This window comes from Variovorax boronicumulans, from assembly GCF_019352895.1.
Taxonomy (GTDB): domain Bacteria; phylum Pseudomonadota; class Gammaproteobacteria; order Burkholderiales; family Burkholderiaceae_C; genus Variovorax; species Variovorax boronicumulans_A.
The window spans coordinates 886,261-942,080 of record NZ_JAAAFX010000009.1; the positions used below are offsets into that span (position 1 = coordinate 886,261).

The following is a 55,820-nucleotide window of genomic DNA, read 5'->3' on the forward strand; positions in this document are numbered from 1 at the left end:
GGCGTCGTAGCGGCGGCCGTAGAGTGCCTCGATCTTGGCGGCCATCGCCTCGCGCAACGCTGGTATGCCCGGCATCGGCGGGTACTGGTTGTGGCCCGCGGCCATCGCGCGGTTCACCGCATCGAGCAGCTTGGGATCGCAATGGAAATCGGGGAAGCCCTGGCCCAGGTTGACCGCGTTCTTCTCTGCGGCCAGCGCCGACATCACGGTGAAGATGGTGGTGCCGACGGCGGGCAGCTTGCTGGCGATCGCGGGCGTGCGGGCGGAGGAGAAATCGATGCTCATGATGCTCGTGGGTTCGATGATGCGATGGTCGTGGGACAGCGCGGCACCGGCTTCGCCGGGCCGCCGGTGTCGCCCCCGGAAAGGGGGAAGGCGCGCGCCGCACGAAGTGCGCGAAGCCCTCGGGGAGCTTAAAGCTCGTAGTCCTGCTGCTGGCCGCTCAGCGCCTTGGCGATCAGGTTGCGGTCGAGCCGGTCGCTCAGCAACTCGGCGAACTTGAAGACGAAGTTGCGCAGGTAGGCGCTGCGCTTGAACGCAATGCGCGCGACGTTCTGGCCGAAGATATGGCCCATGGGCTTGACCACCAGGTCGGCATTGGTGTCGTCGCGCACCGCCATCTCGGCCACGATGCCCACGCCCAGCCCCAGGCGGACATAGGTCTTGATCACGTCGGAATCGATGGCTTCGAGTGCGATGCGCGGCGTGAGCTTCTTCTGCGCGAAAGCGTGGTCGATGCGGGTGCGGCCGGTGAACGACGGGTGGTAGGTGATGATCGGCTCGCTCGCCAGGTCTTCGAGCGACACGCGCTCCTTGTCGGCCAGCGGATGGTCCTTGGGCAGCACCAGCACGTGCTGCCATTCGTAGCAGGGCAGGGTGACCAGTTCGGCGTAATCGGCCAGCGATTCGGTGGCGATGCCGATCTCGGCGATCTCGTCGATCACCATGCGCGCCACCTGGTCGGGCGAGCCCTGGTGCAGGCTCACGTTGACCTTCGGATAGGCCTCGCGCAACCTGGCCACCGGCACCGGCAGCACGTAGCGCGCCTGCGTGTGCGTGGTGGCGATCGACAGCGTGCCGCTGTCCTGCGCGCTGAACTGCTCGCCGATGCGCTTGAGGTTGCCGACCTCGCGCATGATGAGTTCGATGCTCGCGATCACGTGCTGGCCCGGCTCGGTCACGCGCTTGAGGCGTTTGCCGTGGCGCGCGAAGATTTCCACACCCAGCTCTTCCTCGAGCTCGATGATGGCCTTCGAGACACCGGGCTGCGAGGTGTGCAGGGCCTTGGCGGCCTCGGTCAGGTTCAGGTTGCGGCGCACGGCCTCCTGCACGAACTTGAATTGGTGGAGATTCATAACAAATTCCGTCTTATTGTTCTATTCATTATGCCGTATCGGTCTATCGATTTGCGCAAAAAATCAGTTGCGCAAGGCCACCCGTGCCAGCAGATCGATCACCTCGGCCGTCTCCCCCACGGCCGGCACCAAGGAAAAAGCCACCTCCGGATGCGCGGACCGCAGCGCGTCGAGCAGCTGCGGAAGGTCTTCGCGCACATGCTTGCCCATGCCCAGGAACAGCGGCACCACGCGCAAGCTGCGCGCGCCGTCCGCGATCAGCCGCGCGGCGGCCGTGGGCAGGTCGGGTTCGACCAGTTCGAGGTAGGCGCAGGCGACGGCCACCCCAGGCTGCAGTTCGCCCATGCGGCGCGCCACGGCCTCGACCGGTTCGCGCCAGCGCGCATCGCGCGAGCCGTGCGCGAACAGCACCACGGCGGATGTCTCCCGGTCTGCCACGCTAGCGCCTGAGCACCAGCCACCCGAAGGCGGCCAGCGACAGCAAGGTGTAGATCAGCCCCGGTGCGGCCGCCGTGAGCCAGGGCATCCAGTTGCTCAGGTTGCCGATGTAGCCGAAGACGTTGTTGAGCAGGAAGAAGCTGATGCCGATCAGCACGCCGCCGAAGACATAGCTGGTGATGCCGCTCTGGCGGAAATGCAGGTAGGCGAAGGGCAGGGCCAGCACCACCATCACCAGGCAGGACAGCGGGTAGAACACCTTGCGCCAGAACTGGATCTCGTAGCGCTGGGCGGTCTGGCCGTTGGCCTCGAGGTGGTTGATGTACTCGAACAGGTCGAGCGTGCGCATGCGCTCCGGCTTGAGCAGGGCCACCGACACCATTTCGCTGGTCAGCGAGGTCGGCCAGCGGTATTCGGGCACCTGGTCGGTCACCACGCGGGCCGTGTTGCCCGAGCGCGTGTCGTACTGCTGGTGCTCGGCATTGGCCAGGATCCAGGCGCCGTCGACGATGCGGGCGCTCGGCGCCAGCGTCTGCGTCGTCACGAAGCCCTTGTCGTCGAACTCGAAGATGCGCGGCGACGTCAGCGAGCCGTCGCGGTTCATGGCCGACACGTTGACCGCATAGGACATGGCGCCCTGCCGCTCCTTGAGCCAAGCCCCCGTGGCCCCGCCGGCCGCCAGGATGTCGCCCCTGAAGCTGGCCTTGAGGGTCTGGGCGGTCCGGTCCGCCAGTGGCGCCATGTAGTCGCCGACCGCGAAGGTGAGCGCCACGAAGCCGGCGCCGAGCGCGAGCAGCGAGCGCAGCGCGCGCCAGGGCCCCAGGCCGCTGGTGCGCAGGATGGTGTACTCGGAGCTCTGGGCCAGCCGCGACATCACGAAGATGGTGCCGATCAGCACCGTGATCGGCAGCAGTTCGTAGAGGTGGCTGGGGATCAGCAGCGTCACGTAGGCCAGCGCCTGCGGCGTGCCGTAGCCCAGGCTGTCGGGCCGCCCGATGTCGCCGAGTTCGTCGACGAAGTCGAAGAAGAAGAAGAGGGCGAGGAAGCCGAGGGTCACGAAGCCCACGGACTTCAGCACCTCGCTGTAGATCAGTCGACGGATGGTCTTCACGCGCGCGGTACCGAAGGTGAGGCCGCGGCGGTACGGCGCCGCAGTCCCCAGTTGTTGTTGCGTTTGGCGAGCCAGAGGCAGGTCCCCGCCAGGATGCCGCCATGGACCAGCAGCATGAAGGTGCCGATGCCGATGCGGCCGGAACCGATCCAGCTCTGCCCGAGGTTCAGCAGGTTGAAATAGACCACGAAGGCGAACAGCGCGAGCAGCAGGTTGCCGCTGCGTCCGGCCCGTGGATTCACGTTCGACAGCGTGAGCGCCAGCAGCACGAAATTGAAGCCGGCGAACAGCAGGCCGATACGCCACGCGAGTTCGCCCAGGGCGACCGGCGTGCGCTCCATCAACAGGGTCCGGGTGCTGCGCGCGCGCACCGGCGCCGCGTCGGCCGACGAGGACACGTTGTCCCCGACCTTCGCACCGTAGGTCTCGAATTCGCTGATCTTCAGGCGCTTCTCGTCGAGCGAACGCTCCAGGCGCTGGCCGTTGGACAGCAGCAGGTAGCGCGCGTCACCCACGTCGTCGATGCGGCCGCTGCGCGCCGAGGTGATGATCTGCAGGTTGCGTTCGATCGAGGAGATGAACACGTTGTTGGCGGTGGTGCCGTCGGGCGTGTCCTTGTCGATGAAGAACACGCGGTTGCGGCCGGCTGACTCGCGGAATTCGCCGGGCGCGATGCGCTCCAGGTCGCCGCGGCGCTCGTACTGGGCGCGCATGCCCTGGGTCTGCGAATTGGCCCAGGGCCACCCCACCAGCGCCAGCACCGCGATCAGCAGCAGTACCGGCCAGGAAAAGCGGAACAGCGGGCTGACGAAATCGAACAGTCCGCGCCCGCTGGAAAACCAGATCACCATCTCGCTGTCGCGGTACATGCGCGACAGCGTGCCCACGATGGAGACGAACAGGCTCAGGCTCAGGATGGTCGGCATGTAGCCGAGCACCGTGTAGGCCATCACGAGCAGCACGTCGGACGGGTTCACGCTGCCCTTGGAGGCCAGGCCGAGCGTGCGGATCAGCATCATGGTCATCACGATGGTGACCAGGACGACAAGCGTGGCGCCGAAGCTGCGAGACAGCTCTTTGCGCAGTGAGGAATGGAATAACATCGTCAAGGGAAAGAAAAGGATTATGGACTTTCAACTCAAGACCCTCAGCACCGCCCAGGCGGCCAACGAAAAGACCGATGCCCTGGTCGTGCTTTTCGCCGAGTCAGAGCCCTCCGGGGCGCTGTCGAAATCCAGTCGGTCCGATGCGCTGACCGCCCTCATGGAGGACGCGCGCAAGGCCGGTGATCTTCCGTCCAAGGCCGGCAAGCTGCTTGCACTGTATCGGCCGGCGGGCATCGCCGCTCCCCGTGTGCTGCTGGCATCCATCGGCGATGGCTCGGCCGCTGCCGTGCGCACCGCGGTGAATGCGGCCGTGCAGGCCACCAAGGCCCATGCGCCCAAGCGACTGACCATCGTCTTCGCACAGGATGCCGCGGCGCCCGCGGTGCGCGCCGCCGTGCTCGCGACGGCCGAGGCCAGCTACGTCTACACCACCACCAAGCCCAAGGCCGACGCGCGCAGCATCCGGCAACTGGTGCTGGGCGTGGCCGATTCGAAGGCCCTGGCCTCGGCATTCGACGAGGCCAGCGCCACCGTGGCGGGCATCGAGTTGGCCAAGGAATGGGGCAACCGCCCCGCCAACCACAGCACGCCGACCTTGCTGGCGGGCGCCGCCCAGGAATTGGGCCGGCTGCCGCGCCTGCAATGCGAGGTGCTCGGCCCCAAGGAAGTGGCCAAGCTGGGCATGGGCTCCTTCGCGGCCGTGGCACAGGGCTCGTCCGAGCCGCTGCGCTTCATCGTGCTGCGCTACCAGGGCGCAGCCAAGAGCGCGGCGCCGGTGGTGCTGGTGGGCAAGGGCATCACCTTCGACACCGGCGGCGTGTCGCTCAAGCCGGCCGCCGAGATGGACGAGATGAAGTTCGACATGTGCGGCGCGGCCAGCGTGCTGGGCGTGTTCCGCGCGCTCGCCGAGATCAAGCCCGCGATCAACGTGGTCGGCCTGATCCCGAGCTGCGAGAACATGAACGACGGCAAGGCGCTCAAGCCCGGCGACGTCGTGACCAGCATGAGCGGCCAGACCATCGAGGTGCTCAACACCGATGCCGAAGGCCGGCTGATCCTGTGCGATGCCTTGACCTATGCCAAGCGCTTCTCGCCCGCGGCCGTGATCGACATCGCCACGCTGACCGGCGCCTGCGTGGTCGCACTGGGCGGCGTGCGCAGCGGCCTGTTCTCCTCCGACGACACGCTGGCCACGGCGCTGTCCGCGGCGGGCGAGCAATCACAGGACCTCTGCTGGCGCCTGCCGCTGGACGACGAATACGGCGAGGGCCTGAAGAGCAACTTCGCCGACATGGCCAACATCGCCGGTCGCGCGGGCGGCGCCATCACGGCAGCCAAGTTCCTGCAGCGTTTCACGAGCGAATTCCCCTGGGCCCACCTCGACATCGCCGGCACGGCATGGAAGAGCGGCGCTGCCAAGGGCTCGACCGGCCGCCCGGTCGGCCTGCTGGTGAACTATCTGCTCGCGCGCGCGGCCGAAGCCGGTGCGACCGCCGAGGCCGCACCGCGCAAGACCGCCCGCAAGGCTCGCGCCGCGACGTGACCGAGATCGACTTCCACTTCAACACGCCCGACAAGGTCCACTACGCCTGTCGCTTGCTGCGCAAGGCCGTCGGGGCCCGCGGCGCGCGTGTGGTGGTGGTGGCGCCGGCGCCTGTGATCGACGCGATCGATCTGGCCTTGTGGCAGCTCTCGGCGGTGGACTTCGTGGCCCATTGCCGCGCCAGCGCCGAGCCGGCCGTGCTGTCGCGCTCCCCGGTGGTGCTCATGGACGGCGATGCTGGTGCATTGCCGCACCAGCAGGTGCTGTTGAACCTGGCCTCGGAGATCCCGGCGGGCTTCGAGCGCTTCGAGCGGCTGATCGACATCGTGACCGACGACGAGGACGATCGGCTCTCCGCGCGCCTGCGCTGGCGCCACTATGCGGACCGCGGCTATGCGATCACCCGCCATCAATTCCAGGGGAGCGCCGCGCGATGAATGCGCCGCGCATTCCGCCGCGTTTCGTGCCCACGCTCACCACGGTGCTCGACGTGCCGGCACCGCCGGTGCCCCCGCCGCAGGCCGTCGTCGACGCGGCGCCGGCGCACGCGATCGACCCGCGCGAAGCGGTCGCGCTCGACCCGGTCGCGCGCCTTTCCGAGCTCGAGAGCTTCGCGCTGGAAGAGCAGTTGATGCACCGCGTGCTGCAGCGCATCGACGGGGCGCTCGAGGAACGGCTCAGCGACGTGGTGTCGGCTGCCGTGCAGGCGCAGCTCGACGCCATGGTGCCTCGGTTGCGCAGCGAAATCGAAGCCGTTCTGCGCACGCTGGTGGTCGAATCGCTGGCGCAGGAACTGGGTGAAACACCCGGGTCGAACCCACCCAAAGACGCGTCATCCTTGGGCTAAACTCCGCCCGGTTCGACGGCGCGAGGGCGCTGGAGACAAGGCCCGGCGCGGAATTTGCTCAGCAGGGAGGAATCCGGTCACGAGGCCGTTTTTTACTTCTATTCATCCTGTTCTGGAGGTTCCCATGCAATTGAAATGGACTGCGGTCGCACTGGCTGCTCTCACGTTGGTGGCTTGCGGTAAGAAGGAGGAGGCTGCGGCACCCGCTGCAGCGCCCGCACCAACGGCCGCCGCGCCCGCAGCAGCACCTCCCGCCGCCACGCTGGTCGTGAAGATCGGCCATGTGGCCCCGACCAGTGGCGCCATCGCCCACCTCGGCAAGGACAATGAACTGGGTGCCAAGATGGCCATCGAGGATCTGAACGCCCAGGGCGTGAAGATCGGCGACAAGGTCGCCAAGTTCGAGCTGCTGGCCGAAGACGATGCGGCCGATCCCAAGCAGGGCACCGCGGTCGCCCAGAAGCTGGTCGACAGCAAGGTCAACGGCGTGGTCGGTCACCTGAACTCGGGCACCACGATCCCGGCTTCCAAGCTGTACAGCGATGCCGGCATTCCGCAGATCTCGCCGTCCTCGACCAATCCCAAGTACACGCGCCAGGGCTTCAAGACCACCTTCCGTGTGGTGGCCGACGACACGCAGCTGGGCGGCACGCTCGGCAGGTACGCGGTCGACACCCTCAAGCTCAAGAACGTCGCCGTGATCGACGACCGCACGGCCTACGGCCAGGGCGTCGCGGAAGAGTTCGAGAAGGCTGCCAAGGCGGCGGGCGCGACCATCGTCGGCCATGAGTTCACCACCGACAAGTCGACCGACTTCAACGCCATCCTGACCAAGCTCAAGGGTGCCAAGCCCGACGTGCTGTTCTTCGGCGGCATGGACGCCGTCGGCGGCCCGATGCTCAAGCAGATCAAGCAGCTCGGCATGAACGTCAAGGTCATGGGCGGCGACGGCATGTGCACGGCCGAGCTGGCCAAGCTGGCCGGTGACGCGATCGGCGAAGACGTGGTGGTGTGCGCCGAAGCCGGCGGCGTCGATGGCGACCTGAAGGCGCCGCTCGATGCATGGAAGGCCAAGTTCAAGGAAAAGAACGGCGTCGAAGTCCAGATATACGCGCCGTACGTCTATGACGCCGTGCAGGTGCTGGCCGCTGCGATGGTGAAGGCCGGTTCGGCCGATCCGGAGAAGTACCTGCCTGAAGTCGGCAAGGTGGAATACAAGGGCCTGACCGGTCCGATCGCCTTCGACGAAAAGGGCGACATCAAGAACGGCGCCCTGACGCTCTTCACCTACAAGGGTGGCGTGCGCACGCAGATCGCCGTGGTCCGCTGAGCGGTTCGCCGAAAATAGAAAAGGGCCTTCGGGCCCTTTTTTCATGGGTGCGCGCACGCGCCTGTGTGCCTGCATTGCCGACGGCGCGGGCGATGACCGGGATATGCGGGCCACGCACCTTGCGTTCTGACATCATCGCCGTCACTGCCCCGTGTCAACGATGAACTCCTCAGCCTCCCAACGCATGCAAAGACTGCGCGATTTCCTTCTCGGCTTCTGGCCCGCCCCCGCGCAGGTCTCGGCACCCGAACGCTGGCGTGCGCTCGCCGGGGCCGGTGTCGGCATCCTGTTCACGGCGCTGCTCAGCCGATGGTGGAACGGCGCCGGCACGGCGGTGCCCTGGCTGGCGGCACCGCTCGGCGCCAGCGCGGTGCTGGTGTTCGCCTTGCCCGCCAGCCCGCTGGCCCAGCCTTGGGCCGTGGTCGGCGGCAACACGCTCTCGGCCCTGGTGGGCGCGGCCTGCGCCATGCTGATCCCCGACCCGGCCTGGGCCGGCGCGATGGCGGTCGCGCTGGCCATCGGGCTCATGTTCCTGCTGCGCTGCCTGCATCCGCCGGGCGGCGCGACCGCGCTGCTCACCGCGATGGCGGCCAGCAGCTTTCATTTCGCCGTCTTTCCGATGCTGGTCGATTCGCTGTTGCTGGCCTTCGCCGGCGTGCTCTACAACAGCCTGACCGGCAAGCGCTACCCGCATGCGCAGCGCCAGGCGGCAGCATCGTCGACGTCCTCGGCGTCGCGCTTCACCACCGCCGACCTCGACGCCGCGCTCGCCCACTACAACCAGGTGCTCGACGTCAGCCGCGACGACCTCGAGGCCTTGCTGCAGCACGCCGAAGCTGCGGCCTACCAGCGCAACTTCGGCCAGCTCCAGTGCCGCGACATCATGTCGCGCGCGCCCTGGACCGTGCAGTTCGGCACGCCGCTCGGCGAGGCCTGGGCCTTGATGCGCGAGCGACGCGTCAAGGCGCTGCCCGTGATCGACCGGGCGCAGCGCATCGTGGGCATCGTGACCGTGGCCGACTTCATGCGCCATGCCGACTTCGATCGGCACGACGGCATCGCCGATCGCCTGCGTGCGCTGATCCGGCCCAGCACGCGCACGCACGGCGACAAGCCGGAGGCCGTGGGGCAGATCATGACGCGCGAGGTGCGGGTCGCCAGCGAGCACCGGCAGGTGGCCGAATTGGTGCCACTGTTCTCGGACGCCGGACACCATCACATTCCGATCATCGATGCCGACCAGCGCCTGGTCGGCGTGATCACGCAGTCGGACCTGGTGCGGGCACTGTATCGGGCGGCGCAACCGGGCGAGTAGGCCTCCAACGAAGACGCGCATGCGTCCGCACACGGCGCCTTGCGTCACGCCGCCGGCTGGAGCGCTTCCGCCAGGGCTCGCACGCTGAGCGGCGCCGAACCCTCGGCCTTGTTGCTGATCGTGACGTAGACCTTCTGCCCCGCGCGCGCCGTGCCGGTGATGACCCGGGCCAGCGCGGTGCGCGTCTCGATGTCGGGGTCGACCATGCGATCGAAGGGCTGGTAGAGCTTTTCGGCCTCTTCGTAGCCATAGGCGCCATGCAGCGGGTTGACGTTCCAGCGGCACACCAGCGGGCCCGGCCACAGCGCGCGCAGCAAGGGCAGCTGCTCCTCGATGGGCGGCAGCTTGGGATGCAGCCCGAGGCAGTAGGTGGCACCGGCGCCGCGCAGCACGTCGACCAGCGCCGGGGTCAGCAGTTCGGGGTTGCGCACCTCGACGGCGATCACGCCATCGGGCGCGGTGGGCTGCAGCGGGGGCAGGGCGTGCAGCATCGCGGCGAGACGCTCCAGCACGCGCGGCCATTGCGCCAGCAGCGAGACGGGCAGGGGGCTCAGCTGGAACACCAGCGCGCCGACGCGGTCGCCCAACCCTTCGAGCGCGGGCAGCACGAACTCCTGCAACGCAAGCTCCGGGCTCAGGAACGCCGGATTGGGTTGCCGGCCACGGCCTTCCTCGCCGCGCACCAGCGCATCGGTCACGAGGGCCGGCGCCTTCACCACGAAGCGGAAGTCCGGCGGCACCATGGCGGCGAGTTGCGCGTACTGGCTGGCACTCAAGGGGCGGTAGAAGGCGCGGTCCACGCATACGCTGCGCAGCAGCGGATGCTGGGCATAGGCCGTGAGTCCGCGCTTGGCCAGCAGGGCCTCGGAATAGTCGCGGTCCCAGACCATGCCGGCCCAGCCGGGGTAGGACCAGGTCGAGGTGCCCAGCCGCACCTGCGGCGGCAGGCCGGCGGCCAGCGCCAGCAAGGCCGGATCGGGGGGCGCGGCCTCGATGGTCGTGGAGCGGGAGGTCCGGCGCACCGGCGCCACGTCCGTGACCGCATCGGGGCGTGCGGCCGGTGCCGCGGGGGCGGCCGGCGGCGTGTCGGCGTCGGGAAAGAGCGAGTCCTGCATGATCGAAAAGATGCGGCATTCTCGCCGGACCGCGTCCCTGCCATCGGCGACTCGGGGACAATCGTCGCTCATCCCACGAGCTCCCACGCCATGTACCTGCCTCCGTTCTTCAACGCCAAGGACCGCGCCAGCGCATTGACGCTGATGCGAGAGCACCCCTTTGCCAGCCTGGTCTCCAACGACGACACCGGCTTGCCCTTCATCACGCACCTGCCGCTGGTGGTCGACGAACGCGCCGAGGGCGAACTGGTGCTGCTGGGCCATTGCGCCAAGCCGAACCCGCATTGGCGCTACCTGCAGGCACGGCCGCAAGCGGTGGTGTGCTTCCAGGGGCCGCATGCCTATCTGTCGCCCACGGTCTACCCGGACCTCACGCGCGTGCCGACATGGAACTACCTGGTGGTGCATTGCACGGTGGAAGCGACCCTGATCGAAACGCCCGACGCCAAGGATGCCTTGCTCAAGCGACTGATCGGTGACCACGAGCCGGCCTATGCCCAGCAATGGCGCGATCTGGGTCAAGAGTTCCAACACAAGATGCTGGCCGGCATCGTCGGCTTCGAGCTGCGCGTGAGCGCGCTGCAATGCAAGCTCAAGCTCAACCAGCACCGGCCCGAATCGCATGCCGCCATGCACGCGCAGTACAGCGCGGGCTCGCCGGACGAACAGGCGCTGGCCGTCTGGATGCAGCGCCTGGGCATCGTGGCTGGCGCGGAGGCGGGCTGAGATGCGGGTCTTCGGCCTGATCGGCCTGGTGCTCGCGCTGCTGATCGTGGGCGTGCTGGTCAAGAAACAGATGGCCACGCCGCTGGCCGTGGTGCCGGGCCTGCCTGCGCCAGCCTCTGGCGAAGGCGCCGATCGCACGGCGCGCGGGCAGACCCGGCAGTTGCAGCAGGACATCCAGAAGTCGCTGGACGCCGCGGCCCAGCAGCAACGCCGTGCCATGCCCGAGGAAGCGAACTGAGCGCCCATGACCAGCGACCTTGAATGGATGCAGTTGGCGCTGGCCGAGGCACGCCTGGCCGGCGCCGCGGGCGAGGTGCCGGTGGGGGCGGTGCTGGTCAAGGACGGCGTGCGCATCGCGACGGGCCGCAACGCCCCCGTGGCCACGCACGACCCCAGTGCCCATGCGGAAATCGCGGCCTTGCGCGCAGGCGCCGAAGCGCTCTCCAACTACCGGCTCGACGGCTGCGAACTCTTCGTGACGCTCGAGCCCTGCGCGATGTGCGCCGGCGCCATGCTCCATGCGCGGCTCGCGCGCGTGGTCTACGGCGCGACCGACCCCAAGACCGGTGCCGCGGGCTCGGTGCTCGACCTGTTCGCGCAGCCCCAGCTCAACCACCGCACGCAGGTCGAAGGCGGCGTGCTGGCCGCCGATTGCGCGGCCGTGCTGCAGGATTTCTTCCTGCAGCGGCGTGAACGGGCCCGGGCCACGGCGCAGCCGCTGCGCGACGACGCACTGCGCACGCCCGAGGACCGCTTCGCCGGCCTCGACGCCGACCGCTTTGCGCCGAACTACATCGCCGATCTGCCGGGTCAGCGCGGCTGGCGCATGCACTACCTCGACCAGGGTCGGCCCGACGCCCCCGCCACCGTGCTGTGCCTGCACGGGCCCGGGCGCTGGAGCCACCAGTTCCGCCATCTGGCCGGCCTTGCCGGCCCGCGCTGGCTGGTGCCCGACCTGATCGGCTTCGGCCGCAGCGACAAGCCAAAACGCGAGACCGCGCATGCGCTGGACTGGCACCGCGACATGCTCCTGGCATGGCTGGAACGGTTGCAGGCCGGCCCGGTGCTGCTGGCACCTGCAGAGGGCGCCGGCGAACTCGCCGCGCTGCTGCGCGCGGCCGCCCCGCAGCGCTTCGTCGGCGTGCTGCCGGTGCCCGAGAGCCCGGATCGCGCGCTGCGTGCCGCCTGGCAGGCGCCGTTTCCCGACCGGGGCTACGAGGCCGCGCTGCGCGCCTGGGGCCGCGGTGCGGGCGATGCATCGGGCCCGTCGCCGGCGCAAGCCACGGTGTGGGTCGCCAACGCAATGGGATACTTCGCGCCGTGAGCAAACATATCTACATCTATTCGCCCTCCAGCGCGGTCCGTGACAAGGCCGCTTTCCGTCGTGGCGTGAAGCGCCTGCAGGCGCTCGGTCACGAGGTCGAGATCGACGAGGCCGCCCTGAGCAGCCACCAGCGTTTCGCCGGCGACGATGCCACGCGGCTCGCCGCGATCACGCGCGCCGCCGCCAGCGGCGCCGATGTGGCATTGATCGCCCGCGGCGGCTATGGCCTCACGCGCATCCTCGATGCCATTCCGTACAAGGCGGTCGCCAAGGCCATCCACCACGGCACCGAGTTCGTCGGCCTCAGCGACTTCACGGCCTTCCAGAGTGCGCTGCTCGCCAAGACCGGCGCGGTGACCTGGGCCGGCCCCGCACTCGGCGAAGACTTCGGCGCCGAGGACGGCCCCGACGACATCATGGAAGCCTGCTTCGACGACCTGGTGTGCGGGCAGGGCGAAGGCACGGGATGGCGCATTCCGGCGCGCGACATCGACGCAAGCACGGCGCTGCGGCCGCTCAAGGACGCCGTGCTCTGGGGCGGCAACCTCTCGGTGCTGGTCAGCCTGCTCGGCACGCCTTACTTCCCGGCCATCGACAAGGGCGTGCTGTTCCTGGAAGACGTGCATGAGCATCCCTACCGGCTCGAGCGCATGCTCGACCAGCTGCGCCATGCCGGCGTGCTGGCGAAGCAGCGCGCCGTGGTGCTGGGCCAGTTCACGTCTTTCAAGAAGGTGCCGCACGACCGCGGCTTCGGGCTCAACACGGTGGTCGATCGGCTGCGCACGCTGCTCAAGGTGCCGGTGCTGACCGGGCTGCCCTTCGGCCATGTGCCGACCAAGGTGCTGCTGCCGGTGGGCGCGAAGATCGAGATGGCGGCCGAAGGTCGCGAGATCTTCATGGTCTGGGGCCATCGGCACACCCATCACCACTGAGGACCGTGCGGGGCCCTTGCCCCGCGTGCCTCAGGCCGTGAAGCGGTGGTGGACCCGCGGCCCCATGGTCTGCGGCAAGCCGCGCCTGAAGAGACGATTGATCTCATGCATGCGCTGGTGCGCCGCCGCTTCCCCGTCGATCGCAGACACGGCCACCAGCAGGTCCTGGCGCAGATACCAGAGCGCCTCCAGGTCGCTCGCAAAGCGCACGCGCTGCGCGATGCGCTGGGCGGCGGGCTCCGCATTGGCGTCCAGCAGGACCAGCATGGCCGCGCGGATCCGCCGCAATTGGCGGTCCGACGATTTGCGGAACGTCCATCCGGAAAGCGAAAAAAGGCGAGAGAAAAGTCCAGCAGGCATGGGACAAAAGGCGTGGCACCGAAGCTGTCGACACTGCCACCTTAAATCTGGCTCCGACTCCTCACAAGCTAAGAAACCATTGGATATGGTTTAAAACAACATTCGTCACAACGCCTCTTTGGCGTGATCAAAAAATGAAAACCAATGCCTTATATTTTTGAGGCCTGGTGACCGAAAAGCATGACCCTCGCGCGGCGGCTCGCGAGGTCACAATTGTTAATCAATCGTTCTAAAGCCCGGTGCAAGCGAAAGTTTGTACGTCTCACTCACGTCCTTCGATGGCTTTGCCATAATCGGACGGCAATTGCTACCAAAAACTGCACAACATGGGCGCCAATTCAACAGTCATCTTCGCGGACTTGACAGGGAGCACCCGAGTCTTCGAGGCGATGGGGAATGAGCGCGCCACCGACACGGTGACACGCCTGACCCAATGGATCGCCGGGGTTTGCGAGGCCCACAGCGGCCGCGTCGTGAAGATGCTGGGCGATGGCGTGCTGGCCATTTTCTCCGCTGCCGACGCGGCCACGGCAGCCGTGCTCGAACTCCAGCGCAACCACCAGAAGCGCCTGCAGGCCTGGCCCATCCAGCTGCGCATGGACCTGCAGATCGGCGTCGCGAACGGCGAAGTGCTGGAGGTCGATGGCGACTGCTATGGCGACGCCGTCAATCTCGCGTCGCGCCTGAGCGATCTGGCGGGGCCGGGCCAGATCTGGGCCACCGCCTCGGTGATTGCCCAACTGCGCGAGGGCGAAGTCCGGCATCGCAGCCTGGGCCCGATCAACATCCGCGGCAAGAATGAAATGCCGATCGTGCACCGCATCGACTGGCAGGAAGAGCATTCGGAATTCCTCACGATGCCGGCCGCGCTGGCGCTCAGCGGTCGCGTGCAGGATTCGACCTTCGGCCAGATCGAATTGTCCTGGCTGGATGTGCGGTCGATGTTCAGCGCGGCGCAGTTGCCCATCCATCTGGGGCGTGTCGACGATGCGCAGTTCGTTGTCAACGACCCGCGCGTCTCGCGGCTTCATGCGCGCATCGAGGCGCGGCAGGGCGGCTGCGTGCTGGTCGACGTCAGCACCTACGGCACCTGGGTCCGATTCCACGGCAGCGCCGGCGTGAGCGGCGAGATCTCCCTTCGCCGCGACGAATGCGTGCTGCATGGCAGCGGAGAGATCGGCCTCGGCGCGCCGCTGAGCGACTTCACCGCCCCCACCATCTCCTTCAACACCACGGGCGGCAATCTGCTGCTGTCGCGCCGCGACGCGCGCTGACCCGCGCGGCCTAGCCTACTGCCGGCAGATGCCGAGCACCACTTCCTGCTCGGTGCAGGCGCGCGTCGCCGACACCGGCCTGGCCGGACTGCGTGCGGCCACGTTGGCGCGGCTGGCGATGCAGGCGCGCAGCCGCCTTTCCATCGGCGGGAAGTAGCGCCAGCCCTGGCCGAGGGTCGGCAGTTCGAGGCGCACCTGCTTCCATTTCGGATGGCCCTTGGCCTGCAGCAGCTCGAAGTTGGCGCACAGCGAGTCCGCGAAGTTGACGAGGTTCGCGACCGTCGACTTCATGCCGTAGTCGTAGGTGACCAGGTAGGCCTTCACGGTCAGCGTCGGGACGTCGGCGGCCAGCCAGCTTGCATAGTTGTCGGCGCGGATGGTCGAGGGAAAGTAGGTCTTCCTGGCGCGCGCCGATTCCGGTGCCGCTTCGTCGAGCCTGAGCAGCTTGATGTACTTGCGCGCCTCTGGCTTCATCTCCGAGAACAGCTTGGCGGGTTGCCCGGCGACGACGATCGCGACATCGATGGACTTGTCCACCGTGAGCTTCGCCAGCGCCTCCTCGTTGCTCAGGTACTGCCGGTTGGCGATCGGCATCGGCGCGCCGAACATCAGCTGGTAGAGGGTTCTGGCCGTGAGCGCCGTGCCGCTGCCCAGCGGGCCGACGCCGATCCGCTGGTCCTTGATCTGATGGATCGCGTTGAGGGGTGAATCGGCGCGCACCACGAAGTAGATCTCTTCGTCGTAGAGCGGCATGACCAGCCGCAGCGGCTGGATGAGGTTGCCGGCGTCGGCATTGCCGGCCCTGGCTTCGTCCAGGAAGGCCTGGTAGACGTCCGACTGCACCAGCGCCAGCTTGACACCCTGCTCGAAGCGCATGCGCTGTATGTTCTCCGCGGAGCCCTTGGACTCGAGCACCTCCAGCTCCAGACCGGCCGGCTCGGCGACCCAGGTGGCCAGGTCACGGCCGATCTCGATGTAGGTGCCGGTCTTCGAGGCGGTGACGATCTTGTACTTCGCCGGCGGCGCGGCAACGGCCGCGGTCATGACGGCCATGGCGATCAGTGCGGCTGCGATGGAGGGGAGGGCCATGGAACGCCTTTTTGTGGTTGCCGAATCGAGCGCGTCGCCAGCCTGTGCGGGCCTGCCGACACCGGTGTCTCATGGCTTGCCGCACAGCGCCAGCGCCGCCAGCGCGTCGCTGCATGGCGTCGATGGGGCGCTGCCACCTGGGGCCGTGGCGGTCGATGCCGCGAGCGGGGCGATGCGGTCTGCCGACGCAGGCAGGGGCGCGGGAACAGCCACCTCGCGGCGCTCGCCCAGCCCCAGCCCCAGCGCCGTGGCGATCGTCCGCGCATCCTCTTCAGGCCGCGCCGCCGGGCTTTGCTGCGGCGGCGCTTCCAGCGGCGACTCCGGACTGGCGACCGAGGCGACGACCGGTTCGCCCCCGCCATCGCTCTGGACGGTGCCGCGCGCCTGTGAAACCGCAGCGGCAAACGAGGTCCCAGTCTTCGGTTCTGCGGGTTGTCCAGGCGAGACGCCATTCACGCTCAGCAGCCCCGCCGTCAGCGCGGCCAACACTGTGACGGCCGCGACCCCGGTCAGCACACGACGGCGCCGAGTCGAAGGACGGGGCAGGGCGCCTGCAGTGGCCAGCGCCAAGGTCGGACCTGGCGGTTCCGCTGCTGACGGCATTCGGACAAGGACCGGCGCGCCAAGCCGCTGGAACGAGGCATCGCCCGGACACGCACCTTTGGGCCTGGCCGCAGCGATGGCCATCATCGTCTCCAGGATCGGGTCCCTCGGCACGTTCACCGACGCCTCGTCGAACCACGAGCCATCGGCGAGACCGTTGTCGGCAAAGGGATCCTCGCCGCAGCAGGGGCACACCCGCGCGTAAGGCATCAGCTGCGTGGCGCAATGCATGCAGAACGCCAATGACGTGTCCGACTTCGCCTGAGGGTTCATCGCTTTTCCTAGAAAGCGATAGATTTGTACACCTAAGTATTCATTTCCACAACACAAAAACCCAGGGCGATCTGGCGCTCCATGCGGCAGGCACTTGGCGGCGGAATGGAAATGCGAGCGGCGCCAGGGGCTCGGGCGACCTTCACCCTGCGCGACGCACCATCACGCTCCAGACAAGATCCGCGCGCTCCACGCCTGCGTCGAAAGCCTGGCGGACGGGCGGAAGTCCGGGCGCCGACCCTCAACTGTCCAGACATGCGGGCCAAGGCCGCGGACAACGGGCTTCGGACGACGCGCCTCGTCACGGACCGGCGGTCGAAGCTGCGAGTTTGGTTCTGGTCTTCGTTTTGGCAGGCGCCCTGCCTTTCGCATTTCGGGGCGCGCTGCCTCCAGCAGCCACCAGCGACATCGCATGGCTCAGCAGCAGCCGCGTGGCGGCATGAGCCTCGGCTTCGGCCGCCAGCGTTTCGGAGAGCGCAGTGCCACGCGTCTGCGCACCGGCGAGCTGGGCCTGCAGTTCGGCGTTGGCCGTGGACAACGCTGCCGCCTGGTGTTGGGCCGCGGCGCTGGCAGCTTCCTGCCCACGCAGCGCCTCCAGGGCCTGGTCTCGCGCCTGGCCGATCCTGGCCTGTGCGTCGGTTGCACGCGCCGCATCGCGCGCGGCCCGGGCGACGGCTTGCCGGGCTTCCTCCCGCGCGCGATCGACCTCGAGCAGGGTCCGGCGCTCGACCGCGTCATGACGCTGCTGCATTTCCGTGAGCGCGCTGTCCTTGCGGGCGAGGGCGGCCGCCTGCTCGGTGCGCAGCGCCTCCTGGCGTGCCTGGGAGCCGGCGAGGGCTTCACGCAGCTGCTCGATCTGGCGCTCCATCGCCGCCTGCCGTTGCTGCGCCGCATCGAGCTGGCGCTGCAAGCCGGCGATGGTGTCATTGCCGCGCAGCACCGATTCCTCGAGCGACGCCTTGGACGACGCAAACGTCTCTTCGCGGCGCTGGAACTCGGCCTCGGCCACGTTGAGGGCGTCCTCGCGGCGATCGAGCACGGCGCGCTGCGCCTCATGGGCTTGGCGCGACAGCTCGCTGGCATCGCGGCAGGCGAGCTCCCAGAGGGCGCGCGCCGCATCGGCGACTTCGGGCGGCAGGCGGTAGCCCGGGACCCCCTCGGCCGGCGCGGCCACGCCCAGGCGCGCGGGCAGGGTGCGGTACCAGGCGTCGAGCATGGGGCTGACCGTGTTCGGCGAGCCGCTGCCGATCTTCTGGCGCACACGCTCGATGGTCGGCCGGTCGCCGGCAGCGATCAGCGCATCGGCCGCAGCCCACACATCGGCTTGCTGAACACCCCTCGAACTCTTCTGCGACATGGTTTGGCTCCTGGTTCAAAATAGATCACGATTACTGAAACTTATCGTGACCTGTTTAAACTATATGTTTGATATCATACGTCACACATTTTATTTTATACAGATATGCATCAAAACGGGTTTGGAGGCCGACCATGAGCGATCTGATGGCCCTGAAAAAGCTGCCGGTGCTCGACCCGGGGCAGATCTCGTCGCTGACCGCGTCGGCCGTCCAAGAATTGCTGGAGGAGGGCGAGTCGGCCAACACCGTGGCGACCTACCGCTCCGCGCTGAAGTACTGGGCCGCGTGGTTTTCGGTGCGCTACGGCCGGAAGCTCGAGTTGCCGGTCGCCGTGCCCGTGGTGATCCAGTTCCTGGTCGACCACATCGAGCGCAGCACGCCCAGGGGCCTGGTCACGCAACTGCCGCCGGCAGCCGACCAGGCCCTGGTGGCGGGGCGCTACAAGGCGGCCCTGGGTCCGCTCGCGCTGGCCACGGTGACGCACCGGATCGCGGTGCTCAGCAAGGCCCATCAGACCGCCGGCGCGCCGAATCCCTGCGCGGCCGAAGCCGTGCGCGACCTGGTGGCCAAGAGTCGGCGCGCCTACGCCAGGCGCGGCGTGGTGCAGCACAAGCAGCGGGCGCTGACGAAGGAGCCGTTGCAGGCCATGCTGGCCACCTGCGATGACAGCCTCAAGGGCTTGCGCGACAAGGCCCTGCTGCTGTTCGCCTGGTCTTCCGGCGGACGCCGGCGTTCGGAGGTGGCCGCCGCGGACATGGCCCACCTGGAACGCATCGGGCAAGACACCTATGTCTACACGCTCAGTTTCTCGAAGACCAACCAGAGCGGCGCCGATCGCGCGGAGAACGCCAAGCCGATCGCGGGCAGGGCAGGGCAGGCGATGACGGCCTGGCTGCAGGCCAGCGGGATCGAGGAAGGAAGGATCTTCCGGCAAGTTCGCCGGGGCGGCCACCTCGGCGAAGCACTGGGCGATGGGTCGGTGCGCGACATCGTCAAGGCCCGCTGCCTCGCGGCCGGCCTGGAAGGGGACTTCTCGGCCCATTCGCTGCGCGCAGGCTTCGTGACCGAGGCCGGGCGCCAGCAGGTCCCGCTGGCCGACACCATGGCGATGACCGGGCACCGCGGCGTGGGGTCGGTGCTGGGGTACTTCCGGACGGAGGCGCTGGCGCAGGCCGCCGTCTCGAAACTGATCGACTGAAGGCCGTCCCGCCCGGATCTCAGGAGGTGCCGTCGACGACCGCCGCACGCGCGGCGCGGAGCGAGAGCATGTTGATGGCCGCGGCCGCCAGCGCCAGCAGCGCGCCTGTCGCCGCGAGCCCGGCCCAGCCGGCCCGGTGGGCGCCGTAGGCTCCCAGCGCGGCGCCGGCCGAGCCCCCGAGGAAGTAGGCGCCCATGAAGACCGTGTTCAGCCGGCTGCGCGCCTCGGGCCGCAGCGCATAGACCCGGGTCTGGTTCGCCACCAAGCCCGTGCGGTTGCCGAAATCGAGCAGTACCATGCCGGCGATCAACCAGCCCAGGCCGCGCCCGCCGGCCGCGATGAACGCGAAGCCGAGGGCCAGCGCGAGCGCCCTCGCCAGGAGCAGGGCGCGCGCATCGAGCCGGTCGGCAAGGGCACCGATGCGCGGCGACGCAGCGATGCCCAGCAGCGCCACCAGCCCGAACGCGCCGATGGCGGCGGGGCCGAAGCCGTAGGGCGGCTGCGCCAGCAGCGCGGCGAGCGTGGCCCACAGCGCGCTGAAGGCGGCGAACATCATGAAGGCGGTGGCGGCCGAGATCCGCAGCACGCGCTCCTCCCGCACCAGGCGGCCCAGCGAACGGAGCAGCGCGCCATAGCCGAGGCTCGTCGGGGTCGAGACCGCGGGCAGCTTCCGGGCGACGATCGCCCACAGCCCCAGGTCGACCAGCGCGGCGGCGAGGAACACGGTGCGCCAGCCAGTGGCCGCGCCGACGAAGCCGCTCGCCGTGCGCGCCAGCAGCAGGCCGGCGGACAGGCCGCCCAGCAGGATGCCCGCGGTGCGGCCGCGCAGCGCCGGCGGCGCCAGGCCCGAGACGGTGGGAATGATGATCTGCGCGGTGATGGCCGTCACCCCGACGGCGAAGCTGGCGATGCACAGCAGCGCGAAGCTGGGCGCCGCCGCACAGGCGAGCAGCGCAAACGCGTTCGCGGCGACGGCCAGGGACGCGAGCTTGCGCGGCTGCTGGCGGTCCGCCAGCGGCACGATCAGCAACAGGCCGATCGCGTAGCCGAGTTGCGTCAGCGTCGCGATCAGGCTGGCCTGCGTCGACGGCACGCCGAACGAGGAAGCGATCAGGGGCAGGAGCGGCTGGTGGTAGTAGATGGTCGACACCGCAAGCGCGCAGCTCAGTGCCATCAGGGCAACCACGCGACCGGAGAGGCCGGCCGCACCGTCGGAGGTGGAGGTCATGCGCGGCCCGCTCAAGCGCTGGGCAGCGCCTGGAGGAGCGCGCGGGTGTCCACGATGCTGTGGGCATAGGTGGGACCGTTCAGCTCGTGCGCGGCGTGCATCATTTCGCGCTGGAACGCGGCGGTGGCGTCCTTCACGAGCGTCACGTGGTAGCCCAGCTCCTGCGCGTAGCGCGCGGTGGTCTCGATGCAGGTGTTGGCCAGCAGGCCCACCAGGATCACATGCGAGATGCCATGCTGCTTCAGCTGGAAATCCAGGTCGGTGTTCGCGAAGCCGCTGGAGGCCCAATGCTCGTGCACCACGATGTCGCCAGCTTGGGGGCCGAACTCGGGGTGCCATTCGCCGCCCCAGCTGTCCTTGGCAAAGGTCTTGCGGGTCATCAGCAGGCGCTGCGTGGGGCTGGGATGGCACCAGCATTCGTAGTCGCCGGGTTGCCAGCGCCGGTGCGGCACGATCACCTTCTGGATGCCGGCCTTGCGTGTCGCGCTCTGGATCGCGCGCAGGTTGTCCAGCAGGTGCACTTCCTCCGCGATCGGCTGGATCGCCGGCCAGAGCTTGCCGCCTTCGGACAGGAAATCGTTGTAGGGGTCGACGAAGAGAAGCGCGGTCTTGCGAGCGTCGTAGCGTGGGGCGTCCATGGTGGAATTCCTTTCTCGGTGGATGAGGAGCCAGTCGCCTGGCTCGGCCGTGTCGGGAATCTAGGCTTCGGGCTGCTATGGAAAAAGAGAGCGCGCGCAGACGCAGTGTCTCGATCCATCGCACAGTGGCCGCGAGCCGGACGCTAGGGCCGCACTCTGGGCGCCTTCAGCGTGCGCGCGCAAAGATCGGCGACCCAGTCGATGAACACCCGCAGCTTGACGCTCACATGCCGATGGGGCGGATAGACCACGTACAACGGCCAGGCGCCGGCCGACCATTCCGGCAGCACGGCCGTCAGGGTGCCCGCCGCCAGGTGCGGCGCCGCCATGAACGGGGCGGTGCGCGCGATGCCCAGGCCCGCCAACCCGGCGGCCAGCATCGCGCCGGAGTCGTTCACCGCGACGCTCGACCGCGCATGGACCTCGTACTGCTCCGCGCCCCGCTGCAGCACATAGGTCAGGCGTTCCGAGCCATGCGAGAAGTAGCTGATCGCGTGGTGGCGGTCGCTCTCGAGGTCCGACGGATGTTGCGGCACGCCGTGGCGCGCCAGATAGGCGGGCGACGCGCACACGATGCGGTCGATCTCGGCGATGCGCCTGGCAATGAGGGAGGGATCGGAAATCTCTCCCGCACGGAGCACGCAATCCACGTTCTCGCCGATCAGGTCGATGGGCTTGTCGCTCACGCCGACGTCGACATGGATGTCCGGGTAGCGCGCGCAGAAATCGGGCAGCGCCGGGATGAGGATCAGGCTGGCGATCGCCGACGGTGCGTCGACCCGCAGCATTCCGCGCGGCGAGGCTTTGGCGCGCGACAGGCTGGACTCGAGTTCATCGAGCTCGTCGAGCAGGCGCACCGCACGCTCGTAGTAGGCCGCGCCGTCCGCGGTGACCGTGACCCGTCGCGTGGTGCGGTTGAGCAGTTGCGTCTTGAGTTCTTTTTCCAGCAGCAGCACCAGGCGGCTCATCTGGCCTTTGGGCACACCCACCGAATCCGCAGCCTTGGTGAAGTTGCCCGCTTCGACGACGCGCACGAAGGCCCGCATCGCGCTGAACTTGTCCATGGTCGGTCCTTTGTGCCTCTCTCCGCGCCGGCCGGCCGGGCAGGGGGCGGCCCCGGATTATCCGCTTGGCGGTCCGGGCTTCGCCCCCGGGTTCCCGGACGCTCTTCTTCCTAGGCGGCGCCCGCATGGCGGCGCTTCGCAGCCCCGTGCTCGATTCCCGTCAGCGCGGCACGGCAGGCCTTGCCCCGCAGCGCCGCACGCCGCTTGCGCGCCCAGATCATCACGCCGGTCACGCTGAGCATGGCCACCCCGAGGCCCAGCACGCTCATCGTCACGCGGCCGGCCGTGCCCGCGATGCGGCCGGTGTGCAGCGGCAACTGGGCCTGCAGGAACAGGTCGCCCGCCGTGCCGGTGCCCGGCACCCGGTCGCCGAGGTAGGCGCCGGTCTGCGCGTCCAGATAGAGCCAGGGGTGGCCCAGGCCCCAACTCGCGTGGTCGTCGCCAGGCTCGAAGAAGTTCACGCCGTACAGCTTGTAGGGCGCGCTGTAGAACACGGCACCGGCCGGTGCGGTCCAGCCGCGCCGGGCCGCTTCCTGGCGGGCCAGCGTCAGGGCCTCGTCACGGCGGATGCCCGGCTCGACGAAGCGGGCCACGGGCACGGGCGCACGCAGCGCGAAAATGTCGGGCGTCAAGGTCGACACGCGTTCGACCAGCGGGCGCACCACCTCGCGGCGCAGGTTCATGCTGACCGAGGTGATCGCCACGGTCAGCAGCAGCGCCCACGCCCACAGGCCCCCGGCGCGGTGCAGGTCGAAGGTGCGCTTGTGCCCGCCCTGGCGCCACCGGAAGCTGAAGGATTTGCGCCACGACTTGCGCCAGGCGCGTCGGCCCGGCAGCGAGATGCACAGCGCGAGGAAGCAGTCCAGCACCCAGACCATGGAGACCATGCCCATGAACCAGGTGCCCAGTTCCAGTGCTCCCACGCTGGGGATGTGCATGCTGTAGTGCAGCTTGTAGAGGAAGGGCATCAGGTTCTCGCGCGACAGCGAGATCGCACCCCACAGGCGCGTCCCCTGCACCTCGCCGGTGTAGGGGTTGAGCGTGACCTGGTTGAAGCCCAGCGCATGGGGTTTGCCGGTGGCCGGATCGACGCGCGGCACCACCGACACGCCCAGCGCGTGGCCGTCTTCGACCTCCAGCGGCGCGAAGGCCACGCGCAGGCGCGGGTCGGCCGCCTCCAGGCCCTCGACCAGTTCCAGCGCGCTGCGCTTGTGCGCCTCGGGCGAAGGCGCAGGCGCATCGAAGAGCTGCGGATTCAGCCATTCGTCGAGCTCGTGGTCCCATGAGATCACCGCGCCGGTGAGCCCGGCCACGAACAGGAAGGCGGCCATGAACAGGCCGGCCCAGCGGTGCAACCGCGTCATCCAGGCGCGCATGCCGGCTTACCAGCGGTAGGTGCCGCTGAGCAGCACGCTGCGCACCGGACCGTAGTAGCAGGCGCTCAGGGGTGAACCACCGCAGGGGTTGGCCACATAGAGCTTGTCGAACAGGTTGTTCACCTTGAGCTGGAAGCGCCAGTTCGCGTTCGGCTCGTAGCCCAGCGCCAGGTCGTACACGGTGTAGGCCGGCGTCTTGGCCTGGAAGGAATAGGCGTTGTCCGGTGCGGTGGGCGATGCGCCGTAGTCGATAGTGCGGCCCATGTAGCGTGCGCCGCCGCCGATGGTCACGCCGCGCAGGGTGCTGTCGGCAAAGCGGTAGTGCGCCCAGATCGACGCCATGTTGCTGGGCGAGGTGGTACCCCAGGCGTCGCGCGGCCGGGTGCCGGTTTCACCCAGGACGTTGCTGCGCGTCACCGCCGCGTCCATGTAGGTGTAGCTGGCCATCACGGTCAGTTGGCGCGTGACTTCCCACACGCCCTCCAGCTCCAGCCCGCGGGAACGCACCGCGCCGGTCTGCACCGAGTAGCGGCTGTCGCTCGGGTCCTGCGTGAGCACGTTGCGCTGGCGGATGTTGTAGACCGAGGCGGTGAACATGCTGCGGCTGTGGTCCGGCTGGTAGCGCACGCCGGCCTCCACGCTCTTGCCTTCGGTGGGATCGAAGGGCGCGCCCGATTTGCTGGCCTGTGCAGTCGGCTGGAAAGATTCGGCGTAGTTCGCGAACGGCGTCCAGCCGTTGCCGGCCTTGTAGAGCGCGCCGGCCTGGAAGGTGGTCGCGCCGTTCTTCTGACGCAGCGCCAGCGTGCCCAGCGGGTCGATGGTGTCGGTGCGGGCCCAGTCGTGACGGACGCCGCCACGCACGACCCAGCGCTCGCCCAGGTCGATGCGGTCCTGAAGGTAGACGCCGGTCTGGCGGGCCTTCACGTCGCGCGACCAGGGGTCGGTCGGTTCGCTGATCGGCTGGCCGTACTGCGGGTTGCGGATGTCCAGCAGGGGGGCGTTGCCCGAGAGCTGGCGGTCGGTGTAGCGGGTCAGGCTGCTGTCGAGGCCGGCCAGCAGGCGGTGCTCCAGGCCGCCGGCCTGCCAGTTCCAGGCCAGCTGGTTGTCGATCGCGTACACATCGGAGTCCAGGCGGCCCCTGTTGGCGTCGCGGAACAGCAGGTAGCCGTTGTCGTCGATCTGGCCGCGGGTGTTGATCAGGCCCCGGCCACGCACATAGGCCGAGTCATAGTCCATGTGCTCGACGCGCAGGCTCTGGCGGAACACGGCGCCGTTGTCGAGCTTGCGCTCGAACAGGCTGGCGACCGAATACTGCTCGCGCTTGAACTGGTTGAAGTCGGGTTCGCCGGGATAGAAGGCGGGCTGGATCCGGCCCCAGGGGCTGGGGTTGAGCGTGCCGGCGCGCGGGTACCACAGGCCCCAGGCCGCGCGGTCCTTCTGGTAGTTGGCCAGCAGGGTGAGCGAGGTGTCGGCGTCGGGCCTCCAGGTGATGGCCGGCGCGATGTAGACGTGATCGTCGGGCGCGAAGTTCATCTGCGTGTTGCTGTCGCGCACATTGCCAGTCAGGCGGTACGACAGCGTCTCGCTGCCGGCCAGCGGGCCGCCGAAGTCGAACTGCGCCTGCTTGCGGTCGTGCGAGCCGACGCCCAACGAGAGCTCGTGCAGGGGCTCGCTCGTGGGGCGCTTGGTCACGTTGTTGATCAAGCCGCCGGGCGCGTTCTGGCCGTAAAGCACCGAGGTCGGGCCCTTGAGCACTTCGATGCGTTCCAGCCCGTAGGGGTCGATGCGCATGCCGATCTTGCTGCCCGAGGCCCGCAGGCCGTCGCGGTACATGCCGAACACCGACTGGTTGAAGCCACGCACGGTGATCCAGTCGTAGCGCGGGTCCTCGCCATAGGCCGAGGTGTTGACGCCCGCCACATAGCGCAGTGCATCGGTCACGGTCTGCGCGCCCTGGTCGTCCATCTGGTCGCGGGTCACGACCGAAATCGACTGCGGCGTCTCGTTGAGCGCCGCGTCGTCCTTGGCGGCCGACATGGCGCGCCGCGCGGCGTAGCCGTACACCGGGCCCCAGGGCGTTTCGCGGTTCGAGGCCGTCACCAGCACTTCCGACAGCGTGGCCGTGCCGCCGGGCGCGGTCTTGATGACCAGCATGTTCGCGTCGCGCACGGCCACCAGGCCGGTGCCGGCCAGCAGACGGTCGATGGCCTGCTGCAGCGTGAAGGCACCCTGCAGGGCCGGGGCGGACTTGCCCGCCACCAGCGCGGGCTGCACCATCAGCTCCAGCTTCGACTGGCGTGCCAGCTCGTTGAGCGCCTGGCCCAGCGGCTGGGCAGCCATGCGCAACTGCAGCGCGGCCGGCTTGACCGTCTGGGCATGGGCGAGCAACGGCAGCCCGCTGGCGCCGCCAAAAGCCAGGGCCAGCGAGAGCGCAAGGGGCGCGGGTTGCAGAAAAGGGCGGGGCATGAACACGTACTCCAAGAGAAGAAATGGGAATCCTTCTCATGTAGACGGGCAACCCGGGGCGGGCCCTACCATCCGCGCACAAATTAATTCAAGAAAGTTCCGGCGCCGGACCGCGGTCGGGCCAGGCGCTGCATGCCGGAGGTGCGCGGCTCCGAATCAGGGCGAGAAGCCCGCGCTCAGCGCCCCACCACCAGCCACGGCCCCGCTGGCGTGGACGCGGCCGCCCCGGCCTTCGCCATCGGATCGGGCACCAGACGTACGGGGAGCACCTGCGGCAACGCGCGCACGAAGTTGTCCAGGTGCAGCGGATCGAAGGTGCCGGTCAGGCGCAAGGCGGCCACCGCCGGGTCCTGCACCCGCAAGGGCGTGGCGCCGTAGCGCTCGAATTCGGCCAGCGCCTGGTCGAGCGGCGTGTTGTCGAAACTCACGCGGTTGTTGCGCCAGGGCGCAATGCCCGCGGCCGGCACTGCGCTGATGGCGCCCAGGCCGCCGTGGGCGTCGCTGGCGATCTGCTCGCCGGCGGTCAGTTCCACCCGCTGGGTCGCCGATCCATCCGACGATGCCAAAGGATCGATCGGCTCGACCCGCACCCGGCCTTCTTCCACCGCCACCCGCACGTCGGGCTGGCCCGGCGTGCCCGCCGTGTAGCGCACGGAAAACCGCGTGCCGACGACGGTGATGCGCAACGGTCCGGCCAGCACCTCGAAGGGACGGCTGGCGTCGTGCGTGACCTGGAACACCGCTTGCCCCTCGGACAGGCGCACCTCGCGGCGCTGGCGGTACAGGCTCACATCGGTGTGGGTCAGCGTATCGAGCCGCATCAGCGAGCCATCGGGCAGTTGCACCTGGGTTTGCTGGCCGCGTGCGGTGGCGTGTGCCGCGCTGTAGAGGGGCTGGCGTTGCCAGACCTCCCAACCGCCGTAGCCACCGGCGAGCATCAGCACTACCAGTGCAGGCGCCGCCCAGCGGACCGGCCACGCAGGGGCACCTTGCGCAGGATCCCTGGCGCCCAGCAGCCATCCCGCCCACTGGCGCCGACCGCTGCGGCGGGCGGAAGAAGACCGGGGCGCAGGGAGCTCGGACGCGTGGAGGGTTCCTGGCGACGCAGCCACTGGCTCTTGCGCCGCCAGGGTCTGCAGATCCCTTGCAAGCTGCGCATTCAGCGCGGCCATGCCTGCGGCAGGCAGGCCGTCGAGCGTGTCCCAGCTGGCCTGCCACCGCGCATAGGCGGCCTGATGGGCCTCATCGCTCGCGAGCCACGACTGATGCTGCGCCTGCTCGTCGCGCGTCAGACCCCGTTGCTGGCGCACAAACCAGTCCAGCGCCTGCGCGTCCGGCAGTTCGGGCAGACAGGACGTGGGGGGCGGGGGCGACAGGTGGCTCATGGTGAAAAGGGCGCTCCTACCTCGGTAGACGAACGGGCAATGCTCAACCCTACCTCCGACACGTGAAAATAAAAGATCGCCTTCATGGCCTGGCCTCGGAGGAGTCCTCGTCCTGGCCGAGAGACGGCGTGCCGGCACGTGCGGTCAGCGTGCCTTCCTGCTGTTCCAGGCAGGCTCTGCAGGCCTGCAGACCCGTCCGGATGTGCTTTTCGACCATCTTGACCGAGACCCCCATCTGCTCGGCGACCTCGGCATGCGAGAGGCCCTCGAACTTGTGGAGCATGAAGGCCTGGCGGCAACGCACCGGCAGATCGCCGATGGTGGCCAGCAGCGCCTGCACGCTTTGCTGCGATGCGGCGGCCACCTCGGGCTCGAACGCCGCGGGCGCGACCAGCCGGCTCAGCGCATCGTCATCGCCGTCGACCTCCGGCAAGGATTCGCCATGGACGGCCCGGCGCACCTGGCTGTGGCGATGGCGATCGATCAACAGGTTGCGCGCGGTGCGGTAGAGCAGTGCGCGCGGATCGGTGATGTCCTCGCCGCTTTTCTGGGCGGCCAGCACCCGGGCGTAGCTCTCTTGCGCCAGGTCCGCAGCCGTGTGGTGGTCTTTGACCGAGCGCCCCAGAAAATGGAGCAGTTCGCGGTAGTAGCGGGTGAACACGGGGCGAGACAGGGCAGGGCGCGGGGCCGTCAGGAAGGGGCACGCTCAGGGCGCACGACCGGTATTGTGTGTCAAATGCTTATTGTTCTCATTGTGCTGGTGGATCTTCGAGGCCGACAGGCTGGCGCGGCGACCGCCGACTTGCGGTGGCCGTGCGATGCGGAGACAGTGCTTGCTTGGACCCGTTCAACCGCTTCGTCACGAGGACATCTCATGCATCTCGAAGGTTCATGCCACTGCGGCAGCATCAGGTTCTCGGTCGAGTCGGCCGAGTGCGTCCCCTTCATGCGCTGCTATTGCTCGATCTGCAGGAAGACGGCGGGCACCGGCGGCTACGCGATCAACCTGGGCGCCGACCACCGCACGCTGAAGGTGCGCGGCAAGCGGCACCTGCGGATCTACAAGGCCACAATCGTCGAGGGAGAGCATGTGCGACACAGCACCGGGCAGCGGCATTTCTGCGGCGTCTGTGGCAGCGCGCTCTGGATGTGGGACCCGGCCTGGCCCGACCTGGTGCATCCGCACGCGGGTGCCATCGACACGCCGCTGCCGCAGCCACCCGCCAACGTGCATTCCTTGCTCGGGTCGAAGGCGTCGTGGGTTCGCGTGGAGGGTCTCGAGGGCGATCAGTGCTTTGTCGAATTTCCCGATTTCTCGCTCAAGGAGTGGCACCAGGAACGCGGGCTGGAGAGCCATGTCGAGCCGGCGGAAACGGCACGCAAACCGAAGAAACCGGCACGCACAACAGCGCCGGGCAAGACGGCGAAAGGGAAGCGGGCCGTCCCCAAGGCGGTGTCGAAAGTCGCCTAGCGCGACCTTGTCGTTCAAGCCTCTCGCCATTCAGGCGCGAAGGTCCCGGGCGAGCGGCCCTCGCGAGGGTTGCATGAAAGCATCCGGGCCATGCCAGCGCGCGCGCCATGAGGCTTCGGGCGCATTTTTCTTGGGCTCGGCCTAGGGCCACTTCTTGCGCAGCATGGCCCTGAGCACAAGATAGCCCGCCGCCCAGGCGGCCGCCGGATTCGCAAAAGGCTCGCTGAAACGTTGCGGTGTGTAGGTCAGGAGTTCGTCGGCGGACTCCTCCTCGTGCAGCAGGATCCAGTGAAACTCGCCGGCCTCCAGTTCCTTCACGGCCAATGCGCTGGAGATGCCCGATGCCATTGCTGTCCTTTCCGAAAAGAACCCAGTCTGACCTCCACGCCTTCAGTGCTCAAGGCAGATGTTCACACTTGTCAATTCATTCTCACAATTCCTCACATGGGTCTCGCAGATCGAGGATTCCGACACACATCGCGCTCGACCAAGCCGGCCGCCGCAGGGCGGACGGCAGGGCGCCCGGGTCGCCTCGCGATGGGTTGGGATCGCGCATCGGGCCCAGGCGCCCTCAGACCTTGAGCGCCGCCTCGATCGCAGCGATGTCGATCTTTCCCATGGTCATCATGGCGTCGAAGGCGCGCTTGGACGCCGCGCGATCCGGATGGGCGAGCGATGCCGTGAGGATCCGCGGGGTGATCTGCCAGGACACGCCCCACCGGTCCTTGCACCAGCCGCAAGCGCTTGCCTGGCCGCCATTGCCGACGATGGCGTTCCACAGACGGTCCGTCTCGGCCTGGTCGTCGGTCGCGATCTGGAAGGAGAAGGACTCGTTGTGCTTGAACTGCGGACCGCCGTTCAGTCCGATGCAGGGGATGCCGACGACGGTGAACGCCACGACAAGGACGTCGCCCTGCTGGCCGGCAGGATAGTCGCCCGGTGCGCGATGGACGGCCCCGACGGCGCTGTCGGGGAAGGTCCGGGCATAGAACTGGGCCGCCTCTACGGCGGTGCCCTCGTACCAAAGACAGATCGTGTTCTTGCCGGTCATGGTGTCTCCTGACATGCAGTGAGCCGCACGTTCGCAGCGGGCCCACAAGCTACTGCGCGCCCACGGGCCTGTCAACGTGCTCGTCGGCAACGATCCACCCTGCGGCATCACCGCGCGGCCGCCCGTTTTGTCGCAGCGCGATCCATGGCGATCGCATGGCGCGGAGGAGGGCGATCGGCCGAATCTCGAGGGTGCGGCGGGAGACAATCGAGGGCTTCGCCCGATCGCACCGAAAACCGGCGCGTCGCGCGCGAAACCGATCCAAGACGCCCCATCGAGGAACTGCACTTGCTGCAGCGCAACCCGCAGGGCGCCCCCGCTGATGTCGACGACTGAACTGGCCTCCAAGTGCCAGAGAGAACCGAGGTTTTGATTTGAGAACGAAGAGAGCTGCCCGGCGGCGTGGCGATGCCACGCGGCTCATGCGCAGAAGCATGCTTTGCGTGGTGTGTGCGGTGGTTGCCGCAATCCAGGTTCCGGGTTGCAGCCTGAACCCTTCGATGGCGCCCCCATCGACGGGTTCGGGCCCCATTGAAACGACCGCCCGCGCCAACACCCATTCACACGCTGCCATCGAAGGTTTTGCGCAGTGCCCGCAGCACTTTCCCGGCCACGCCCCGACAGTCGCGTGGCCAGGCCGGCAACGGGCCTTGTGCTTTGACGGCTTCGCAGCCCTCTACTCGGGCGAGAGCAAGACGCCTCTCTACACCGCCCAGAAGCTCACACGCGCCAGTGTCGAAGCCGCAAAGGGCATCCAGCGCGTGGATCGTTTCTACCCGGAAGCACGGCTTCCCGCGGCCGACCGCGCGCAGCTGGTCGACTACGTCGGCAGCGGCTACGACCGAGGCCATCTTTCGCCGGCCGGCGACATGCCCAGCGTCACGGCCAAGGCGCAGTCGTTCTCGTTGGCGAACATGGTCCCGCAGGCGCCCAAACTCAATCAGGGCGCCTGGAACCAGATCGAGCAATCGACGCGCAAGTACGCGGCACGCGCGACCGGTCCGGTCTTCGTGTTCACGGGGCCCAGCTTCGACCGACAGCCGGGCACGATCGGCCCCGGCAAGGTCTGGGTGCCGAGCCACACCTGGAAGGTGGTCTACAGCAGCGGGGATGGACGCGCATGGGCGTACTGGACCCTCAACCAAGGCGGAACGCACAGCCTGCAACCCATCAGCTACCGGGAGTTCGAGCAGCGCTCGGGCCTGGCGCTGCTGCCGGAGGCCGTGCATTGAGTCGGACCCAGGGCTCGTGGAGATGCATCGCGTCGATAGGCGTGTGCATGCCTGTGCCGAGCCATTGCACGCACGATTTCACCCGGACGTGCCGGCGCCAAACATCTTGGTGCCCGCGGTCCGGCGAATCGCCTCGCCAGCGGCTCAGTGCACTGGACGCTCCCTGAGATGCGGTAAAGAAGGCGCCCCAAAGAAGAAGGCAGGGAGCGAGGGGCGCGGAACCAGCGCCTCAGATACGCATGTCATTTAACATAATATACATTGTATTATTCTTAACCAAACCCGACGACGCAGCGCCGAACACCGCATCCAGAGAGCTGCGGCAGTCATCCAGATGTCGCTCGCCGCCTTCATGCTCGCGCACTTTGAGGCCCTGTTTTCAGCATGCAAAGCTCGCGATGCGCCACCGTCCTGTTGACGGTGATCGCTGGCACCTCGACCGGATGCACCGCGGTTCCGGCGCCGCCCGTCGCCGCCTCGCCGTCGGTCTCCCGAACGACCTCCGGTTGCTGGTCGGCCTCGACGGCAAGCCGCAGAAAGTCGAACTCCAATCGTCCAGCGGCTCGGAACGCTTCGACAAGGCATCGATCGATGCGGCCAACGGTTGGAGATACGTTCCAGGCAAACGCAACGGCGTGCCGGAACCGATGTGGCTGGAAGTGCCGGTCACGTTCCGGTCCGGTCCTGCGAGGAGCGCCCCTTAGCGCGCCGCTGAGGCTTGTGAGGCCGGCGGGCGGCAAGCATCCCGCCGCGGCGGTGGAGGAACCCGGAGGGAAGCGACGCCGCCCTCTTTCACCGGGCTGACGACCGCCCTCCTCCTTCGCTTCACGAAGCCGCGCTGACCCGGCATCGACCCGCCAGGCGCTTCGCGAGGCTCGGGCGGGCCGCCCCCGGTCCGCCCTGACTCACCACTGGTAGCGCATCGACAAGCGCCCGGTCAGCGTCCGCGTGTGGCGGCCGAATTCGCCGAAGGCGTCCACGCCGAAGCTCAGGCCCGTCGGCAGCCGCAGTTCGGCCCGCAGCGACACCAGGCCCAGGTTGGACACGGGCTGGATGCCCGCGCCTCGGAAGCTGCCGCCCTGCAGCGTCTGGAACGACGCGTCGACGTACGTCCGGTTGGCCCGGTCATGCGCCCACGCGGCCGAGGTGCGCACGGTCAGCGTCTTGCCGCCCTGCAGCGCGAAGCTCTGGTCCAGCGCCGCGCCCAGCTCGGTGCGCGTCAGGCTCACCGAACGCCGGTCGTAGTTCAGCGCCAGGTGCGGTGCCGAACGGCCGTTGGCCTGCTCGCCGTAGGCCGGCGTGACCATGTTCTGCAGCTGCAACGCGGCATAGGGCGTGACGCCGAAGGACGCGGTCTTGATCCGGTAGCCGGCCTCGGCGCGCGCGGCCAGGCTGTGGGCATCGAAGTCCGCGCCGTACGTCGCCTCGATCAGTTCCAGCGCACGCGTCGTCTTCATGCGATGCACCGAGTACGACACCGCAGCCGATGCATAGGCCGGGCCGAACGCGCGCGTCGCATAGGCACCCAGCTGCAGCGCGTTGTCGCGGCCGCTGAAGGCATTGGTCAGGTCGAAGTTGGCGACCGCCGTGCCCAGCGCGAAGCCAACGGTGGTGTCGGGCGTGACCTGGCGGTCGTGGCCGACGGCCAGGCCGTAGCTGCGCGCGGACAGCTCGGCGCCGGTGCTGCCGGAATCCACTGTCGTCTTGCTGTTGTCGCCGTAGATCTCCGCCCAGGTGTTGCTGCGCTTGTCGGCCCAGTCGCCGGTGGCCGGGTCGGCCACGAGGGCCGCGCGGCTGTTGGCGACGTCGCTGCCGCGTTGCAGCAGCGTGCGGGTGAAGGCCGTGGTCAGCTGCGCGCCCACGTTGGTGACCGACGAGGCCGCGGCGCCGCTGACGTTCCAATAGGCCTGGGCCAGGCGGTCGATGGTCGGCACCTCGACCAGCCGTGCCGTCAGCGCCTGGAAGTTCGGCAGGCCCAGGCTCTGGGCGCCGCCGATCAGCGCGCCGATCCGGTGGCCGTCCGCGCCCAGCCCCTGCGGGCTGAAGTTGGCGGTGGACGACAGGCCGACCGTGCCGCCCTGCTGGCTGAGGGCGAAGGTCATGATGGCCGTGTGGCCCAGCGCCAGGCGCGAGACGTCGGCGCCGTTGGCGGCCCGCAGGAAGGAACCCAGCGACGCCGTGCCCGGTGCGATCAGCCCGCCGTTCACGAAGGCCGGCTTCAGCAGGCCCTGCAGCTGCGCCGTGCCGCTGACCTCGAAGGCGTCGACGGCCGCCTTGGCATGGTCGACGCGCAACTCCAGCGTGCCGGAGCCCGACTGGTTCAGCGAGCCGGCGATGGCGGTGACGACATTCATCTCGCTCGCGCTCTTGAGCAGCCCGTCGTTCTGCAGCAGCCCGCCGGCCAGGTCGATCGACGAACCGGCCAGGATGGTGCCGCCGGCCTGGTTGTGCAGCAGGTTGTTGCCGCCCTGCGCCAGGCTGAAATTGCCCAGCAGCGTGCCGGTGTTCTTTACCAGCGTGTCGCCGGTCAGCGTGCGCACGGCCATGCCGGCCGCGCCGTCGATGGTCGAGACCTTGCCGCTGTTGTGCAGTTCGTTGGTCGGGCCCTCGAACTCCAGCGCCGCGCCGCCCGCGCCGCCGGTCACCGAAACACCCGAAGCGACGTTCACGATCGGGTCGGTCGAGGACATGGTCTTGACGGCCACCGCGCCCGCGCCCGTGGTCAAGACGTTGGCGTGCAGGTTGACCGTCACCAGCCCGCTGGTGCCGGACGTGCCGCCCAGGAAGGTCGTCGTGGTGCCGCTGGTCACGACGCCGCCGCCGCCGTGCACCGATTGCGCGACCACGCCGTGCGCGCCCGCGCCGGTGGTGGTGATGGGGGCGTTCACGTTCACCGTCACCGCGCCCCCGTTGCCGGTGCCGGCGCTCCAGGTGGACGTGAGCGCGTCACCGGTGGACAGGATCGCGCCGCCGCCGCCGCCCACGCTCTGCGCCAGGATGCCGAAGGCGTTGATGCCCGAGGTGGTGATGCTGCCGTTGCTGTCGACCAGCACCGCGCTCGCGTTCGAGCCCGCAGCCGAGCCGCCGAGCTTGGCGGTCGAGGTCGCATAGGCCAGGCCGCCGCCGCCGCCGATGCTCTGCGCCACGATGCCGACCGAGCCGTCGCCGTGGGTGAAGAGGCTCGCCGCGTTGGTCACCGTCGTGGCCGAGGCGCTGCCCGGCGTCGTGCCGCTCAGCCGCACGTTGCTGACGCGGCTCAGGCTCACGCCGCCGCCGCTGCCGATGCTCTGCGCCACGATGGCCGGCGACAGCGCGCCTTGCGTGCTCACGCTGCCGCTGGCCTTCGTCGAGACGGTGACGGCGCCGCCGGTGCCGCCGCTGCCCCCGGTGCCGCCCAGCCGCATGTCGCCGCTGAAGCCGTTGGCGCCGAGGCTCGCGCTCGAGGCCGAAGCCAGGCCGCCGCCGCCGCCCACGCTCTGCGCCAGCAGGCCGATGGACTGCAGGCCGCCGGTGCCGACCGCCTGCGCGCTGCTGATCGTGACCGTGCCGCCATTGCCGCCGCTGCCACCGGTGCCGCCCAGCGCACCGCCGATGCTGCTGTTGTAGCTGCCGCCGCCGCTCGACGTCGCTGCCAGGCTGGCCACGCCGCCGCCGCCGCCGATCGACTGGGCCACCACGCCGCTGGCATTGGCCCCCGAAGTGAACAGTGCCGCCGCCGTGCCGCTGAGGCTGCCGGGGTTCAGGTTCACCGACACCGCGCCGCCGTAGCCGCCGACGCCGCCGGCCCCGCCCAGGCTCAGGGATGCGCTCAGCGCCTGGTTGCTGGTGCTGCTGGCGCTCGCGATGCTGCTGCCGCTCGCGCCGCCGCCGCCACCGACCGACTGCGCCAGGATGCCGGTGGACAGGTCGCCCAGCGTCTCCACCCGCACCGCGGAATTGACGATGACGGTCCCGACGACGTTGCCGCCGCCGCCGCCCTTGCCGCCCACGCTCGTCGAGAGCGAGGTGCCACCGCTGCCGCCGGTGCTGGACGCGCTGCTGGTGCTGCCGCCGATGCCGCCGCCGCCGCCGATGGCCTGCGCCACGACCCCTTGCGAATGGCTGCCGGTGGTCAGGATGGCCGCCCCGGTCAGGTTCACCCAGGCCGAGGCCGCCGCGCCGCCGGTGGCGCCCGAGCCGCCCAGCGCCAGGCCGATCGCGTTGTTGCCACCCGACTGTGCCGTGCTGCTCGACGAACTCGCACGGCCGCCGCCGCCGCCCACCGCCTGCGCCATGACACCGGCCGAATCGGCACCATGGGTCACGACGGCCGCCGTGTACAGCAAGCTCCCGTCCGAACGTTCGACGCGCGCGCCGGTGGTGGCGTTGCCGGTGATCGCCGCGTTGTTGCTGGTGCCACCGCCGTGGCCCGCGCCGCCCAGCGACACCGAGAGCGCCGGCGTGTCGCCGCTGGCATTGCCCAGCGCGGCGGTCGAGGTGGCCGAGCCCCCCGCGCCGCCGCCGCCGCCGACCGACTGCGCGAAGATGCCGATCGCGCTGTCGCCGCGGGTGATGACCGCGTTGCTGAAGTTCACGTTCACGGCGCCGCCGTTGCCGCCGGAGGCGCCGTTGCCGCCCACGCCCAAGGACACCGCGACCTTGCCCGACGACGCGCTGGTGGCGCTGGACCCCCCGCTGCCGCCGCCGCCGCCGATCGACTGGGCCCGGATGCCGTCGGCACCGAAGCCCCTGGTTTCGATGGCGCCCGCATGCGACACGCCCACCGTCCCGCCGTCGAGCCAGCCGCCACCGCCCGCGCCGCCGATCGCCATCGCGACCGAGGTATCGCCGCCGGTCGCCGTGGTGCTGCTGGCCGAGCCGGCCAGGCCGCCGCCGCCGGCCACCGACTGGGCCAGGATGCCGTAGGCCAGTGCGCCCTCGGTGCTCAGCATGCTGCCGGCCGAGGTGTTGACCGTCACCGCGCCGCCGGCACCGCCGTTGCCGCCGGTGCCGCCCAGCGCCAGGCCGACCGCATAGGCGCCGCTGTTGGCATTGGTGCTGCTCGAGCCGCCGATGCCGCCGCCGCCGCCGACCGACTGGGCCACCAGCGCCGAAGCCTGGTCGCCATGGGTCGCGATGTTGCCGGCCTGCGAGACCGCCACCTTGCCGCCGGCACCGCCGCCGCCGCCGCTGCCGCCGAGCCCGGCCGACACCGCCACGCCCTTGGTGGCGCTGGCCGAGTTGGAACCGCCGCTGCCGTTCGACACGGTGTTGCTGCCCGATGCGGAGCTGCTGCCCGCCGTCGCCGCGGTCACCACCGAGCCGCCCGCGCCACCGCCGCCGCCCACCGACTGGGCCAGCACGCCGTACGACTGTGCGCCGTAGGTTTCGATGGCGTTGGCATTGCCGGTGGCGCAATCGCTGCCCGACACCGTCGCGCAGACCAGCACCGTGCCGCCGGCACCGCCGCCCGCCCCCGCGCCGCCCAGGCCGAGCGCGGCCGAGACCGATCCGCCGCCGCTGGCGGTGGACGAGGCCGAGCCGCCGTTGCCGCCGCCGCCGCCGACCGACTGCGCGAAGATGCCGGCCGAGCCGTGGCCGTAGGTGACCAGGCTGCCGCGTGCGCCCAGCACCTGCACCATGCCCGCGGCCCCGCCGCCGGCACCCAGGCCGCCCAGCGACATCGCCACGCTGGCCTTGCCCGCGTCCGCGTTGGCGCTGCTGGCGCCGCCGTTGCCGCCGCCGCCGCCCACCGACTGCGCGAAGACCGCCGCCGACTGCACGCTGTCATCGAGCCGGCCCAGGGTGCCGGTGACGATGTTGCCGCTGTTGCTCACCGTGACGTTGCCGCTGGTGCTGCCGCCGCCGGCCGCGCCGCCCAGGCTCAGGCCCGCGGCGTAGCCGCCGTTGGAGCCCGCGCCCGAACCCTTGGTGCCGTCGGGGGCCGAGCCCGCCGCCGCCGAATTGCTGCTGTTGGTCGGGCCGGAATTGCTCGCGATGGCCCCGGTCGAGGCATGCGTGCCGCCCGAGGCATCCGAGGCCGGTGCCGCCTTGGCCGCGCTCGATGACGCGCCGCCGTTGCCGCCGCCGCCGCCCACCGATTGCGCGAACACGCCGGCCGAATGGCTGCCCAGCGTCGAGATGGTGCTGGTGTTGGTGACCGCCACCCCGCCGCCCGCGCCGCCGCCACCGCCGCTGCCGCCCAGGCCGACCGACACGGCCGCCTTGCCGCCGCTGTCGGCGCTGCTGCTGGCCGAGCCGCCGTTGCCGCCGCCGCCGCCGACGGATTGCGCGATCACCCCCATGGACTGCGAGCCGTGCGTCTGGATGGTTCCGTCGTTGCGCACGTTGACCTGCGCCGCGCCACCGCCGGTCGCGCCCGAGCCACCCAGGCTCAGCGCGGCCGAGGCGTTGGCGCCGCTGGCGTTGGCGCTGCTGGAGCCACCGTTGCCGCCGCCGCCGCCGATCGATTGCGCGAACACGCCGTGCGCCAGGTCGCCGCTGGTCGTGATCGCGCCGCTGGTGTAGACCCCGACCGCGCCGCCCACACCGCCCGCGCCGCCAGCGCCACCGATGCTCAGCGATGCGCCCGCGCCGTTGTCGCTCTTCTTTTCGGAGGAATCGGCACTGTCGCTCTGGGTGAACTTCTTCGCCACCGACACGGTGGCCTTGCCCACCGTCGGGCCGACGTAGCTGGTGTAGGCCGCCACCCCCGCTGCCTCTACGGCGCCGGGCGCGCCGTCCGACGAAGTCGACGACGCGCCGCCGTTGCCGCCCCCGCCGCCGATGGACTGCGCCACGATGGCGGTGGACTGCGCACCGTGCGTCGTCAGGGCGTTGCGGGATACCACCGCCACCGTGTCGCCGTTGCCGCCGCCGCCGCCGAAGCCGCCGATGGCCACTGCGCCGGCGTACTTGTTGCTGGTGGCGCTGGCGCTGGAAGCGCCGCCGTTGCCACCGCCGCCGCCGATGGACTGCGCCACGATGGCCGCCGCCTGGTCGCCCCAGGTGGTCACGCTGCCGGTGCCGGGCATCGCGACCGGTGCAATGCCGGGCAGGGCCTTGTCGGTGCGTCCCAGGCGGTAACCGGTGGTGATGAAGTGGCTCGCCGCGGCCAGCAGGTCCTGCCCATAGGCCGCGCGCACGTCCGCATAGTTCGCCAGGTACTGGGCCGCGTTGAACAGGTCCGGCCCGCGCGAGTCGCGAATGCCGTCGGTCACGTAGTGCTGCAGACCGCTCGCCGCGTTGTTGCCGAAGGCGTTGATCAGATCGGAATAACCGGCGATGTATTCGTAGCCGTGCAGGCCGACCCCCACCGTGCCGCCATTGCTGCCCGCGCCGCCGCCGCCGCCCACCGCCACCGACATCGAGGCCGTGCCCGACACCGCATTGGCCATGGCCGAGCCGCCATTGCCGCCGCTGCCGCCGATGCTCTGGGCCAGGATGCCGATCGCCTGGTCGCTGTGGATCGCGCCGGCGGTCGCGGGGTCCGCGCCGGTGGTGATCGCGCCATAGGACATCACCTCGACCGACGACGCGTGGCCGCCCGCCGCGCCCTTGCCGCCGACCGCCACCGAAGCCGAGGTGCTCTTGTTGCTGCCGGCCGAGAGCGAGAGGCTGAAGGCCGCGCTGTTGCCGCCGTTGCCGCCGCCGCCGCCGATGGACTGCGCCACGATGCCGGCCGAGCGCACGCCGGCGGTCTGGATGGTGCCGCGGTTGATCACGTTCACGGCCTGGCCTGCCTGGCCGGTGCCGCCCGTGGCGCCCATCGCCGACGCCGCGCCCACGGACAGCTTCGAATCCGGGTTGCCGGTGGCCACGCTGGCCGACATCGCCGAGCCGCCGTTGCCGCCGTTGCCGCCGATGGATTGCGCCACGATGCCGGCGGACTGGTCCATGTGGGTGCGGATCGCGCCGTAAGAGGTCACGCCCACCGCACCCGCGGTGCTGCCCGCGCCGCCGGGGCCGCCCATCGACAGGGTCAGTGCCACGGTCGCGCTGGCCGACAGCGCCGAGCTGAAACCGCCGCTGCCGCCGCTGCCGCCGATGGACTGCGCGAGGATGGCCGGCGAGAGCTTGCCGTTGGTGTCGAGGTTCTCGAACGAGGTCACCGAGACCGTCCCGGCGCGCCCGCCCGTGCCGCCGGAGCCGCCCAGGCTGATCGCCGGTGCGACCGCCAGCGCCGCCGCAGCGGACACCGCCCAGCCGCCGGTACCGCCGCTGCCGCCGATGGACTGCGCCAGCAGCGCGGCCGACTGGTCGCCCTCGGTCGAGATCGTCTTGTCGCTGCCGCTGGTGTTGATCGTCACCGCGCCGGCCGCGCCACCGTGGCCGCCGCCGCCGCCGATGGACGCAGCCAGGCTGGCGCCGCCCGCCACCGCGCCCGACAACGCGAAGCCGCCCGTGCCGCCGTTGCCGCCGATGCTCTGCGCGACCATGCCGGGCGACATCGCGCCGCGGACCGTCACGTTGGAGGCGTTGTTCACCGTCACGGCGCCCGCGTTGCCGCCGTTGCCGCCACCGCCGCCGACCGCCACCGCGGCCGCGCCCGAGAGCGCCGCCGCACCGGCCGCGGCAAAGCCGCCGGAGCCGCCGCCGCCGCCGATCGACTGCGCCAGGATGCCGGGCGCGTTGCCGTTGGTGGTCGCCGTGACGTCGATGGCGCCGCGGTTGTCCACCTGGACCGCACCGCCGTTCGAGCCCGCGCCACCGGCGCCGCCGATGCCCACGCTGATGCCGAAGTATTCGCTCATCGAGGCCGCATAGGCATAGCCGCCCGAGCCGCCGCCGCCGCCGATCGACTGCGCCTGCAAGGCCGCCGCGCCACCGCCCGTGGTGGTCAGCGCGCCGCTGTTGCTCACCGTCACGGTGCTGGCGTGGTTGCCCGAACCGCCCGAGCCGCCGACCGCTGCCGCGCCCGCGGCCACCAGGCCCACCGAAGCGGCCACCGTGTAGCCGCCGTTGCCGCCACCGCCGCCGATCGACTGCGCCAGGATCGCGCTGGCCGCAAAGCCATGGGTGGTGATGGCGCCGCTGCCGAAGGCGGCGTTGTCCGCGCTGCTCTCGTTGAGCACGTGCACCTCGCCGCCGGTGCCGCCGTTGGCGCCCGAGCCGCCCACCGACACCGCGGCCGCCATGTCGGTCGAGGCCGCCACCGTGACCGCCGCGCCGCCGTTGCCGCCGCCGCCGCCGATCGACTGCGCCGCCAGGCCCTGCGAACCGCTGCCGTCGGTGCGGATGACGCCGCCCGCGTTGTGCACCCGGACCTGGCCCCCGCTGGTGCCCGAGCCGCCCGCGCCGCCGACGCCCACCGAGGCCGACGAGCCCAGCGCCGCCAGGCTCAGGTCCATGGTGCTGCCGCCGCTGCCGCCGCCGCCGCCGATCGACTGCGCCAGCACGCCCTGGGAGTAGTCGCCCTGGGTCGTGATGCTGCCACCATTGGTGCTGGCGAAGACGTTGCTGCCGACGCCGCCGGCGCCGCCCTTGCCGCCGAAGCCCATCGAAAGCGAACCGACCAGGCTGCCGGACAACGCGGTGGCGTAGCCGCCCGCGCCACCGCCGCCGCCGATCGACTGCGCCAGGATGCCCGGCGAGGACAGCCCGGCCGTGACGATGCTCGACGCACGCGACACCGTCCCGAACTGCGACTGGCCCACGCAGGCGCTGAAGCCGGTCGAGAAGCTGCTGTAGCTGTTGCAGTTGACCGCCACCTCACCGCCGGAACCGCCCGAGCCGCCCGAGGCCCCGAAGGCCATCGCGCCCGACGCGCCGAGGATGGCCGTGGAGAAGGCCACCGCGCCGCCGCCCGCGCCGCCGCCGCCGCCGATGGACTGCGCCATGATGCCGGCCGAGGCGATCTCGGCGGTGGCGATGGAACCCAGGTTCAGCACGCTCACGCGCCCGCCGGTACCGCCGCCGCCGCCCTCGCCGCCGATGGCCAGCGCCGAGGTGTTGCCGAAGATCTGGTTGGTGTGGCCGTGGGCCTTGGCATAGCCGCCGATGCCGCCGCCGCCGCCGATCGATTGCGCCAGGATGCCCACCGCGCCGCCGGCGCTCTCGTTGTTGGCCACGCCTGTGGTGCAGCCGGCACCGGTGCAGATGTCGCCGTAGTTTTCCACCGCGACCCGGCTGCCGTTGCCCCCGTCGCCGCCGCTGCCGCCGATGGCCGTCGTGTGCTTGCCCGAAGACACCGCCATGCCGCCGCTGCCGCCGCCGCCGCCGATCGACTGGGCGTAGAGGCCGACGGACGAATCGCCGTAGACCTTGACCGCGCCGTAGTTGTACAGGTAGGCCTCGCCGCCATGGCCGGCCATGCCGCCGCTGGCACCCAGCGCATGCAGGCCCGCGGCCGCGCCCGCGTTGCCGCCGCCGCCGCCGACCGACTGGACGGCCAAGCCGTAGGACCCCGCCGGGTTGGCCGCGCCGGCCGCGCCCACCGTCAGCGCGCCTGAATTCCAGCCCCAGGTCCAGCCGCCATTGCCGCCGTAGCCGCCGCCGCCGCCGTAGCCGTTGGTGTTGACGCCGGCATCGCCGCCGAAACCGCCGATGCTCTGGATCGCGATGGCCGTGCCGCCGTCGGTCTTGATGTTGCCCGTGTTGGCGAGGGAGATCGCGCCGCCCGCGCCGCCCGGCAGCCCGCTGCCGCCCTTGGCCTTGCCGTTGGCGGCGTCGCCGCCCTCCCCGCCCTGGCCGCCCGCGCTCTGCGCCACGATCCCGAAGGCCGTGGCACCGCCCGTCACATTCAGCGAAACGTGGCTGTTCACGTTCAGCGTCCCGCCATTGCCGGCCGCGCCGCCGTCGCCCGCGCTGTACTCGGCCTTGGCGCGGGTGTTGTCGCCGCCCTTGCCGCCGGTGCCGCCGTGGCTGAGCACCACGATGGCGGTATTGGTCACCGCATAGCCCGCGGCCGGCGCGTTGGCACCGGGATCGACCACCAGGGTCACGTTGCCGCCATTGCCGCCGGCCATGCCGTAGAAGTTGCCCGCGCCGCAGTGCCCGCCGTCATCGCCGTTGCCGCCCGCGCCGCCGGTGCCGCCGGAACTGCCCGCGGCGACGATGGTGCCGAAGGAGGCCCCCGCTGCGGGCGCGTACGTCACCGTGCGGTTGACCGTGGGCCCGGTGGCACCGGCCGTGCCCGGAACCGGGCCGCTGTGGCAGCCGCCGTGGCTGTCGGTCGCATCGAGGCCCGCCGCGCCGGCCGCGCCCACCAGGAAGGTGCTGTGCGGATCGACGTAGTAGTGGGGTCCAGTGGTGACCGCCTGCGCGGCCACGCCCAGCGGCGCGCAACAGCACAGCAGCGTCCAGCCTGGAACCAGCAGCCGATGCAGGGGCTTGCCCTGGCCGCTCATCGCGCGGCTCCCATGACGAAGGTGGCGAGGCCACGGAGGAAGCAGGCGAGAACGGGCGCGGGCTGAAGCATGCGGTGGCTTTTTCTACGAAGCGGAGGGGAAGGGCCCCGAACCACGCCCGCGCAGGCCATCGACGCATCCCGTCCATGGCCTTCGCAGGCCATGCTCCGGGTCCACGTGCAACGATTGTTACATATCTTTAATCAATGTAACTATCTGTGCGCATAGCCTGCCACCGCTTTCCGTAGGCCCTCCGCCGGCGGCGGCTACCACTTGCCCGCGTTGGGCTGCTTGCTGCGCACCGCAGCCGCAATCAGGTCCGCCGCATCCTGCCTCTGCGCGCGTTGTGCGAACTGCGTGGCCGTCATGCCTTGCTGGTTCTTCATCAGCGGATCGGCGCCTTCGTCGAGCAACAGCTTCACGCTCTCGAGCGAGCCGTACATCGCGGCCATCATCAGCGGCGTGGTGCCGTTGGGCGACTGGGCGTCGATGAAGGCGTACTTGTCGAGCAGCAGCTTCATGATCGTCAGCTGCCCGCTCGAGGCGGCATAGTGCAGCGGCGTCCAGCCCGGCTTGTTGATGTCGGCGTCGCGCGCCATGAGCTTGGCGACCAGGTCCTTCTGGCCCTTGATCGCGGCCAGCATCAGCGGGCTCTCGTCGCTGGCGTTGCGCGATTCGACATCCGTCTTGGGCCAGGCCAGCAGCACGTCGATCACCTTCGGCGAGGGCTCGCGGATGGCGATCAGCAGCCCTGTGAGCCCGCTGGCGTCGCGCGTGTTCGGGTCGAAGCCCCGGTTCAGAAGCGACTGCACGCCGCTGGCGTTGTCGGCGCGCACAGCGCGGAAAAAGTCGTCGAACGAGTTGGCGTTCGCAGAAAAAGAGACCATTAAAACAAGAAGATAGAAGAATTTCTTCATGTGAACTCTCAAGATTGAACGCCCGCGAAGAGCGTTTCGAAATTCCAGCTGGTGGCCGCCGCGATGTCTTCCACCGGCAGTTGGCGCAGTTGCGCGATCTGCTGCGCCACGAAAGGCACGTAGGACGGATTGTTGGTCTTGCCGCGGTACGGCACCGGCGCAAGGTAGGGGCTGTCGGTCTCGATCAGCATGCGGTCGAGCGGCACGAAGGCGGCCACGTCGCGCAGGTCCTGTGCCTTCTTGAAGGTCAGGATGCCCGAGAAGGAAATGTAGAAGCCGAGGTCGAGCGCGGCACGGGCCACCCCGGCCGTTTCGGTGAAGCAATGGAACACGCCACCCGCGGCCTGCCCGGTGCCGTCTTCGCCCTCCTCCTTGAGGATGGCCAGCGTGTCGGCCGAAGCTTCGCGGGTGTGGATCACCAGCGGCATCCGCACCTGCTGCGCCGCGCGGATGTGCACCCGGAAGCGGTCGCGCTGCCACTCCATGTCGGCGATGCTGCGGCCGCCCTTGCGCTCTTCCATCTGGTAGTAGTCGAGGCCGGTTTCGCCGATGGCCACCACCTTGGGCAGCGCGGCGCGGCGCACCAGGTCCTCGATGCTGGGTTCGGCGATGTCCTCGTTGTCGGGGTGCACGCCCACGCTGGCCCAGAAGTTGTCGTATTGCGCGGCCAACGCCTGCACGTCGGCGAATTCCTCGAGCTTGGTGCAGATGCACAGCGCGCGGTCGACCTGCGCGGCCGCCATGGCGGCGCGGATCTGCGGCATCTCCGAAGCGAATTCCGGAAAGGTGAGATGGCAATGGGAGTCGGTGAACATCGGTGCTGCAGGAAAAAAGATGCCATGTCGCACCGGCACGCGACCCGCGTCGCGCAACGGCGGATCAGATGGTCTGGGTGGGGCGGTCGGAGGCCATCGAGCCGCCCAGGGCTTCCTCGATGCGGGCCTTGAGCTGGCGCGATTTCTCGTCGGCCGGAAAACGCACGCCGACGCCGGGCGCGCGGCTGCCGGCCGCGCGGGCCGGTGTGATCCAGGCGACCTTGCCGGCCACGGGATAGCGCTGCGGGTCGTCGGGCAGGGTCAACAGCACGTAGACGTCGTCGCCCAGCCGGTACTCGCGCGAGGTGGGGATGAAGATGCCGCCCTCGGCGAACAGCGGGATGTAGGCCGCATAGAGCGCGCCCTTCTCCTTGATCGCCAGCTGGATCACGCTGGGCCGTTGGGGCGCGGAGGCGGGGCTGGGGCTGTTCATGGGCGTCGAGCCGAGTTTAGGGTGCTTCGCGCCTCGCTCACAAGCGCTTCCAGCATCAGGCCCGCATTGAAGGGATGCTCGGCGGTCCGGGCGGCTGCGGCCAGCGACTTGGACCAGCGCGCCAGCGCGACGTTCGACGGCGCGGGCGGCAGCTCGCCGGCCGCGAAGAAGCGCGGCTCGGCGCCGCTGCCTACGGCCATCAGGTCGTGGCACAGCTTCTGCAGCGCGCCGATGGCCTGCGCCGGCGCCTGGTCCGTCAGCGCCGCCACCTCGCCGCGTTGCATGGCCTTGGGCAGCAGCGACCAGGCCTTCGGCGAGGCGCCGCTGCGCGCGAGGCGCAAGGCGTCGCTGGGCCGGCCGCCCGCCGCGCGCAGCAGCGCAGGCGCATCGGCGGCCGACACCTGGTGCGCGACCAGCCAGTCGATCGCCTCGGCCGGTTCCGGCCACGGCAGGGTGAAGCCCAGGCAGCGGCTGCGGATGGTCGGCAGCAGCTGCCAGGCCGCCTCGCTGGCGAGCACGAAGCGCACGTCGCCCACAGGTTCCTCCAGCGTCTTGAGCAGCGCATTGGCGGTGATCGCGTTCATGCGCTCGGCCGGATAGACGAACACCACCTTGCCGCGGCCGCGCGCGCTGGTGCGCTGGGCGAAGCCGACCGCGTCGCGCATCGCTTCGACGCGGATCTCGCGGCTGGGCTTGCGCTTCTTGTCGTCGATGTCGGCCTGCGCCTTCTCGTCCAGCGGCCAGCCGAGCTCCATCATGGCCGTCTCGGGCATCAGCACGCACAGGTCGGCATGGGTGCGGACCTCGATCGCGTGGCAGCTCGTGCAATGGCCGCAGGCGCCCTGCTCGGTGGGCGTCTCGCACAGCCAGGCCGAGGCCAGCGCCAGCGCCAGGTCGTATTGGCCCAGGCCGGACGGGCCTTGCAGCAGCCAGGCATGGCCGCGCTGGCGCAGCAGGTCGGACAGCGGGCGGGCGAGCCAGGGGGACAGCGGCGTCATGCGACAAATCCGCGTTGGCGCAGCACGGCTTCGACCTGCTGCCAGACCTGCTCGCGCGGCTGGTCGGCGTCGATGCGCGCGAAGCGCGGCGCCTTTGCACGTTCGGCATAGCCGGCCGCCACCTGCTGGAAGAAGGTCACCGGCTGGGCCTCGAACTTGTCGGGCAGGCGTGCGCCGGCCAGCCGGACCGCGGCGACCTCGGGTTTCAGGTCGAACCACAAGGTGAGTGCGGGCTGCAGCAAGGCTTCGCCGCCGTCGGCGCCCTGCCCGACCTGCACCCAGCGTTCGAGCGTGCCGAGCACGGCCAGTTCGAAACCGCGGCCGGCGCCCTGGTAGGCGAAGGTGGCGTCGGTGAAGCGGTCGCACAGCACCACCTCGCCGCGCGCCAGCGCGGGCGCGATCACGTTCACGATGTGGTCGCGGCGTGCGGCGAAGACCAGCAGCGACTCGGTCAGCGCGTCCATCGGTTGCGACAGGATCAGCCCACGCAGGGTTTCGGCCAGCGCCGTGCCGCCGGGCTCGCGCGTGCGCGTGACGGTGCGGCCGGCGGCCTGGAACAGCGCCTCGAGTGCGTCGATGTGGCTCGACTTGCCCGCGCCGTCGATGCCTTCCAGCGTCAGGAAAAGTCCGCTCATGGTCCGTTGTTCTTGGGTTTGGGTTCGATGCCGCGCTGGTAGCGGTTCACGGCCCGGTTGTGGTCGTCCAGCGTGGTGCTGAACTGGCTCGAGCCGTCGCCGCGCGAGACGAAGTACAGCGACTTGCTCTGCGCAGGCTGGATCGTGGCCAGCAGCGCCGCCTTGCCCGGCATGGAAATGGGCGTGGGCGGCAGGCCGCCGCGGGTGTAGGTGTTCCAAGGCGTGTCGGTCTGCAGGTCCTTCTTGCGCAGGTTGCCTTCGTAGGCCGTGCCCATGCCGTAGATCACCGTCGGGTCGGTCTGCAGCGGCATGCCGATGCGCAGCCGGTTCACGAACACGGCCGCGACCTCGGGCCGGTCCTTGGCCTGGCCTGTCTCCTTTTCGACAATGCTGGCCAGGATCAGCAGCTCGTCGGACGTCTTGAGCGGCAGGTCGCTGGCGCGCGCGGCCCAGGCCGCCTCCAGCTTCTTGTCCATGGCCCGCATCGCGCGCTGCAGCACGGCGAAGTCGCTCGAGCCTTTCGAGTAGGTGTAGGTGTCGGGGAAGAAGCGCCCTTCGGGGTGCACGCCGGGCTTGCCCAGCCGCGCCATCAGCGCCGCGTCGTCCTCGCCCACGGTCTCGGGCTTGAGCTGCTCGGCCTTGGCCAGCGCGGCGCGCACCTGGCGGAAATTCCAGCCCTCGACCAGCACCAGGCTGCGCGTGGCCTCCTCGCCGCGCACCAGCATGTTGAGCAGCGTGCGCGGGGTCACGCCGCGTTCGAGTTCGTAGCTGCCGGCGCGAATCTGGCGGTCCTGGCCCGAGAAGCGGAACCAGGCGTAGAGCAGCTGCGGCTGCACCCGGGTGCCGGCCGCGGCCACCGCTTCGGCCACGCCGCGCGGCGTGGTGCCGGGCTCCACCGACAGGTCGACGTTGGGGGCCGCGAGGTCGAGCGGGCGGTGGACCCACCACAGGCCCCAGGCGCCCGCGCCCAGCGCGCCGAGGGCGCACAACAGAAAGATCGTGAGGAAGAAGCGGCGCAAAGGAACAGGGAGAAATAAAGGGGCCGACAGTGCCCTGGAAGTCGAGTCCGCGCGGTAGCCCTGCGGGTCGAACGGATGGCGTGCGGCCATGATAATTCAGCGATGACCTCTGCCCTCCTGAATGGTGTAACTCCCCTCCCCCACCTGGGCGTGATCCGCGCCGAGGGCCCGGACGCCGCGAACTTCCTGCACGGCCAGCTGACGCAGGACTTCGCGCTGCTCAAGCCCGCCGAGGCGCGCCTGGCCGCCCTCTGCACGGCCAAGGGCCGGATGATCGCCAGCTTCATCGGCGTGCGGCCGCAGCCCGATCTGGTGCTGCTGGTGTGCAGCCGCGACATCCTCGCCGCCACGCTCAAGAAGCTGTCGATGTACGTGCTGCGCGCCAAGGTGAAGCTCAGCGACGCCAGCGAGTCGACCGCGCTGTACGGCGTGGCCGGCTCGGCGCTGGCCGCCAACGACATCGATGCGGCCGCCGCACCGGGCGCCCGCCTTTCACGTCCCGTTGCGGACAGCACGGACGAGATCAGCATCGTGCCGCTCTACCCGGCCGACGGTGTGCCGCGCGCGCTCTGGATCGCGCCCGCCACCGCGCCGGCCCCGACCGGCCCTGCGCTGGACGCCGCGCTCTGGCCCTGGAGCGAGGTGCGCAGCGGCATCGCGACCTTGACCGCGCCGGTGCTCGATGCCTTCGTGCCGCAGATGCTCAACTACGAATCGGTGGGCGGCGTGAACTTCAAGAAGGGCTGCTACCCGGGCCAGGAGATCGTGGCGCGCAGCCAGTTCCGCGGCACGCTCAAGCGCCGGGCCTACGTGGTGACGGCCGACGCGGCGGTCGAGGCCGGGCAGGAAGTCTTCGCCGCCAGCGACGCCGAACAGCCGGTCGGCACCGTGGTGCAGGCCGCCGCCGCGCCTGACGGCCGCTGGGCCGCGCTGGTGTCGATGCAGATCTCGGCACTGGACGCCGGCCCGCTGCATGCGGCGAGCGTCCAGGGCCCGGCGCTCACCGTCGAAGCCCTGCCCTACGCGCTGCTCGCCGACATCTGATCGGTCTGCACGCTCCATGACAAACGGCGCCCGCGGGCGCCGTTTCTTTTCTCTCAGCAGCAGCGGCCCTTGCCCCCGCCGTAGCGCGCCTGCTCCCGCTCGCGGAAGAAGGCGATCTCGCCCATCGGTGCCTGGTCGGGATGCGTGGCCGCCATGTGCCGCAGGTAGGCGCCGTAGTCGGGCTGGCCCACCATCAGCCGCAGCGATTGCGCCAGCGAGCGGCCGAGGTAGCGGCCCGCCTCCGGCAGGCTCATGCCCGAGTTCAGCATCAGGAACGCACCGGCTCAAAGGCCTCGAAAGGCGTCTCGTGCACCGTCGGCTTGTTCACGCGGCGTGCGGCCAGGCAGGCCTTCACGCTGTAGACCAGCACGCTCAGCACCACGAAGATGAACAGCGCGCACAGCGCGGCGTCGAGCCGGTCGTTGAAGACGATGCGCGACATCGCCTCGGGCGTCTTGGCCGGCGCGATCAGCACGCCTTGCGCCAGGCCGTCGGCGTATTTCGCGGCATGCGAGAGGAAGCCGACCTTCGGGTCCGAGGAGAAGATCTTGAGCCAGCCGGCCGTCAGCGTGCAGGCCAGCAGCCACACGGTCGGCACCAGCGCCACCCAGGCGTAGCGCTCGCGCTTCATGCGGAACAGCACCACCGTGCCCAGCATCAGCGCCACGGCCGCGAGCATCTGGTTCGAGATGCCGAACAGCGGCCACAGCGTGTTGATGCCGCCCAGCGGATCGACCACGCCCTGGTAGAGGAAGTAGCCCCAGGCCGCCACGGTGAGCCCGGTGGCGAACAGGTTGGCCGGCAGCGAGTCGGTGCGGCCCAGCGCGGGCACGAAGCTGCCCAGCAGGTCCTGCAGCATGAAGCGGCCGGCGCGCGTGCCCGCGTCCACCGCGGTCAGGATGAACAGCGCCTCGAACAGGATCGCGAAGTGGTACCAGAAGGCCATCAGCCCCGGGCCCCCCAGCGCCTGGTGCAGGATGTGCGCCATGCCCACGGCCAGCGTCGGCGCGCCGCCGGTGCGGCCCAGGATGGTGGTCTCGCCCACGTCCTTGGCGGTCTGGATCAGCATCTCGGGCGTCACGACGAAGCCCCAGCTCGAGATGGTCTGCGCGACGGTGGCCGGCGTGTTGCCGACCAGCGCGGCCGGGCTGTTCATCGCGAAGTAGATGCCCGGCTCGATGCACGAGGCCGCGACCAGCGCCATCACGGCGACGAAGGATTCGGCCAGCATGCCGCCGTAGCCGATGAAGCGCATGTGGCGCTCGTTGTCGATCATCTTGGGCGTGGTGCCCGAGGAAATCAGCGCATGGAAGCCCGACACCGCGCCGCAGGCGATGGTGATGAACAGGAATGGGAACAGGCTGCCCGACCAGACCGGGCCGTTGCCCTGCGCGAACTGCGTGACGGCCGGCATCTGCAAGGTCGGCGCGACGAACACGATGCCCACGGCCAGCGCCAGGATGGTGCCGATCTTGAGGAAGGTCGAGAGGTAGTCGCGCGGCGCGAGCAGCAGCCACACCGGCAGCGTCGCGGCGATGAAGCCGTAGCCGATCAGCATCCAGGTCAGGGCCTTGCCGTCGAAGGTGAAGAGCGCGGCCCAGTCGGGGTGCTGGCTCACGGCCTGCCCGCCGAAGATCGCGAGCATCAGCAGCACGAAGCCGATCACCGACACCTCGCCGATGCGGCCCGGCCGCAGGTAGCGCAGGTACACGCCCATGAACAGCGCCACCGGAATCGTCGCGCCCACGGTGAAGGTGCCCCAAGGCGACTCGGCCAGTGCCTTCACCACGATCAGCGCCAGCACCGCCAGGATGATGATCATGATCATGAAGGTGCCGAACAGCGCGATCATGCCGGGCACGATGCCCATCTCCTGCTTGATCAGGTCGCCCAGCGAACGGCCGTCGCGGCGCGTCGAGATGAACAGCACGATGAAGTCCTGCACCGCGCCCGCGAACACCACGCCCGCCAGGATCCACAGCAGCCCGGGCAGGTAGCCCATCTGCGCCGCGAGCACCGGGCCGACCAGCGGACCGGCACCGGCGATGGCCGCGAAGTGGTGGCCGAACAGCACGTTCTTGTCGGTCGGCACATAGTCCAGGCCGTCGTTGTGGCGGTGCGCGGGCGTCTTGCGGTTGCCGTCCAGGCCCAGCACCTTGTCGGCGATGAACAGGCTGTAGTAGCGGTAGGCGATCAGGTAGACGCAGAGCGCGGCGACCACGATCCACAGCGCGCTGATCGCTTCACCGCGCGAGAGTGCCACGGTGCCGAGCGCGAAAGCGCCCACGATCGCGATGACGAGCCACACCAGGTGGCGTCGGATGCTTTGCATCAGGTTGTCTCCAGAAAAAAGTTTCTGGAGTGTTCCCGGCCAGCGCCAAGCTGCCATCCGTCACACCGCGCGACTGCCATGCGCGGTATTGCCTAAGGGATAACCCGAGGGCCCAGCTTTTGCTCAGTGGTGACCGAATTGGCGTGCGTGCTCGACCGCGTACTTGATCAGCTCGGCCTGCCCCTCGATGCCCAGCCGGCGCTTGATGCTCTGCCGGTGCGCCTCGACCGTGCGCACGCTCAGGTCGAGGTCGCGCGCGATCTGCTTGCTCGATTCGCCGCGGCCCAGGGCCGTAAGGATCTCGCTTTCGCGCGGCGTGAGCGTCGGCCGCTGCGCCTGGTTGCGGAACAGCCGCTGCGACACCGCCGGGCTCAGGAAGGTGCCGCCGGCCGTCACGGCCTGGATCGCCGCCACGATCTCGCCCGCCGGCGCATCCTTGAGCACATAGCCGCGCGCACCGGCCTGCAGCGCGCGCTGCACGTATTCGGGGTTGTCGTACATGCTGAGCATCACGATGTGCAGCGCGGGCTGCTGCGCCAGCAGCACGCTTGCAAGTTCGATGCCGTTCATGTCCTTCATGCCCACGTCGGTGAGCACCAGGTCGGGCTGGAGCATCGCGACCTGCGCGATCGCCTCCTGCGCCGAACCGGCCTCGCCCACGATTGCCAGGCCCGGCAGCGGGCCCAGCCGCGCGCGCAGGCCGTCGCGCACCAGCGGATGGTCGTCGACGAGGAACAGGCGGACGGGCGGGGTTTCGGTCATGCGGCGCGTGCGATTGTGACCGGCGCCGCCGCCACGATACGGGTGCCGCCCCCGCCGGCCTGCACGTCGAGCGTGCCGCCGATCGCGTCCATGCGCTCGCGCATGTTGCGCAGGCCGATGCCGCGGCGTGGATCGGCGCTCAACGCGGCCTCGTCGAAGCCGCGCCCGTCGTCCTGCACCGTCAGCCGCACGCTGGCCCGGCCGAAGGCCAGCGCCAGCGTGACCTGGCTCGCCTGCGCATGCTTGTGCACGTTGGTCAGCGCCTCCTGGGCCACGCGGAACAGCGCGGTCTTCACGTCCTCCGGCAGCTCGATCGCCGTGCCCTCGGCATGCACCTGCACGCGCAGCGTCGCCTCGTCGCCGAACTCGTCGCCCAGCCGCTCGAGCGCGGCCGGCAGGCCCAGCGTGTCGAGCAGCGCGGGGCGCAGCCGGTGCGAGATGCGGCGCACCTCCGACAGCGAATCGTTGAGCCGCGCCAGCGCCTTGGGCATGGCCGGCGGCGTGGCCTGCTGGCCGCGCTCGAGCGTGTCGACCGCCGACTCGATCAGCAGCTTGGCCGAGACCAGCGTCTGGCTGATGCCGTCGTGCAGTTCGCGCGCCAGGTGGCCGCGCTCGTCCTCCTGCGACTGCACCACCTGCCGCGCCAGCAGGCGCAGCCGGGCTTCGGACACCCGGTGCTCGCTGAGGTTGAGCAGCAGGCCGCCCGCGCTCACCACGCCCAGGCACACGGCCGCGATGGCCGCGATCCACAGCATGGTGGTGGTGACGTTCTCGCTCACCTGGTGCTGCAGCGACTGCACCGCCGCCTCGACGTCGTCGAGGTACAGCCCGGTGCCCAGCATCCAGTTCCAGCGCGGCAGCGAGGTGATGTAGCCGAGCTTGGGCGCCATCTGCGCGCTCGAGGGCTTGCGCCACTCGTACTCGACGTAGCCGCCGCCCTTCCTCACCTGGCCGACCAGGTCCTGGATGGTCGCCCGGCCCTGCGAGTCGCGCAGCTCCCAGAGGTTCTGGCCTTCGAGCTCGTGCTGGCGCGAGTGCATCAGCGAGCGGCCGTCCATGTCGTAGACGAAGAAGTAGCCGTCGTTGCCGTAGTCCAGCGCGGCCAGCCGCCGCAGCGCCTCGTCGCGGGTCTGCTCGTCGTCGCGGCCGGTGTCGTAGAGCGGGCGCACCGTGCTGACCGCCAGCTCGACATAGCTGCGCAGTTCGGAGCGCCGCTGCGCGAGCAGGCTCAGCTCGACCAGCGCCCGCTCGCGCGCCGCCAGGTCGCGCTCCTGGTGGCGCACCGCGGTGGCCACCAGCAGCAGCGCCACGATCAGCGGCACCACCGCCAGCGTGATGATCTTGGTGCGCAGGCGCATCGCGCGCTCCCCTCTTCTTCTCTTTCTTCAGTCGAGCGTGCGGCGCATCTCGATGTGGGCGATGCCGGCCTCTTCGAAGGGCGCACCGTGCGGCGCGTAGCCCAGGCGCCCGTAGAAGCCCTCGGCGCTGCGCTGCGCATGCAGCGTGATCTCGCGGTCGCCACGCGCCTTGGCCGCAGCCTCGAGCGCGCGCAGCACCGCGGCGCCCTGGCCGCCGCCGCGCAGGTTGCGGTGCACCGCCATGCGCCCGATGCGGCCCACGCCGGGCGCCTCGCTCAGCAGGCGCGCGGTGCCGATCACCCGGCCCAGCCGGTTGCGCGCCACCGCATGCAGCGCGGTCGCGTCGTGTTCGTCCCATTCGAGCGTTTCCGGGATGCGCTGCTCCTGCACGAACACCGCGCGCCGGATCGCGCCCGCGCCGCTGCCCAGCGCCTGCCAGTCGCCGGTCTCGACCGTGAACATCGTCTCGCCCGCCTCGTAGGCGCTGAAGATCGCGCGCAGCGCATCGGGCACCGGCCGCGAGGTCTGCGTGGCCGGGTCGGCGAAGACATAGACCAGTTCGCTGGTGACCAGCAGCTCGTCGCCGCGGAACAGGCCGCCGCGGAACACGATCGACGAGGTGCCGACGCGCACGCATTTCATGCCCACGTCGAGCGCGTCGTCCATGCGCGCCGAGGCGTTGAATTCGATGGTCGCCTTCTTCACGTAGAGATCGCCTTCGAGCGATTCCATCGAGGCCTCGTAGGGCAAGGCCAGTGCGCGCCAGTAGTCCGACATGGCGGTGTCGAAGTACATCAGGTAGTGGGCGTTGAAGACGATCTTCTGCATGTCGACTTCGGCCCAGCGCACGCGCAGCCGGTGGAAGAAGCGGAAGTCGGCGCGGGAGAGTGTTTCGGTCATGGGTTCAGGGCTTCTTTCAGGGCGTTGGCGGCATCGGCATGGGCCTGCAGCGCCTCGGGCACGGCGCGGCCCATCTTGACGAATTCGTGGATCACGCCGCGGTAGATCTCCAGGTCGACCGGGACTCCGGCGGCGCGCAGCTTGTCAGCATAGGCGATGCCCTCGTCGACCAGCGGGTCGGCCTCGGCCAGGCCGATCCAGGCCGGCGCGACATCGTCCACGTCCTCGGCGTTGAGCGGCGCGAAGCGCCAGTCGTCGCGGTCGGCCGGGCTGCGCACGTACTGGCCGAAGAACCAGCTGATCAGCGCCTCGTCGAGCAGCGGCCCGCAGGCGAAGCGCTCGTGCGAGGCCGTGTCCTGGTGCGCCGTGGTGCCCGGGTAGAACAGCAACTGCAGCGCGACCGGCACGCCCGCATCGCGCGCCATCACCGCGCACACCGCCGCCAGCGTGCCGCCCGCGCTGTCGCCGCCGAGCGCGAGCCGGCCCCCGTCGAGGCCCAGGGAAGCCGCCTCGCGGGCCACGAACTGCACCGCATCCCAGGCATCGTCGGAGGCGGTCGGGAACTTGTGTTCGGGCGCGAGCCGGTAGTCGATCGAGACCACCGCGCACCCGCTGCGGCTCGCGAGCACGCGGCACAGCGTGTCGTGGGTGGCGATGCTGCCGACGGTGAAGCCGCCGCCATGGAAGTACACCAGCACCGGCAGCGCCGCGTCCGAGGGCGCATAGAGCCGGGCCGGCAGCGCGAAGCCGTCGCGCGCGGCGATCGTGAAGTCCTCGATGCGCGCGAGCGCGGGCTTGGGCACCTCGAGCACGCCGGCGCCCTTCTCGTAAGCGGCCTTGGCCTCGGCCGCGGTCAGCGTGGCCATCGAGGGATGGCCGGCGCGCGCCATGCGCTCGACCACGCTGGCCATCTTCGGGGTCAGCATGCGCCCCTCCGGCACGGCGAGGCAGAGAAGAAAGGTGTTCCCGCCGTGACAACGGCAAGGGTTTTGTTCATGGGCAAGATGGCGTCCTGTTGCTAGATTCAAGCCTCCAAATCGTACCGCTCCCCAAGCACTTGCCATGGCCCTCATCCAGTACCTGACCCAGATCCAGTTCGAATTCGGCGCGATCCGCCTGCTGAGCGCCGAATGCGCGCGCGTGGGCATGAACCGCCCGATGATCGTGACCGACGCCGGCGTGCGCGCCGCGGGCATTCTGCAGACCACGCTGGACGCGCTCGGCGACCTGGAGGTGTCGGTGTTCGACGCCACGCCTTCGAACCCCACCGAGGCAGCGGTGCGCGCCGCGGTCGAACTCTATCGATCGGGCCGCTGCGACGGGCTGATCGCCGTGGGCGGCGGATCGGCCATCGATTGCGCCAAGGGCGTGGCCATCGCCGCCACGCACGAAGGGCCGCTCAAGACCTACGCGACCATCGAGGGCGGCTCGCCCAAGATCACCGAGAACGTGGCGCCGCTGATCGCGGTGCCAACCACCAGCGGCACCGGCAGCGAGGTGGCGCGCGGCGCGATCATCATCGTGGACGACCACCGCAAGCTGGGCTTCCACAGCTGGCACATCCTGCCCAAGGCGGCGATCTGCGACCCCGAGCTCACCTTCGGCCTGCCGCCCCGGCTCACGGCCGCCACCGGCATGGACGCGATCGCGCACTGCATGGAGACCTTCATGTCGGCGGCCTTCAACCCCCCGGCCGACGGCATCGCGCTCGACGGCCTGGAGCGCGCCTGGGGCCACATCGAACGCGCCACCAGGGACGGTAGCGACCGCGAGGCGCGGCTCAACCTCATGAGCGCCTCGATGCAGGGCGCGATGGCCTTCCAGAAGGGACTGGGCTGCGTGCATTCGCTGAGCCACAGCCTGGGCGGGGTCGACCCGCGCCTGCACCACGGCACGCTCAACGCCCTGTTCCTGCCGGTTGTGATCCGCTTCAATGCCGGCGCCGAGTCGGTGCAGAAGGAGCAGCGCCTGCAGCGCATGGCGCGCGCGATGAACCTCGACTCGGCCGGCGACCTGGGCGATGCGATCCGCGACATGAGCCGGCGCCTGGGCCTGCCGGGCGGCCTGGCCGA

At 69.8% G+C, this 55,820-nt stretch carries 49 protein-coding genes (2 of these 49 only partly in view); 16 read left to right on the top strand and 33 right to left on the bottom strand.

Features of this window, described 5'->3' with window-relative positions:
• From K0H49_RS23255 to lptF, 5 genes are all read right to left on the bottom strand, one after another.
• Window positions 1-285 carry the 5' end (the start) of a pyridoxal phosphate-dependent aminotransferase gene (locus K0H49_RS23255; protein ID WP_219217548.1) on the bottom strand. It extends 888 nt beyond the left edge of the window, so 285 of the gene's 1,173 nt are visible here — the first part of the coding sequence; its start codon is at window positions 283-285; its stop codon lies beyond the left edge, outside the window.
• Window positions 286-413: 128 nt separating this feature from the next.
• Window positions 414-1,355 (bottom strand): CysB family HTH-type transcriptional regulator, encoded by a 942-nt coding sequence (locus K0H49_RS23260; RefSeq protein WP_219217551.1) that lies wholly within the window; start codon window positions 1,353-1,355, stop codon window positions 414-416.
• 63 nt (window positions 1,356-1,418) lie between these two features.
• Window positions 1,419-1,793 carry a sirohydrochlorin chelatase gene (locus K0H49_RS23265; protein WP_219217553.1) on the bottom strand — a complete coding sequence of 125 codons (375 nt, stop codon included), beginning with the start codon at window positions 1,791-1,793 and terminating at the stop codon, window positions 1,419-1,421.
• Between the two features lies 1 nt (window position 1,794).
• A complete protein-coding gene (gene lptG, locus K0H49_RS23270; RefSeq protein ID WP_219217555.1) occupies window positions 1,795-2,904 on the bottom strand; it encodes an LPS export ABC transporter permease LptG in 1,110 nt (369 codons plus the stop codon).
• Window positions 2,901-4,007: an LPS export ABC transporter permease LptF gene (gene lptF, locus K0H49_RS23275; RefSeq protein WP_219217557.1), complete on the bottom strand. Its 1,107-nt coding sequence runs from the start codon at window positions 4,005-4,007 to the stop codon at window positions 2,901-2,903. The genes lptG and lptF overlap by 4 nt, the downstream gene beginning before the upstream one ends.
• A 22-nt stretch (window positions 4,008-4,029) precedes the next feature.
• Between lptF and K0H49_RS23280 the strand changes: the two genes are divergently transcribed.
• The 5 genes from K0H49_RS23280 (at window position 4,030) to K0H49_RS23300 (ending at window position 9,045) form a co-directional block, all read left to right on the top strand.
• A complete protein-coding gene (locus tag K0H49_RS23280) occupies window positions 4,030-5,553 on the top strand; it encodes a leucyl aminopeptidase (protein ID WP_219217559.1) in 1,524 nt (507 codons plus the stop codon).
• Window positions 5,550-5,990 (top strand): DNA polymerase III subunit chi, encoded by a 441-nt coding sequence (locus tag K0H49_RS23285; protein WP_219217562.1) that lies wholly within the window; start codon window positions 5,550-5,552, stop codon window positions 5,988-5,990. The genes K0H49_RS23280 and K0H49_RS23285 overlap by 4 nt, the downstream gene beginning before the upstream one ends.
• Window positions 5,987-6,400: a hypothetical protein gene (locus K0H49_RS23290; RefSeq protein ID WP_219217564.1), complete on the top strand. Its 414-nt coding sequence runs from the start codon at window positions 5,987-5,989 to the stop codon at window positions 6,398-6,400. The genes K0H49_RS23285 and K0H49_RS23290 overlap by 4 nt, the downstream gene beginning before the upstream one ends.
• Before the next feature lie 124 nt (window positions 6,401-6,524).
• A complete protein-coding gene (locus K0H49_RS23295; RefSeq protein WP_219217566.1) occupies window positions 6,525-7,730 on the top strand; it encodes a branched-chain amino acid ABC transporter substrate-binding protein in 1,206 nt (401 codons plus the stop codon).
• Between the two features lie 184 nt (window positions 7,731-7,914).
• Entirely contained in the window at window positions 7,915-9,045 is a 1,131-nt protein-coding gene (locus tag K0H49_RS23300; RefSeq protein ID WP_219217568.1) for an HPP family protein, read from the top strand.
• A 44-nt stretch (window positions 9,046-9,089) separates the two neighbouring features.
• Here K0H49_RS23300 and K0H49_RS23305 read toward each other — a convergent pair whose 3' ends face one another.
• Complete coding sequence (locus K0H49_RS23305) at window positions 9,090-10,160, bottom strand: DUF72 domain-containing protein (RefSeq protein WP_219217570.1); 1,071 nt, start codon at window positions 10,158-10,160, stop codon at window positions 9,090-9,092.
• Between the two features lie 90 nt (window positions 10,161-10,250).
• On the opposite strand from K0H49_RS23305, the gene K0H49_RS23310 reads away from it, so the two are divergent.
• From K0H49_RS23310 to K0H49_RS23325, 4 genes are read left to right on the top strand one after another with little or no spacing between them, the layout of a single operon-like run.
• Complete coding sequence (locus K0H49_RS23310; protein ID WP_219217573.1) at window positions 10,251-10,886, top strand: FMN-binding negative transcriptional regulator; 636 nt, start codon at window positions 10,251-10,253, stop codon at window positions 10,884-10,886.
• 1 nt (window position 10,887) lies between these two features.
• The gene (locus K0H49_RS23315) at window positions 10,888-11,124 is read left to right on the top strand and encodes a hypothetical protein (RefSeq protein ID WP_219217582.1); all 237 of its coding nucleotides are present in this window, start codon (window positions 10,888-10,890) and stop codon (window positions 11,122-11,124) included.
• 6 nt (window positions 11,125-11,130) lie between these two features.
• On the top strand, window positions 11,131-12,210 hold the full coding sequence (tadA, locus tag K0H49_RS23320; protein ID WP_219217584.1) for a tRNA adenosine(34) deaminase TadA: 1,080 nt from the start codon (window positions 11,131-11,133) through the stop codon (window positions 12,208-12,210).
• Window positions 12,207-13,142 carry an LD-carboxypeptidase gene (locus tag K0H49_RS23325; protein WP_219217586.1) on the top strand — a complete coding sequence of 312 codons (936 nt, stop codon included), beginning with the start codon at window positions 12,207-12,209 and terminating at the stop codon, window positions 13,140-13,142. Before tadA ends, K0H49_RS23325 begins: the two co-directional genes overlap by 4 nt.
• A gap of 30 nt (window positions 13,143-13,172) precedes the next feature.
• Here K0H49_RS23325 and K0H49_RS23330 read toward each other — a convergent pair whose 3' ends face one another.
• Window positions 13,173-13,409, bottom strand: a complete 237-nt coding sequence (locus tag K0H49_RS23330) for a hypothetical protein (protein ID WP_257625089.1) — start codon at window positions 13,407-13,409, stop codon at window positions 13,173-13,175.
• 419 nt (window positions 13,410-13,828) lie between these two features.
• Here K0H49_RS23330 and K0H49_RS23335 point away from each other — a divergent pair, with 419 nt between their 5' ends.
• Window positions 13,829-14,776, top strand: coding sequence for an adenylate/guanylate cyclase domain-containing protein (locus tag K0H49_RS23335; protein ID WP_219217590.1), 948 nt, complete (start codon window positions 13,829-13,831; stop codon window positions 14,774-14,776).
• 15 nt (window positions 14,777-14,791) lie between these two features.
• On the opposite strand, the gene K0H49_RS23340 is transcribed toward K0H49_RS23335, so the two are convergent.
• From K0H49_RS23340 to K0H49_RS23350, 3 genes are all read right to left on the bottom strand, one after another.
• Window positions 14,792-15,865 (bottom strand): TAXI family TRAP transporter solute-binding subunit, encoded by a 1,074-nt coding sequence (locus K0H49_RS23340; RefSeq protein ID WP_219217592.1) that lies wholly within the window; start codon window positions 15,863-15,865, stop codon window positions 14,792-14,794.
• 69 nt (window positions 15,866-15,934) lie between these two features.
• Window positions 15,935-16,741: a hypothetical protein gene (locus tag K0H49_RS23345; protein ID WP_219217594.1), complete on the bottom strand. Its 807-nt coding sequence runs from the start codon at window positions 16,739-16,741 to the stop codon at window positions 15,935-15,937.
• Between the two features lie 301 nt (window positions 16,742-17,042).
• A complete protein-coding gene (locus tag K0H49_RS23350) occupies window positions 17,043-18,098 on the bottom strand; it encodes a DNA-binding protein (RefSeq protein ID WP_219217596.1) in 1,056 nt (351 codons plus the stop codon).
• A 134-nt stretch (window positions 18,099-18,232) separates the two neighbouring features.
• Here K0H49_RS23350 and K0H49_RS23355 point away from each other — a divergent pair, with 134 nt between their 5' ends.
• Window positions 18,233-19,297, top strand: coding sequence for a site-specific integrase (locus tag K0H49_RS23355; protein ID WP_257625090.1), 1,065 nt, complete (start codon window positions 18,233-18,235; stop codon window positions 19,295-19,297).
• A gap of 19 nt (window positions 19,298-19,316) precedes the next feature.
• On the opposite strand, the gene K0H49_RS23360 is transcribed toward K0H49_RS23355, so the two are convergent.
• The 7 genes from K0H49_RS23360 to K0H49_RS23390 form a co-directional block, all read right to left on the bottom strand.
• Window positions 19,317-20,525, bottom strand: a complete 1,209-nt coding sequence (locus K0H49_RS23360) for an MFS transporter (RefSeq protein WP_219217598.1) — start codon at window positions 20,523-20,525, stop codon at window positions 19,317-19,319.
• Window positions 20,526-20,536: 11 nt separating this feature from the next.
• On the bottom strand, window positions 20,537-21,163 hold the full coding sequence (locus tag K0H49_RS23365; protein WP_219217599.1) for an isochorismatase family cysteine hydrolase: 627 nt from the start codon (window positions 21,161-21,163) through the stop codon (window positions 20,537-20,539).
• Window positions 21,164-21,306: 143 nt separating this feature from the next.
• On the bottom strand, window positions 21,307-22,227 hold the full coding sequence (locus tag K0H49_RS23370) for a LysR family transcriptional regulator (protein ID WP_219217601.1): 921 nt from the start codon (window positions 22,225-22,227) through the stop codon (window positions 21,307-21,309).
• A 110-nt stretch (window positions 22,228-22,337) separates the two neighbouring features.
• Window positions 22,338-23,591 (bottom strand): PepSY-associated TM helix domain-containing protein, encoded by a 1,254-nt coding sequence (locus K0H49_RS23375; RefSeq protein WP_374122406.1) that lies wholly within the window; start codon window positions 23,589-23,591, stop codon window positions 22,338-22,340.
• An 18-nt stretch (window positions 23,592-23,609) separates the two neighbouring features.
• Window positions 23,610-26,069, bottom strand: a complete 2,460-nt coding sequence (locus K0H49_RS23380; protein WP_219217605.1) for a TonB-dependent siderophore receptor — start codon at window positions 26,067-26,069, stop codon at window positions 23,610-23,612.
• A 176-nt stretch (window positions 26,070-26,245) separates the two neighbouring features.
• On the bottom strand, window positions 26,246-27,454 hold the full coding sequence (locus K0H49_RS23385) for a FecR family protein (protein WP_219217606.1): 1,209 nt from the start codon (window positions 27,452-27,454) through the stop codon (window positions 26,246-26,248).
• Window positions 27,455-27,536: 82 nt separating this feature from the next.
• Window positions 27,537-28,115 (bottom strand): RNA polymerase sigma factor, encoded by a 579-nt coding sequence (locus K0H49_RS23390; RefSeq protein WP_219217609.1) that lies wholly within the window; start codon window positions 28,113-28,115, stop codon window positions 27,537-27,539.
• A 213-nt stretch (window positions 28,116-28,328) separates the two neighbouring features.
• Between K0H49_RS23390 and K0H49_RS23395 the strand changes: the two genes are divergently transcribed.
• On the top strand, window positions 28,329-28,925 hold the full coding sequence (locus K0H49_RS23395; protein ID WP_219217611.1) for a GFA family protein: 597 nt from the start codon (window positions 28,329-28,331) through the stop codon (window positions 28,923-28,925).
• A gap of 141 nt (window positions 28,926-29,066) precedes the next feature.
• Here the strand turns inward: K0H49_RS23395 and K0H49_RS23400 are convergent, their stop codons facing one another.
• Window positions 29,067-29,273 carry a hypothetical protein gene (locus K0H49_RS23400; protein ID WP_219217623.1) on the bottom strand — a complete coding sequence of 69 codons (207 nt, stop codon included), beginning with the start codon at window positions 29,271-29,273 and terminating at the stop codon, window positions 29,067-29,069.
• Window positions 29,274-29,496: 223 nt separating this feature from the next.
• The gene (locus tag K0H49_RS23405; RefSeq protein WP_219217625.1) at window positions 29,497-29,976 is read right to left on the bottom strand and encodes a VOC family protein; all 480 of its coding nucleotides are present in this window, start codon (window positions 29,974-29,976) and stop codon (window positions 29,497-29,499) included.
• Window positions 29,977-30,476: 500 nt separating this feature from the next.
• Between K0H49_RS23405 and K0H49_RS23410 the strand changes: the two genes are divergently transcribed.
• Window positions 30,477-31,208 (top strand): DNA/RNA non-specific endonuclease, encoded by a 732-nt coding sequence (locus tag K0H49_RS23410; protein ID WP_257625091.1) that lies wholly within the window; start codon window positions 30,477-30,479, stop codon window positions 31,206-31,208.
• 350 nt (window positions 31,209-31,558) lie between these two features.
• Here K0H49_RS23410 and K0H49_RS30770 read toward each other — a convergent pair whose 3' ends face one another.
• The gene (locus K0H49_RS30770; protein ID WP_257625222.1) at window positions 31,559-31,759 is read right to left on the bottom strand and encodes a hypothetical protein; all 201 of its coding nucleotides are present in this window, start codon (window positions 31,757-31,759) and stop codon (window positions 31,559-31,561) included.
• On the opposite strand from K0H49_RS30770, the gene K0H49_RS30775 reads away from it, so the two are divergent.
• Window positions 31,715-31,912, top strand: a complete 198-nt coding sequence (locus K0H49_RS30775) for an energy transducer TonB (protein WP_257625184.1) — start codon at window positions 31,715-31,717, stop codon at window positions 31,910-31,912. The two genes, K0H49_RS30770 and K0H49_RS30775, sit on opposite strands and share 45 nt — an antisense overlap.
• 201 nt (window positions 31,913-32,113) lie before the next feature.
• Here K0H49_RS30775 and K0H49_RS23420 read toward each other — a convergent pair whose 3' ends face one another.
• The 7 genes from K0H49_RS23420 to mltG form a co-directional block, all read right to left on the bottom strand.
• On the bottom strand, window positions 32,114-42,535 hold the full coding sequence (locus tag K0H49_RS23420; RefSeq protein WP_219217630.1) for an autotransporter outer membrane beta-barrel domain-containing protein: 10,422 nt from the start codon (window positions 42,533-42,535) through the stop codon (window positions 32,114-32,116).
• Between the two features lie 266 nt (window positions 42,536-42,801).
• Window positions 42,802-43,464 (bottom strand): ankyrin repeat domain-containing protein, encoded by a 663-nt coding sequence (locus tag K0H49_RS23425; RefSeq protein WP_219217632.1) that lies wholly within the window; start codon window positions 43,462-43,464, stop codon window positions 42,802-42,804.
• Window positions 43,461-44,267, bottom strand: a complete 807-nt coding sequence (locus K0H49_RS23430; protein WP_219217634.1) for a TatD family hydrolase — start codon at window positions 44,265-44,267, stop codon at window positions 43,461-43,463. Before K0H49_RS23430 ends, K0H49_RS23425 begins: the two co-directional genes overlap by 4 nt.
• A 64-nt stretch (window positions 44,268-44,331) precedes the next feature.
• The gene (locus tag K0H49_RS23435; RefSeq protein ID WP_219217638.1) at window positions 44,332-44,700 is read right to left on the bottom strand and encodes a PilZ domain-containing protein; all 369 of its coding nucleotides are present in this window, start codon (window positions 44,698-44,700) and stop codon (window positions 44,332-44,334) included.
• Complete coding sequence (locus tag K0H49_RS23440; RefSeq protein WP_219217642.1) at window positions 44,697-45,698, bottom strand: DNA polymerase III subunit delta'; 1,002 nt, start codon at window positions 45,696-45,698, stop codon at window positions 44,697-44,699. Before K0H49_RS23440 ends, K0H49_RS23435 begins: the two co-directional genes overlap by 4 nt.
• Window positions 45,695-46,333 (bottom strand): dTMP kinase, encoded by a 639-nt coding sequence (gene tmk / locus K0H49_RS23445; RefSeq protein ID WP_219217644.1) that lies wholly within the window; start codon window positions 46,331-46,333, stop codon window positions 45,695-45,697. Before tmk ends, K0H49_RS23440 begins: the two co-directional genes overlap by 4 nt.
• Window positions 46,330-47,352 (bottom strand): endolytic transglycosylase MltG, encoded by a 1,023-nt coding sequence (gene mltG / locus K0H49_RS23450; RefSeq protein WP_219219126.1) that lies wholly within the window; start codon window positions 47,350-47,352, stop codon window positions 46,330-46,332. Before mltG ends, tmk begins: the two co-directional genes overlap by 4 nt.
• Before the next feature lie 102 nt (window positions 47,353-47,454).
• Here mltG and ygfZ point away from each other — a divergent pair, with 102 nt between their 5' ends.
• Complete coding sequence (gene ygfZ, locus K0H49_RS23455) at window positions 47,455-48,396, top strand: CAF17-like 4Fe-4S cluster assembly/insertion protein YgfZ (RefSeq protein WP_219217646.1); 942 nt, start codon at window positions 47,455-47,457, stop codon at window positions 48,394-48,396.
• Window positions 48,397-48,449: 53 nt separating this feature from the next.
• On the opposite strand, the gene K0H49_RS23460 is transcribed toward ygfZ, so the two are convergent.
• The 6 genes from K0H49_RS23460 to K0H49_RS23485 all read right to left on the bottom strand — a co-directional run bounded on the left by K0H49_RS23460 (window position 48,450) and on the right by K0H49_RS23485 (window position 54,674).
• Window positions 48,450-48,650 carry a YbdD/YjiX family protein gene (locus K0H49_RS23460; protein WP_257625092.1) on the bottom strand — a complete coding sequence of 67 codons (201 nt, stop codon included), beginning with the start codon at window positions 48,648-48,650 and terminating at the stop codon, window positions 48,450-48,452.
• Between the two features lie 14 nt (window positions 48,651-48,664).
• Window positions 48,665-50,728, bottom strand: coding sequence for a carbon starvation CstA family protein (locus tag K0H49_RS23465; protein ID WP_219217652.1), 2,064 nt, complete (start codon window positions 50,726-50,728; stop codon window positions 48,665-48,667).
• 123 nt (window positions 50,729-50,851) lie between these two features.
• Window positions 50,852-51,490 (bottom strand): response regulator, encoded by a 639-nt coding sequence (locus K0H49_RS23470; RefSeq protein ID WP_219217653.1) that lies wholly within the window; start codon window positions 51,488-51,490, stop codon window positions 50,852-50,854.
• Entirely contained in the window at window positions 51,487-52,848 is a 1,362-nt protein-coding gene (locus K0H49_RS23475; protein WP_219217664.1) for a cache domain-containing protein, read from the bottom strand. The genes K0H49_RS23470 and K0H49_RS23475 overlap by 4 nt, the downstream gene beginning before the upstream one ends.
• 27 nt (window positions 52,849-52,875) lie before the next feature.
• The gene (locus K0H49_RS23480; protein ID WP_219217666.1) at window positions 52,876-53,748 is read right to left on the bottom strand and encodes a YbgC/FadM family acyl-CoA thioesterase; all 873 of its coding nucleotides are present in this window, start codon (window positions 53,746-53,748) and stop codon (window positions 52,876-52,878) included.
• The gene (locus tag K0H49_RS23485) at window positions 53,745-54,674 is read right to left on the bottom strand and encodes an alpha/beta hydrolase (RefSeq protein ID WP_257625093.1); all 930 of its coding nucleotides are present in this window, start codon (window positions 54,672-54,674) and stop codon (window positions 53,745-53,747) included. The genes K0H49_RS23480 and K0H49_RS23485 overlap by 4 nt, the downstream gene beginning before the upstream one ends.
• 136 nt (window positions 54,675-54,810) lie before the next feature.
• Here K0H49_RS23485 and K0H49_RS23490 point away from each other — a divergent pair, with 136 nt between their 5' ends.
• On the top strand, window positions 54,811-55,820 hold the 5' portion of the coding sequence (locus tag K0H49_RS23490) for an iron-containing alcohol dehydrogenase (RefSeq protein ID WP_219217668.1). The gene runs 127 nt beyond the window's last position; only the first 1,010 of its 1,137 coding nucleotides appear in the window; its start codon is at window positions 54,811-54,813; its stop codon lies beyond the right edge, outside the window.

What these genes read in the sequence shown, in the direction of transcription:
- K0H49_RS23435 (WP_219217638.1), bottom strand. Translation starts at nt 44,700, where the DNA reads ATGAACAGCCCCAGCCCCGCCTCCGCGCCCCAACGGCCCAGCGTGATC.
- K0H49_RS23410 (WP_257625091.1), top strand. Translation starts at nt 30,477, where the DNA reads ATGGCGCCCCCATCGACGGGTTCGGGCCCCATTGAAACGACCGCCCGC.
- K0H49_RS23355 (WP_257625090.1), top strand. Translation starts at nt 18,233, where the DNA reads ATGAGCGATCTGATGGCCCTGAAAAAGCTGCCGGTGCTCGACCCGGGG.
- K0H49_RS23345 (WP_219217594.1), bottom strand. Translation starts at nt 16,741, where the DNA reads ATGAACCCTCAGGCGAAGTCGGACACGTCATTGGCGTTCTGCATGCAT.
- ygfZ (WP_219217646.1), top strand. Translation starts at nt 47,455, where the DNA reads ATGACCTCTGCCCTCCTGAATGGTGTAACTCCCCTCCCCCACCTGGGC.
- K0H49_RS23465 (WP_219217652.1), bottom strand. Translation starts at nt 50,728, where the DNA reads ATGCAAAGCATCCGACGCCACCTGGTGTGGCTCGTCATCGCGATCGTG.
- K0H49_RS23400 (WP_219217623.1), bottom strand. Translation starts at nt 29,273, where the DNA reads ATGGCATCGGGCATCTCCAGCGCATTGGCCGTGAAGGAACTGGAGGCC.
- K0H49_RS23370 (WP_219217601.1), bottom strand. Translation starts at nt 22,227, where the DNA reads ATGGACAAGTTCAGCGCGATGCGGGCCTTCGTGCGCGTCGTCGAAGCG.
- K0H49_RS23405 (WP_219217625.1), bottom strand. Translation starts at nt 29,976, where the DNA reads ATGACCGGCAAGAACACGATCTGTCTTTGGTACGAGGGCACCGCCGTA.
- K0H49_RS23315 (WP_219217582.1), top strand. Translation starts at nt 10,888, where the DNA reads ATGCGGGTCTTCGGCCTGATCGGCCTGGTGCTCGCGCTGCTGATCGTG.
- K0H49_RS23360 (WP_219217598.1), bottom strand. Translation starts at nt 20,525, where the DNA reads ATGACCTCCACCTCCGACGGTGCGGCCGGCCTCTCCGGTCGCGTGGTT.
- K0H49_RS23295 (WP_219217566.1), top strand. Translation starts at nt 6,525, where the DNA reads ATGCAATTGAAATGGACTGCGGTCGCACTGGCTGCTCTCACGTTGGTG.
- K0H49_RS23350 (WP_219217596.1), bottom strand. Translation starts at nt 18,098, where the DNA reads ATGTCGCAGAAGAGTTCGAGGGGTGTTCAGCAAGCCGATGTGTGGGCT.
- K0H49_RS23420 (WP_219217630.1), bottom strand. Translation starts at nt 42,535, where the DNA reads ATGAGCGGCCAGGGCAAGCCCCTGCATCGGCTGCTGGTTCCAGGCTGG.
- K0H49_RS23485 (WP_257625093.1), bottom strand. Translation starts at nt 54,674, where the DNA reads ATGCTGACCCCGAAGATGGCCAGCGTGGTCGAGCGCATGGCGCGCGCC.
- K0H49_RS23395 (WP_219217611.1), top strand. Translation starts at nt 28,329, where the DNA reads ATGCATCTCGAAGGTTCATGCCACTGCGGCAGCATCAGGTTCTCGGTC.
- K0H49_RS23380 (WP_219217605.1), bottom strand. Translation starts at nt 26,069, where the DNA reads ATGCCCCGCCCTTTTCTGCAACCCGCGCCCCTTGCGCTCTCGCTGGCC.
- K0H49_RS23385 (WP_219217606.1), bottom strand. Translation starts at nt 27,454, where the DNA reads ATGAGCCACCTGTCGCCCCCGCCCCCCACGTCCTGTCTGCCCGAACTG.
- K0H49_RS23480 (WP_219217666.1), bottom strand. Translation starts at nt 53,748, where the DNA reads ATGACCGAAACACTCTCCCGCGCCGACTTCCGCTTCTTCCACCGGCTG.
- K0H49_RS23290 (WP_219217564.1), top strand. Translation starts at nt 5,987, where the DNA reads ATGAATGCGCCGCGCATTCCGCCGCGTTTCGTGCCCACGCTCACCACG.
- K0H49_RS23280 (WP_219217559.1), top strand. Translation starts at nt 4,030, where the DNA reads ATGGACTTTCAACTCAAGACCCTCAGCACCGCCCAGGCGGCCAACGAA.
- K0H49_RS23375 (WP_374122406.1), bottom strand. Translation starts at nt 23,591, where the DNA reads ATGACGCGGTTGCACCGCTGGGCCGGCCTGTTCATGGCCGCCTTCCTG.
- K0H49_RS23440 (WP_219217642.1), bottom strand. Translation starts at nt 45,698, where the DNA reads ATGACGCCGCTGTCCCCCTGGCTCGCCCGCCCGCTGTCCGACCTGCTG.
- tadA (WP_219217584.1), top strand. Translation starts at nt 11,131, where the DNA reads ATGACCAGCGACCTTGAATGGATGCAGTTGGCGCTGGCCGAGGCACGC.
- K0H49_RS23340 (WP_219217592.1), bottom strand. Translation starts at nt 15,865, where the DNA reads ATGGCCCTCCCCTCCATCGCAGCCGCACTGATCGCCATGGCCGTCATG.
- K0H49_RS23365 (WP_219217599.1), bottom strand. Translation starts at nt 21,163, where the DNA reads ATGGACGCCCCACGCTACGACGCTCGCAAGACCGCGCTTCTCTTCGTC.
- K0H49_RS23430 (WP_219217634.1), bottom strand. Translation starts at nt 44,267, where the DNA reads ATGTTCACCGACTCCCATTGCCATCTCACCTTTCCGGAATTCGCTTCG.
- K0H49_RS23260 (WP_219217551.1), bottom strand. Translation starts at nt 1,355, where the DNA reads ATGAATCTCCACCAATTCAAGTTCGTGCAGGAGGCCGTGCGCCGCAAC.
- tmk (WP_219217644.1), bottom strand. Translation starts at nt 46,333, where the DNA reads ATGAGCGGACTTTTCCTGACGCTGGAAGGCATCGACGGCGCGGGCAAG.
- K0H49_RS23300 (WP_219217568.1), top strand. Translation starts at nt 7,915, where the DNA reads ATGCAAAGACTGCGCGATTTCCTTCTCGGCTTCTGGCCCGCCCCCGCG.
- K0H49_RS23305 (WP_219217570.1), bottom strand. Translation starts at nt 10,160, where the DNA reads ATGCAGGACTCGCTCTTTCCCGACGCCGACACGCCGCCGGCCGCCCCC.
- K0H49_RS23475 (WP_219217664.1), bottom strand. Translation starts at nt 52,848, where the DNA reads ATGCGCCTGCGCACCAAGATCATCACGCTGGCGGTGGTGCCGCTGATC.
- K0H49_RS23330 (WP_257625089.1), bottom strand. Translation starts at nt 13,409, where the DNA reads ATGCTGGTCCTGCTGGACGCCAATGCGGAGCCCGCCGCCCAGCGCATC.
- K0H49_RS23335 (WP_219217590.1), top strand. Translation starts at nt 13,829, where the DNA reads ATGGGCGCCAATTCAACAGTCATCTTCGCGGACTTGACAGGGAGCACC.
- K0H49_RS23470 (WP_219217653.1), bottom strand. Translation starts at nt 51,490, where the DNA reads ATGACCGAAACCCCGCCCGTCCGCCTGTTCCTCGTCGACGACCATCCG.
- K0H49_RS23310 (WP_219217573.1), top strand. Translation starts at nt 10,251, where the DNA reads ATGTACCTGCCTCCGTTCTTCAACGCCAAGGACCGCGCCAGCGCATTG.
- K0H49_RS23460 (WP_257625092.1), bottom strand. Translation starts at nt 48,650, where the DNA reads ATGAGCCTGCCGGAGGCGGGCCGCTACCTCGGCCGCTCGCTGGCGCAA.
- lptF (WP_219217557.1), bottom strand. Translation starts at nt 4,007, where the DNA reads ATGTTATTCCATTCCTCACTGCGCAAAGAGCTGTCTCGCAGCTTCGGC.